This is a genomic window from Streptomyces sp. NPDC050287 (assembly GCF_044459385.1).
GTDB lineage: Bacteria > Actinomycetota > Actinomycetes > Streptomycetales > Streptomycetaceae > Streptomyces.
The window spans coordinates 973,055-1,030,052 of record NZ_JBITIY010000002.1; the positions used below are offsets into that span (position 1 = coordinate 973,055).

Annotated in this window: 49 protein-coding genes, 1 tRNA gene and 2 pseudogenes (2 of these 52 cut by a window edge); 26 read left to right on the forward strand and 26 right to left on the reverse strand. The window is 70.6% G+C overall.

Translation table 11 applies throughout. The annotated features are described in order from the left end of the window. The 6 genes from ACIBK3_RS09810 to ACIBK3_RS09835 all read right to left on the reverse strand — a co-directional run. Nucleotides 1-831: the 5' portion of a DUF4097 family beta strand repeat-containing protein gene (locus ACIBK3_RS09810; RefSeq protein WP_399363661.1), read on the reverse strand. The gene continues 78 nt to the left of window position 1, outside the view; only the first 831 of its 909 coding nucleotides appear in the window; the start codon lies at nt 829-831; its stop codon lies off the left edge, out of view. A gap of 178 nt (nt 832-1,009) precedes the next feature. After that, a complete protein-coding gene (locus ACIBK3_RS09815) occupies nt 1,010-1,192 on the reverse strand; it encodes a DUF6104 family protein (RefSeq protein ID WP_019075209.1) in 183 nt (60 codons plus the stop codon). Between the two features lie 88 nt (nt 1,193-1,280). Then, nucleotides 1,281-5,102, reverse strand: a complete 3,822-nt coding sequence (locus tag ACIBK3_RS09820) for a multifunctional oxoglutarate decarboxylase/oxoglutarate dehydrogenase thiamine pyrophosphate-binding subunit/dihydrolipoyllysine-residue succinyltransferase subunit (RefSeq protein WP_399363663.1) — start codon at nt 5,100-5,102, stop codon at nt 1,281-1,283. 281 nt (nt 5,103-5,383) lie between these two features. Then, on the reverse strand, nt 5,384-6,493 hold the full coding sequence (locus ACIBK3_RS09825) for an ATP-binding protein (RefSeq protein WP_399363665.1): 1,110 nt from the start codon (nt 6,491-6,493) through the stop codon (nt 5,384-5,386). Then, nucleotides 6,490-7,227, reverse strand: coding sequence for a response regulator transcription factor (locus ACIBK3_RS09830; RefSeq protein ID WP_067439493.1), 738 nt, complete (start codon nt 7,225-7,227; stop codon nt 6,490-6,492). The genes ACIBK3_RS09825 and ACIBK3_RS09830 overlap by 4 nt, the downstream gene beginning before the upstream one ends. Before the next feature lie 123 nt (nt 7,228-7,350). Further along, nucleotides 7,351-8,115 (reverse strand): spermidine synthase, encoded by a 765-nt coding sequence (locus ACIBK3_RS09835; protein WP_399363667.1) that lies wholly within the window; start codon nt 8,113-8,115, stop codon nt 7,351-7,353. Between the two features lie 167 nt (nt 8,116-8,282). On the opposite strand from ACIBK3_RS09835, the gene ACIBK3_RS09840 reads away from it, so the two are divergent. Both ACIBK3_RS09840 and lon read left to right on the forward strand, forming a co-directional pair. Continuing rightward, a complete protein-coding gene (locus ACIBK3_RS09840; protein ID WP_399363669.1) occupies nt 8,283-9,074 on the forward strand; it encodes a rhomboid-like protein in 792 nt (263 codons plus the stop codon). A gap of 440 nt (nt 9,075-9,514) precedes the next feature. Then, a complete protein-coding gene (lon, locus tag ACIBK3_RS09845; RefSeq protein WP_399363671.1) occupies nt 9,515-11,929 on the forward strand; it encodes an endopeptidase La in 2,415 nt (804 codons plus the stop codon). Between the two features lie 165 nt (nt 11,930-12,094). Here lon and ACIBK3_RS09850 read toward each other — a convergent pair whose 3' ends face one another. Further along, nucleotides 12,095-12,955, reverse strand: coding sequence for a lysozyme (locus tag ACIBK3_RS09850; protein WP_399363673.1), 861 nt, complete (start codon nt 12,953-12,955; stop codon nt 12,095-12,097). Between the two features lie 241 nt (nt 12,956-13,196). Between ACIBK3_RS09850 and ACIBK3_RS09855 the strand changes: the two genes are divergently transcribed. After that, entirely contained in the window at nt 13,197-13,691 is a 495-nt protein-coding gene (locus ACIBK3_RS09855; protein WP_399363675.1) for a MarR family winged helix-turn-helix transcriptional regulator, read from the forward strand. 81 nt (nt 13,692-13,772) lie between these two features. Here ACIBK3_RS09855 and ACIBK3_RS09860 read toward each other — a convergent pair whose 3' ends face one another. Further along, entirely contained in the window at nt 13,773-14,558 is a 786-nt protein-coding gene (locus ACIBK3_RS09860) for a hypothetical protein (protein ID WP_399363677.1), read from the reverse strand. A gap of 387 nt (nt 14,559-14,945) precedes the next feature. Between ACIBK3_RS09860 and ACIBK3_RS09865 the strand changes: the two genes are divergently transcribed. The 5 genes from ACIBK3_RS09865 to ACIBK3_RS09885 are packed head-to-tail and all read left to right on the forward strand — an operon-like array spanning nt 14,946 to nt 20,874. Beyond that, entirely contained in the window at nt 14,946-18,050 is a 3,105-nt protein-coding gene (locus tag ACIBK3_RS09865) for a nitrate- and nitrite sensing domain-containing protein (RefSeq protein ID WP_399363679.1), read from the forward strand. Beyond that, nucleotides 18,047-18,556, forward strand: coding sequence for a roadblock/LC7 domain-containing protein (locus ACIBK3_RS09870; RefSeq protein ID WP_399363680.1), 510 nt, complete (start codon nt 18,047-18,049; stop codon nt 18,554-18,556). Before ACIBK3_RS09865 ends, ACIBK3_RS09870 begins: the two co-directional genes overlap by 4 nt. After that, the gene (locus tag ACIBK3_RS09875) at nt 18,553-18,963 is read left to right on the forward strand and encodes a DUF742 domain-containing protein (protein WP_399363682.1); all 411 of its coding nucleotides are present in this window, start codon (nt 18,553-18,555) and stop codon (nt 18,961-18,963) included. The genes ACIBK3_RS09870 and ACIBK3_RS09875 overlap by 4 nt, the downstream gene beginning before the upstream one ends. Beyond that, nucleotides 18,944-19,585, forward strand: coding sequence for a GTP-binding protein (locus ACIBK3_RS09880; RefSeq protein WP_399363685.1), 642 nt, complete (start codon nt 18,944-18,946; stop codon nt 19,583-19,585). Before ACIBK3_RS09875 ends, ACIBK3_RS09880 begins: the two co-directional genes overlap by 20 nt. A gap of 35 nt (nt 19,586-19,620) precedes the next feature. Next, nucleotides 19,621-20,874, forward strand: coding sequence for a styrene monooxygenase/indole monooxygenase family protein (locus ACIBK3_RS09885; protein WP_399363686.1), 1,254 nt, complete (start codon nt 19,621-19,623; stop codon nt 20,872-20,874). Nucleotides 20,875-20,980: 106 nt separating this feature from the next. Here the strand turns inward: ACIBK3_RS09885 and ACIBK3_RS09890 are convergent, their stop codons facing one another. From ACIBK3_RS09890 to ACIBK3_RS09905, 4 genes and pseudogenes are all read right to left on the reverse strand, one after another. Then, nucleotides 20,981-22,042: an NlpC/P60 family protein gene (locus ACIBK3_RS09890; RefSeq protein ID WP_399363689.1), complete on the reverse strand. Its 1,062-nt coding sequence runs from the start codon at nt 22,040-22,042 to the stop codon at nt 20,981-20,983. A gap of 112 nt (nt 22,043-22,154) precedes the next feature. Beyond that, nucleotides 22,155-22,529: pseudogene (locus ACIBK3_RS09895) on the reverse strand (hypothetical protein). A 122-nt stretch (nt 22,530-22,651) separates the two neighbouring features. Further along, nucleotides 22,652-23,305, reverse strand: coding sequence for a TetR/AcrR family transcriptional regulator (locus ACIBK3_RS09900; protein WP_399363691.1), 654 nt, complete (start codon nt 23,303-23,305; stop codon nt 22,652-22,654). 78 nt (nt 23,306-23,383) lie between these two features. Beyond that, nucleotides 23,384-24,319 (reverse strand): diiron oxygenase, encoded by a 936-nt coding sequence (locus ACIBK3_RS09905; RefSeq protein WP_399363693.1) that lies wholly within the window; start codon nt 24,317-24,319, stop codon nt 23,384-23,386. A 124-nt stretch (nt 24,320-24,443) separates the two neighbouring features. Here ACIBK3_RS09905 and ACIBK3_RS09910 point away from each other — a divergent pair, with 124 nt between their 5' ends. Both ACIBK3_RS09910 and ACIBK3_RS09915 read left to right on the forward strand, forming a co-directional pair. Then, nucleotides 24,444-25,550, forward strand: a complete 1,107-nt coding sequence (locus ACIBK3_RS09910) for a ferritin-like domain-containing protein (RefSeq protein ID WP_399363695.1) — start codon at nt 24,444-24,446, stop codon at nt 25,548-25,550. 50 nt (nt 25,551-25,600) lie between these two features. Beyond that, nucleotides 25,601-25,714 (forward strand): annotated as a pseudogene (locus ACIBK3_RS09915) (Uma2 family endonuclease); the annotation flags it as partial. Here ACIBK3_RS09915 and ACIBK3_RS09920 read toward each other — a convergent pair. The 6 genes from ACIBK3_RS09920 to ACIBK3_RS09945 all read right to left on the reverse strand — a co-directional run bounded on the left by ACIBK3_RS09920 (nt 25,711) and on the right by ACIBK3_RS09945 (nt 31,710). Further along, a complete protein-coding gene (locus tag ACIBK3_RS09920) occupies nt 25,711-26,214 on the reverse strand; it encodes a DUF3291 domain-containing protein (RefSeq protein WP_399363697.1) in 504 nt (167 codons plus the stop codon). The pseudogene ACIBK3_RS09915 and the gene ACIBK3_RS09920 sit on opposite strands and share 4 nt — an antisense overlap. A 46-nt stretch (nt 26,215-26,260) precedes the next feature. Beyond that, complete coding sequence (locus ACIBK3_RS09925) at nt 26,261-27,718, reverse strand: penicillin-binding transpeptidase domain-containing protein (protein ID WP_399363699.1); 1,458 nt, start codon at nt 27,716-27,718, stop codon at nt 26,261-26,263. Beyond that, nucleotides 27,715-29,091 carry an FtsW/RodA/SpoVE family cell cycle protein gene (locus ACIBK3_RS09930; protein WP_399363701.1) on the reverse strand — a complete coding sequence of 459 codons (1,377 nt, stop codon included), beginning with the start codon at nt 29,089-29,091 and terminating at the stop codon, nt 27,715-27,717. Before ACIBK3_RS09930 ends, ACIBK3_RS09925 begins: the two co-directional genes overlap by 4 nt. Nucleotides 29,092-29,226: 135 nt before the next feature. After that, nucleotides 29,227-30,300 (reverse strand): ATP-binding protein, encoded by a 1,074-nt coding sequence (locus tag ACIBK3_RS09935; RefSeq protein ID WP_399363703.1) that lies wholly within the window; start codon nt 30,298-30,300, stop codon nt 29,227-29,229. Further along, complete coding sequence (locus ACIBK3_RS09940) at nt 30,297-31,046, reverse strand: hypothetical protein (RefSeq protein ID WP_399363705.1); 750 nt, start codon at nt 31,044-31,046, stop codon at nt 30,297-30,299. Before ACIBK3_RS09940 ends, ACIBK3_RS09935 begins: the two co-directional genes overlap by 4 nt. Before the next feature lie 157 nt (nt 31,047-31,203). Beyond that, the gene (locus ACIBK3_RS09945) at nt 31,204-31,710 is read right to left on the reverse strand and encodes a dual specificity protein phosphatase family protein (protein WP_399363706.1); all 507 of its coding nucleotides are present in this window, start codon (nt 31,708-31,710) and stop codon (nt 31,204-31,206) included. Between the two features lie 133 nt (nt 31,711-31,843). On the opposite strand from ACIBK3_RS09945, the gene ACIBK3_RS09950 reads away from it, so the two are divergent. Next, the gene (locus ACIBK3_RS09950) at nt 31,844-32,650 is read left to right on the forward strand and encodes a nuclease-related domain-containing protein (protein ID WP_399363708.1); all 807 of its coding nucleotides are present in this window, start codon (nt 31,844-31,846) and stop codon (nt 32,648-32,650) included. 76 nt (nt 32,651-32,726) lie between these two features. Here the strand turns inward: ACIBK3_RS09950 and ligD are convergent, their stop codons facing one another. After that, entirely contained in the window at nt 32,727-33,608 is an 882-nt protein-coding gene (gene ligD, locus ACIBK3_RS09955) for a non-homologous end-joining DNA ligase (protein ID WP_399363710.1), read from the reverse strand. A gap of 72 nt (nt 33,609-33,680) precedes the next feature. On the opposite strand from ligD, the gene ACIBK3_RS09960 reads away from it, so the two are divergent. After that, complete coding sequence (locus ACIBK3_RS09960) at nt 33,681-34,772, forward strand: Ku protein (RefSeq protein ID WP_399363712.1); 1,092 nt, start codon at nt 33,681-33,683, stop codon at nt 34,770-34,772. A gap of 100 nt (nt 34,773-34,872) precedes the next feature. Here ACIBK3_RS09960 and ACIBK3_RS09965 read toward each other — a convergent pair whose 3' ends face one another. The 3 genes from ACIBK3_RS09965 to ACIBK3_RS09975 all read right to left on the reverse strand — a co-directional run bounded on the left by ACIBK3_RS09965 (nt 34,873) and on the right by ACIBK3_RS09975 (nt 37,584). Continuing rightward, nucleotides 34,873-35,373 carry a peptidylprolyl isomerase gene (locus tag ACIBK3_RS09965; protein WP_399363715.1) on the reverse strand — a complete coding sequence of 167 codons (501 nt, stop codon included), beginning with the start codon at nt 35,371-35,373 and terminating at the stop codon, nt 34,873-34,875. Nucleotides 35,374-35,571: 198 nt separating this feature from the next. Then, nucleotides 35,572-36,264: an SDR family oxidoreductase gene (locus ACIBK3_RS09970; protein WP_399363717.1), complete on the reverse strand. Its 693-nt coding sequence runs from the start codon at nt 36,262-36,264 to the stop codon at nt 35,572-35,574. Nucleotides 36,265-36,648: 384 nt separating this feature from the next. After that, complete coding sequence (locus ACIBK3_RS09975; protein WP_399363719.1) at nt 36,649-37,584, reverse strand: alpha/beta fold hydrolase; 936 nt, start codon at nt 37,582-37,584, stop codon at nt 36,649-36,651. Nucleotides 37,585-37,873: 289 nt separating this feature from the next. On the opposite strand from ACIBK3_RS09975, the gene ACIBK3_RS09980 reads away from it, so the two are divergent. Next, complete coding sequence (locus ACIBK3_RS09980) at nt 37,874-38,713, forward strand: patatin-like phospholipase family protein (protein ID WP_399363721.1); 840 nt, start codon at nt 37,874-37,876, stop codon at nt 38,711-38,713. 315 nt (nt 38,714-39,028) lie between these two features. On the opposite strand, the gene ACIBK3_RS09985 is transcribed toward ACIBK3_RS09980, so the two are convergent. Continuing rightward, nucleotides 39,029-39,709, reverse strand: coding sequence for an SDR family NAD(P)-dependent oxidoreductase (locus ACIBK3_RS09985; RefSeq protein WP_399363723.1), 681 nt, complete (start codon nt 39,707-39,709; stop codon nt 39,029-39,031). A gap of 229 nt (nt 39,710-39,938) precedes the next feature. On the opposite strand from ACIBK3_RS09985, the gene ACIBK3_RS09990 reads away from it, so the two are divergent. The 6 genes from ACIBK3_RS09990 to ACIBK3_RS10015 all read left to right on the forward strand — a co-directional run bounded on the left by ACIBK3_RS09990 (nt 39,939) and on the right by ACIBK3_RS10015 (nt 47,033). Continuing rightward, entirely contained in the window at nt 39,939-40,340 is a 402-nt protein-coding gene (locus tag ACIBK3_RS09990) for a winged helix-turn-helix transcriptional regulator (RefSeq protein ID WP_399363725.1), read from the forward strand. Between the two features lie 304 nt (nt 40,341-40,644). After that, entirely contained in the window at nt 40,645-40,848 is a 204-nt protein-coding gene (locus ACIBK3_RS09995) for a cold-shock protein (RefSeq protein WP_399363727.1), read from the forward strand. 468 nt (nt 40,849-41,316) lie between these two features. Next, a complete protein-coding gene (locus tag ACIBK3_RS10000) occupies nt 41,317-42,153 on the forward strand; it encodes an alpha/beta fold hydrolase (protein WP_399363729.1) in 837 nt (278 codons plus the stop codon). Nucleotides 42,154-42,823: 670 nt separating this feature from the next. Continuing rightward, nucleotides 42,824-45,616, forward strand: a complete 2,793-nt coding sequence (locus tag ACIBK3_RS10005) for an ATP-binding protein (protein WP_399363731.1) — start codon at nt 42,824-42,826, stop codon at nt 45,614-45,616. A 113-nt stretch (nt 45,617-45,729) separates the two neighbouring features. Then, the gene (locus ACIBK3_RS10010; RefSeq protein ID WP_399363733.1) at nt 45,730-46,719 is read left to right on the forward strand and encodes a helix-turn-helix domain-containing protein; all 990 of its coding nucleotides are present in this window, start codon (nt 45,730-45,732) and stop codon (nt 46,717-46,719) included. Then, nucleotides 46,695-47,033 carry an RICIN domain-containing protein gene (locus tag ACIBK3_RS10015; RefSeq protein ID WP_399363735.1) on the forward strand — a complete coding sequence of 113 codons (339 nt, stop codon included), beginning with the start codon at nt 46,695-46,697 and terminating at the stop codon, nt 47,031-47,033. The genes ACIBK3_RS10010 and ACIBK3_RS10015 overlap by 25 nt, the downstream gene beginning before the upstream one ends. A gap of 139 nt (nt 47,034-47,172) precedes the next feature. Here the strand turns inward: ACIBK3_RS10015 and ACIBK3_RS10020 are convergent, their stop codons facing one another. After that, nucleotides 47,173-48,345 carry an epoxide hydrolase family protein gene (locus ACIBK3_RS10020; protein ID WP_399363737.1) on the reverse strand — a complete coding sequence of 391 codons (1,173 nt, stop codon included), beginning with the start codon at nt 48,343-48,345 and terminating at the stop codon, nt 47,173-47,175. Nucleotides 48,346-48,448: 103 nt separating this feature from the next. Between ACIBK3_RS10020 and ACIBK3_RS10025 the strand changes: the two genes are divergently transcribed. Then, nucleotides 48,449-49,024, forward strand: a complete 576-nt coding sequence (locus ACIBK3_RS10025; protein ID WP_399363738.1) for a CGNR zinc finger domain-containing protein — start codon at nt 48,449-48,451, stop codon at nt 49,022-49,024. A gap of 192 nt (nt 49,025-49,216) precedes the next feature. On the opposite strand, the gene ACIBK3_RS10030 is transcribed toward ACIBK3_RS10025, so the two are convergent. After that, nucleotides 49,217-50,374, reverse strand: coding sequence for an FAD-dependent monooxygenase (locus ACIBK3_RS10030; RefSeq protein WP_399363740.1), 1,158 nt, complete (start codon nt 50,372-50,374; stop codon nt 49,217-49,219). A gap of 73 nt (nt 50,375-50,447) precedes the next feature. Between ACIBK3_RS10030 and ACIBK3_RS10035 the strand changes: the two genes are divergently transcribed. After that, nucleotides 50,448-51,005, forward strand: coding sequence for a TetR/AcrR family transcriptional regulator (locus tag ACIBK3_RS10035; RefSeq protein ID WP_399363742.1), 558 nt, complete (start codon nt 50,448-50,450; stop codon nt 51,003-51,005). A 211-nt stretch (nt 51,006-51,216) separates the two neighbouring features. Here ACIBK3_RS10035 and ACIBK3_RS10040 read toward each other — a convergent pair. Continuing rightward, nucleotides 51,217-51,288: transfer RNA gene (locus ACIBK3_RS10040), tRNA-Arg, on the reverse strand. A 118-nt stretch (nt 51,289-51,406) separates the two neighbouring features. Between ACIBK3_RS10040 and ACIBK3_RS10045 the strand changes: the two genes are divergently transcribed. The 5 genes from ACIBK3_RS10045 to thrC all read left to right on the forward strand — a co-directional run. Continuing rightward, the gene (locus ACIBK3_RS10045) at nt 51,407-51,952 is read left to right on the forward strand and encodes a PleD family two-component system response regulator (protein WP_399363744.1); all 546 of its coding nucleotides are present in this window, start codon (nt 51,407-51,409) and stop codon (nt 51,950-51,952) included. 215 nt (nt 51,953-52,167) lie between these two features. Continuing rightward, the gene (gene nrtL, locus ACIBK3_RS10050; protein ID WP_399363746.1) at nt 52,168-53,352 is read left to right on the forward strand and encodes an ArgS-related anticodon-binding protein NrtL; all 1,185 of its coding nucleotides are present in this window, start codon (nt 52,168-52,170) and stop codon (nt 53,350-53,352) included. A gap of 36 nt (nt 53,353-53,388) precedes the next feature. After that, a complete protein-coding gene (lysA, locus tag ACIBK3_RS10055) occupies nt 53,389-54,780 on the forward strand; it encodes a diaminopimelate decarboxylase (RefSeq protein ID WP_399363748.1) in 1,392 nt (463 codons plus the stop codon). 219 nt (nt 54,781-54,999) lie between these two features. Continuing rightward, complete coding sequence (locus ACIBK3_RS10060; RefSeq protein ID WP_399363749.1) at nt 55,000-56,292, forward strand: homoserine dehydrogenase; 1,293 nt, start codon at nt 55,000-55,002, stop codon at nt 56,290-56,292. Nucleotides 56,293-56,298: 6 nt separating this feature from the next. After that, nucleotides 56,299-56,998, forward strand: partial view of a threonine synthase gene (gene thrC, locus ACIBK3_RS10065; RefSeq protein ID WP_399363751.1) — the 5' portion only. Its footprint extends 359 nt past the window's final position; 700 of the gene's 1,059 nt are visible here — the first part of the coding sequence; it begins with the start codon at nt 56,299-56,301; its stop codon lies beyond the right edge, outside the window.

A 56,998-nucleotide genomic window follows, 5' to 3' on the forward strand; every position in this document is an offset into this window, starting at 1 on the left:
GTGCTCCCACGGTCCGCTCTCGTCCTCGCGGGGTGGGCGGCGCAGCAGGGCGATCGAGCCGGAGACGGTCGTGGCCCGCAGTCTGCCGGTGCCCGCGCCGAGCCGGCCGGTGACCTTGTGGGCGCCCCACTGGCCGTGCACCCGCAGGCCCTCGAAGGCGTTGGAGATGGTGCCGCTCGCGGTGTTGGCCTCGACGTCCGCGTCCGCCGGCTGGGGGAGGCGGATCGCGATCTCGCCAGAGACGCTGGTCAGCCTGACGTCGGTGGGTCCGTCCGGATCCAGGTCCACGATCATGGAGCCGCTGACCGAGTCGGCCCGCACGGAGGGGCCGGAGCCCTCGACGACCGTGAGATCCCCGGAGACCGAGTTGAACCGGAGGTCGCCGGTGACTGCCTGCGCCTCCAGGTTTCCGGAGACCGTGTCGGCGTGCACCGGGCCGGAGAGCGCGACGAGTGTGGTGTCCCCGGTGACGCCCTTGACCACCGCGGGTCCGCGCAGTCCCGACACGACGGCCCCGGCGTCGACCACCCCCACCTCCACGCGGGTGTCGGCCGGCACGGCCAGCGAGACGACGGCGCTGCGCCGCCAGCCCTTGCGGTCGAGCCACTTGAGGAAGCCCTTCCAGGGCAGGTCCTCGTAGGCCACCGTCAGCCTGCCGTCCTCCTGGGTCACCACCAGGGGTGGGCCCTGGATCTCGGACACTTCCAGGCGGGCGGAACCTTCGTCGGTGCCCACCACGTTCACCGTTCCACTGACGATGCGTACGTGGAGGGTCGTGACGGGATCGTCGAACGTGAGCTTGTCGGGCTCCGTTACGGACCACTCGGACATGGTGCAGACCTCCCCGTCGCAACGCGCCATATCGCGTCTTCTGTCTTCACGATATATCGCGGGCACGGAAAGTCAAGACACTCGTTCCGGGGAGCCGTACCGACCGGGGCCTTCCTGACGGCACCGCAGACAGCGAAGGGCGCCCCGAGGGGCGCCCTCCGTGCGAAGCCGGTCGTCTCTACTCGTCGTCGTCCTCGTCGTCCAGCCGGGCCAGCCAGGTCGCCAGCCGCTCCACCGGCACCTCGAAGTCCGGGTTCAGATCGACGAAGGTCCGCAGCTGCTCGGCGAGCCACTCGAAGGTGACCTCTTCCTCGCCGCGCCGCTTCTCCAGCTCTTCGATGCCTCGGTCCGTGAAGTACATGGCTCAAGGATAAGTGCGGGGAAACGGCCGGGCCGCACCCCAGGAAGAGGGGTGCGGCCCGGTCACGTACGGCCTGCGAGGGTGGCGGTTACGCCTCGAACACCTCGCGCACCAGCTGCTCCTGCTCCGCCTGGTGCCGCTTCGCCGAACCGACGGCGGGCGACGAGCTGTGCGGCCGGGAGATGCGCCGCAGACGCTCGCCGTGGGGCACCTCCGCGCCGACCGCCAGGTCCAGGTGGTCGATCAGGTTGAGGGCGATGAACGGCCAGGCACCCTGGTTCGCCGGCTCCTCCTGGGCCCAGAGGTACTTCTCGGCGTTCGGGTACTTGGCGATCTCGGCCTGGAGCTCGGCACCCGGGAGCGGGTACAGGCGCTCGATGCGGATGATCGCCGTGTCCGTGGCGCCGCGCTTCTTCCGCTCGGCCTCGAGGTCGTAGTAGACCTTGCCCGCCGTGAAGACGACCTTCTTGACCGCCGCCGGGTCCACCGACGCGTCGCCGATGACCGGGCGGAACTGGCCCGTCGTGAACTCCTCCGCCTTCGAGGCCGCGGCCTTCAGGCGCAGCATCGACTTCGGGGTGAAGACGACCAGCGGCTTGTGGTGCGGGTTGTGCACCTGCCACCGCAGGAGGTGGAAGTAGTTCGACGGGAGCGTGGGCATCGCGACCGTCATGTTGTTCTGGGCGCACATCTGGAGGAAGCGCTCCGGGCGGGCGGACGAGTGGTCCGGGCCCTGGCCCTCGTAGCCGTGCGGGAGCAGGAGCGTGACGCCGGACGTCTGGTTCCACTTCTGCTCCGCCGACGAGATGAACTCGTCGACGACCGTCTGCGCGCCGTTGACGAAGTCGCCGAACTGCGCCTCCCACATGACGAGCGCGTCGGGGCGGGCCAGCGAGTAGCCGTACTCGAAGCCCATCACCGCGTACTCGGACAGCAGCGAGTTGTAGACGTTGTAGCGCGCCTGGTCCTCGGAGAGGTACATCAGCGGCGTGAACTCCTCGCCGGTCTCCCGGTCGATGATCACCGCGTGACGCTGGCCGAACGTGCCGCGCTGCGAGTCCTGGCCGGACAACCGGACCGGGATGCCCTCCAGGAGGAGGGAGCCGACCGCCAGCGTCTCGCCCATGCCCCAGTCGATCGTGCCTTCCTCGACCATGGTCGCCCGGCGCTGCAGCTGCGGCAGCAGCCGCGGGTGGACGGTGATGTGGTCGGGGATGTTGACCTGGGACTCGGCGATCCGCTTGACGACCTCCGTGGAGATCGCGGTGTTCACGGCCACCGGGAACTCGGCCCGCGGGTCCGAGGGCTCCACCGCCGCCGGCTGGGACGTGGCCTCGCGGACCTCCGTGAAGACCTTCTCCAGCTGGCCCTGGTAGTCCTGCAGGGCCTGCTCGGCCTCTTCCAGGGTGATGTCGCCGCGACCGATCAGGGACTCGGTGTACAGCTTGCGCACCGAGCGCTTCTTGTCGATCAGGTCGTACATCAGCGGCTGGGTGAACGCCGGGTTGTCCGACTCGTTGTGACCGCGGCGGCGGTAGCAGATGAGGTCGATCACCACATCCTTGTTGAACGCCTGGCGGAACTCGAAGGCCAGCCGCGCGACGCGGACCACGGCCTCCGGGTCGTCGCCGTTCACGTGAAAGATCGGGGCCTCGATCATGCGGGCCACGTCCGTCGCGTACATGGACGAACGCGAGGACTCGGGGGCCGCGGTGAAGCCGACCTGGTTGTTGATGACCACGTGGACCGTGCCGCCCGTGCGGTAACCGCGCAGCTGCGACATGTTCAGGGTCTCGGCCACCACGCCCTGGCCCGCGAAGGCCGCGTCACCGTGCAGGGCCACCGGCAGGACCGTGAAGTCCGTGCCGCCCTTGTTGATGATGTCCTGCTTGGCGCGGGTGATGCCCTCGAGGATCGGGTCGACCGCCTCCAGGTGCGAGGGGTTGGCGGCCAGCGAGACCTTGATCTGCTCGCCGTCCAGGCCGGTGAAGGTGCCCTCGGCGCCCAGGTGGTACTTCACGTCGCCGGAGCCGTGCATCGACTTCGGGTCGAGGTTGCCCTCGAACTCGCGGAAGATCTGCGCGTACGACTTTCCGACGATGTTCGCGAGGACGTTGAGGCGGCCGCGGTGGGCCATGCCGATGACGACCTCGTCCAGGCGGGACTCGGCCGCGCTGTCGATGACCGCGTCCAGGAGCGGGATGACCGACTCGCCACCTTCGAGCGAGAAGCGCTTCTGGCCGACGTACTTCGTCTGCAGGAAGGTCTCGAAGGCCTCCGCCGCGTTCAGCCGGCGCAGGATCCGCAGCTGTTCCTCGCGCTCCGGCTTGGAGTGCGAGCGCTCGATGCGGTCCTGGATCCACTTGCGCTGCTTCGGGTCCTGGATGTGCATGAACTCGACGCCGGTGGTGCGGCAGTACGAGTCGCGCAGCACGCCGAGGATGTCGCGCAGCTTCATCATCGACTTGCCGGCGAAGCCGCCGACCGCGAACTCGCGCTCCAGGTCCCAGAGGGTGAGCCCGTGCTCGGTGATGTCCAGGTCGGGGTGCTTGCGCTGCTTGTACTCCAGCGGGTCGGTGTCGGCCATGACGTGGCCGCGGACCCGGTAGGAGTGGATCAGCTCGAAGACCCGGGCGGCCTTGGTGACGTCGTCGTCGTGCGAGGCGTCGATGTCCTTGAGCCAGCGGACCGGCTCGTAGGGGATGCGCAGCGCCTCGAAGATGTGGTCGTAGAAGCCCTGCTCGCCGAGGAGGAGGTTCGCCACGATCCGCAGGAACTCGCCGGACGCGGCGCCCTGGATCACCCGGTGGTCGTAGGTCGACGTGAGCGTCATGACCTTCGAGATGCCGAGCTTGTTCAGGGTGTCCTGGGAGGTGCCCTGGAACTCCGCCGGGTAGTCCATCGAGCCGACGCCCATGATGACCGACTGACCGGGCATCAGACGCGGCACGGAGTGCACGGTGCCCAGGCCGCCGGGGTTGGTCAGGGAGACCGTCACGCCGGTGAAGTCGTCCATCGTCAGCTTGCCGTCGCGGGCGCGGCGGACGATGTCCTCGTAGGCCTGCCAGAACTCGAAGAAGTTCAGCGTCTCGGCCTTCTTGATGCCGGCGACGACGAGCTGGCGGTCGCCGTTCGCCTTCACCAGGTCGATGGCGAGGCCGAAGTTGACGTGCGGCGGCTTGACGAGGGTGGGCTTCCCGTCCTTCTCCGCGTAGTGCCAGTTCATCGACGGCATGGCCTTGATGGCCTGCACCATCGCGTAGCCGATCAGGTGCGTGAAGGAGATCTTCCCGCCCCGGGCGCGCTTGAGATGGTTGTTGATGACGATGCGGTTGTCGAAGAGCAGCTTGACCGGGACGGCGCGCACGGACGTGGCCGTGGGCAGTTCCAGCGAGGCGTTCATGTTCTTCGCGACCGCGGCGGCGGGGCCGCGCAGCGTCACCAGCTGCGGGCCCTCGGGCGCCGCGGCGGACTCGGCCTTGGCCGCCGGCCTGGCGGCGGGCTTCGCGGCCGGAGCGGCCGGAGCCGCCTGGGCGGGTGCGGCGGCCTTGGCGGGCGCAGGAGCCGCGGCGGCGGGCTTCGCGGCGGGCGCCGGAGCGGCCTGCGCGGGAGCCGGGGCCGGAGCGGGCGCCTGAGCCGGCGGGGCCGCGGGTGCGGGCCGGGCCGGGGTGGTGGTCCCTGCGGCCCCCGCGGCCGCAGTACCCGCCGGAGCCGAGGCGGCAGCCGCCCCCGGCTTGTAGTCGGCGAAGAAGTCCCACCAGGCACGGTCTACCGAGTTCGGGTCCTGGAGGTACTGCTGATAGATCTCGTCGACGAGCCACTCGTTGGGCCCGAACGCGGCCGCGGGGTTCTTCCCCGCATGGTCGGTGTCGGTCGAGATGCTCGAGTTACTGGGGGACTGTGGCGACACGGCGGCAACCGCCCTCTTCCGCTTCACAAGGTGATGGACAGCGGGAATCAAGGCTACGCCTTGCTGACCGGGAAGGTCAGGCCGGGCCCGTCCATCGTCGTGTAAGTCACATCAAAGCGCGGGTTTCGGGGGTGTGAATGGCGGGAAACAAGCGAGGTTCCGCTTCGCGAGGGATGACTCGGCCGGGCCTCGGCGCGCCGAGCGCGCGGGCCTGTGCCTGATCACACGTGTCCAGCCGTGCGGACGCCCGTGGATCTTGCGGTTCCGTTTCGAACTTTACGTCAACTTGGCAGAGATGGAAGTCCCGGAAGGGTGACAAGAATCCGGCAACCCCGCTTGGATTCGGCCACTCCGATGCGGCCGCCGTGCAGATCCACCGCCCACCGGGCGATCGCCAGCCCGAGCCCGGTACCGCCGTCGCTGCCGGGTCCGTGCGGCCGGTTCACGCTGCCGCGGTTGAACCGCTCGAAGACCCGGTGCCACTCCGACTGCGGAATGCCGGGGCCCTCGTCGAGAACCTCCAGCTCCAGGGACTCGGGCCGGGCCCCGCGCCGCGCCTTGACGGTGACCCGGCCGTGCGGCGGGCTGTGCTTGACCGCGTTGTCGATGAGATTCGCCACGACCTGGTGGATCCGCTCCGGGTCCGCGTGCGCGGTCAGCTCCGGCGGGGACACGTCGAGGTGGAGATGGACGTCCGTACGGGTGTGACTGCCGGAGCCGGAGGCGATGCCCGCGCGCGCGGAGGCCACCATGTTGGCCTCCTTCAGGACGCCCGAGAGATACGGCCACACCTCGAAGCGGCGTTTGCGCAGCGGTACGACCCCGTTGTCCAGCCGGGACAGGTCCAGCAGCGTCTCGACCAGCCGGCCGAGCCGCTCCGTCTGTTTCAGGGCCGTCCGCATGGTCTCCGGGTCGGCCTGGGTCACCCCGTCGACGATGTTCTCCAGGACCGCGCGCAGACCCGCGATCGGTGTGCGCAACTCGTGGGAGACGTTCGCCACGAGTTCCTTGCGCTGCCGTTCCTGCGCCTCCAGGTCGTCCGCCATGCGGTTGATCGTCTGGGCCAGGTCGCCCAGCTCGTCGCGGCGGTGCTCGCGCACCCGGCGGGTGTAGTCGCCGTGCGAGATCGACTTGGCCACCGCGTTCATGTCGTCCAGCGGCGCGGTGAGCGAATGGGCCACGAACTGCGTAATGAGGAGTGTGGCGATCATCGAGAACACCGTGATGAAGCGCAGCTCCGTCTTGGTGCGCACCGCGATCATCGACAGCCCGGTGGTGATCAGGACCGAGGTGACGACCAGCGCTCCCAGCTTGGTCTTGATCGAGAACGGGCTCACCACGCCGACCCAGGGCTCCCTGGGGTTTCTCCGACCGGTCGGCCCGTCGCTCATGGCGTCGGCGTCTCCAGGGCGTAGCCGACGCCGTGCACCGTCCGGATCCGTTCGGCGCCGATCTTCCGGCGCAGCGCCTTGATGTGGCTGTCGACCGTGCGGGTGCCGGAGGCGTCCGCCCAGTCCCACACCTCGGCCAGCAGCTGCTCCCGGGAGAGCACCGCGCGCGGGGTGTTCGCCAGGCAGACCAGGAGGTCGAACTCCGTGGGCGTCAGATGGACGTCCTCGGAGCGCACCCGGACCCGGCGCTGCGCGTGGTCGATCTCCAGTTCGCCGAGCCGCAGGATGCCGCTGCGCGGTGTCGCGGCGGCCAGCGCGGCCCGCTCGACGCGGCGCAGCAGCACATGGACGCGTGCCGCGAGTTCCCGCATGGAGAAGGGCTTCGTCATGTAGTCGTCGGCGCCGACGCCCAGTCCGACCAGCATGTCGGTCTCGTCGTCGCGCGCGGTGAGCATGAGCACCGGCACCGGCCGGGCGGCCTGCACGCGGCGGCAGACCTCCAGACCGTCGAAGCCGGGCAGCATGATGTCGAGGATCAGCAGATCGGGCTGCCAGGCCTCTGCCGTGTCCACGGCGGACGGACCGTCGACCGCCGTTTGCACGAGGAATCCCTCGGCGCGCAGGCGGGTCGCGATGGCGTCCACGATCGTCGGGTCGTCCTCGACGACCAGGACCCGGCGCTGTGCGCCCGGAGTCGCCGTCGTGCCGTTGTGGGAGGTGTGTGTCTGCTCCATCGCCCGCCCCTGAGGTGTGCTTTCCGGAACCAGTGGGGTGGTTCCTTGTCTGCGCATGACTGCGATTGACGCTTGAATGATCGGCGTCAGGGAAGCAGGGTACGGGCAGTTACCGCGCCTTTGCTATCCAGGCCGGACGGCGAGATGCACGACGTCCGGAACGCCCCGGGCAACGGGGATCTCTTCGGTACGCACCTGTTGGAACCCGGCATTCCGCAAGGTTCCCTCGAATTCCGGTGAGGGCTGGGCCGACCACACCGCCAGTACCCCTCCTGGCCTCAACACCCTTGCGCAGCTTGCGAGTCCGGCGGGTGAGTAGAGGCTGTCGTTGTCGTCCGTGACCGTCCAGTCGGGGCCGTTGTCGACGTCGAGGCACAGCGCATCGAATGTGTCGCATGTCTCATTGACGAATGCGACCAGATCGTTTTTCAGAATCTCGGTGCGGGGGTCTGCCAGGGCGGTGGAGGTAAGCGCGGACAGGGGGCCGCCGTCGCGGTGCCAGTCGATGACGGCGGGCTCGCGTTCCACCACCGTGATGCGGGCCCAGCGGGGGTCGGCGGCGGCGTGGGCGAGGGAGAAACCGACGCCCAGGCCGCCGATGAGCAGGGTGGGGCGGGGGTCGAGGGGGCGCGGTTCGTGCGGTGCGCGGGGTGAGTGGGGTACGTGCGGTAAGTCCGGCGCGTGGAGTGCGTTGAGCGCCTCCAGCGCCGCGTCGACCAGCCGCCTTTCGGAACGGCCGTCCGAAGTGTCCATCAGGAAGCAGCCGTTGGCGATGATCTGCAGCAACCCGCCGTGCCGCCGCAGCACGATCTCGCCGTGCGGGCCCTCGCGCCGGTCCAGGACTTCGGGCGTCTCGGGATGGTCGGGGATGTCGTACGGGGTGAGCACCGGACCATCCTGGCACGTGCGCGGTGCGGGGGGAGGGCGTTGACGGGTCACGGTGGGCCGGGGGGCTTTCTGGGAAGTTGCTGTGAATGGCGGCTTTCGTGGCGCCCGTCACAGACAGCGTCGCGTGGGACGCTGAGGGTGGGGCGAAACGGAAGGAGCGCCTCACCGTGGAACGGACTGCGAGGGCTGCCGACGCGACGCCGCCCGTGGGTGCGGTTGCTCCGCCGTACGACGCCTGCTTCGCCGATGTGTCGGGGCTGCTGCCGGGACTGCCGGGGCAGCGGGCCCGCGAGGCTCGGGTGCCGGTGGCGGAGACCGCGGCGCCTGTGGCGGTGGCTGCTGCTCGGCGTCTTCGCCCGTGGCGGTTGCTGCCGACGCCCGCCGGTACGCCGTTCACCTTCGGTTACGTCGTCGTCCTCGTCGTCACCTCGCTGGTCACGGAGCACGCCGCGCCTTCGCTCGTGCACACCCTGCACCAGGGTTCCAGCACCGATGTGGCCCACCTCTTGCGGACGCCTGTGCCGGTGCTGCTGGCGAGTGCGGTGTGGATCGCGGGCGGGATGCTGTCGCCGTACGCGATCGGGCTCGTGGTGGTCTTCACGGCGCTGGAGCGGCGGATAGGGGGAGCGCGGACGGCCTGTGTTTTTCTGCTCGGGCATGTCCTCGCCACGGTGGTGACCGAGGGGGCCGTGGGTATCGGGGTGCTGGTCGGGCACCTGCCGGACAGCTCGCTGCATCGCCTCGACTACGGCGTGAGCTTCGGCGTCGCCGCCGGGGCGGGGGCGCTGGCCGGGCTGCTCACGCCGTGGCTGCGGTGGCCGTTGGTGGTCGGGGTCGGGGTCATGCTGGTGATGGACCTGATCGCGTTCACGGATCCGCTGACGAACTGGGGGCATCTGACGGCGTTCGCGGTGGGGGTGGCGTTGTGGCCTTCGGTGCGGCGGTGGCGGCGGGGGTAGCGGTCGCGGGCGCGGTCGGGTGTGCCGGCGCGGTCGGGGGTACCGGCGAACTCGGGGGTACCGGCGAACTCGGGTGTGCCGGCGAGGTCGGGCGGCGCAGCCCAGGGGGCACAGGTGCGGCCGGGTAGTCCATGCTCCGCGTCGCCGCCGAAACGGTCTGCCACCTCGGCAAAGGCGCGGTCGACGGGAATCCACCCGTCGGGTTCCGACGGATCATCAGGCAAGCGCGGGCCCGGTCGGATCAGTAAGGCCGAGATGCATGGCCAACCTCTCTGCGCGGCCAGGGGACTGACGCATGCGCAGTCAGGCCGGCCCAGCCAGGTCCACCGTCGCGGGACACCGGTGACGTGATCGCTCAGAGCGAACGAGGGGTGGGGAACAATCCGGGGCTCCCAGGCATTGAGTCGGCATAGCTCAACTTGACTGCCGAAGGGGAGATCATGGCTTCGACGTCCACACCGCTCACTCTGCCTGTGCTGCCGCTCGACGACGAGGTCGTGCTGCCCGGAATGGTGGTTCCGCTGGACCTGAATGACGCCGATGTGCGGGCCGCGGTGGAGGCCGCTCAGGCCGCCGCGCGCTCGGAGCCCGGCAAGCCCCGGGTTCTGCTGGTGCCGCGCATCGACGGGACGTACGCGAGCACCGGTGTGCTCGGCACCGTCGAGCAGGTCGGCCGGCTGGCCGACGGTGACCCCGGTGCCCTCATCCGCGGCCGCGGGCGGGTGAAGATCGGTGCGGGGACCACGGGGCCGGGTGCGGCGCTGTGGGTCGAGGGAACGAGGATCGACGAGAGCGTGCCCGAGCCGCTGCCGGGGCATGTCGCCGAACTCGTCAAGGAGTACAAGGCGCTTGCCACGGCCTGGCTGCGGAAGCGTGGTGCCTGGCAGGTCGTGGACCGGGTGCAGGCGATCGACGATGTGTCCGCTCTCGCCGACAACTCCGGGTACTCGCCCTTCCTGACCACCGAACAGAAGGTGGAACTGCTGGAGACCGCCGACCCGGTGACCCGGCTGAGGCTCGCCACCCAGCAGCTGCGGGACCACCTCGCCGAGCAGGATGTCGCCGAGACCATCGCCAAGGACGTCCAGGAGGGTGTCGACAAGCAGCAGCGGGAGTTCCTGCTGCGGCGTCAGCTGGAGGCCGTACGCAAGGAACTGCGCGAGCTCAACGGGGAGTCGGAGGGCGAGGAGTCCGATGACTACCGGAGCCGTGTCGAAGCCGCCGATCTGCCGGAGAAGGTCCGTGAGGCCGCTCTCAAGGAGGTCGACAAGCTGGAGCGGGCCAGTGACCAGTCGCCCGAGGGGTCGTGGATCCGGACCTGGCTCGACACCGTGCTGGAGCTGCCGTGGAACGAGCGGACCGAGGACCAGTACGACATCCAGGGCGCCAAGGCGATCCTCGACGCCGAGCACGCCGGGCTTCAGGACGTGAAGGAGCGGATCACCGAGTACCTGGCCGTGCGCAAGCGTCGTACGGACCGGGGCCTGGGTGTCATCGGCGGGCGCCGTGGGGGTGCCGTGCTGGCGCTCGTCGGACCGCCCGGTGTCGGCAAGACCTCGCTGGGTGAGTCCGTCGCGCACGCGATGGGGCGGAAGTTCGTCCGCGTCGCGCTCGGCGGCGTGCGGGACGAAGCCGAGATCCGTGGGCACCGGCGTACGTATGTGGGCGCGCTGCCCGGGCGGATCGTCCGCGCCGTCAAGGAGGCCGGGTCCATGAACCCGGTGGTGCTGCTCGACGAGATCGACAAGGTGGGGTCGGACTTCCGGGGCGACCCGGCCGCCGCTCTGCTGGAGGTTCTCGACCCGGCGCAGAACCACACCTTCCGGGACCACTACCTGGAGGTCGAGCTCGATCTGTCGGATGTCGTCTTCCTCGCCACGGCCAACGTGCTGGAGGCGATCCCGGAGGCACTGCTCGACCGGATGGAGCTGGTCCGGCTCGACGGGTACACGGAGGACGAGAAGATCGTCATCGCCCGTGACCACCTGCTGCCGCGTCAGCTGGAGCGGGCCGGTCTCAGCAAGGACGAGGTCACGCTCGACGAGAGCGCGCTGCGCAAGCTCGCCGGGGAGTACACCCGTGAGGCCGGCGTCCGCACCCTGGAGCGGTCCATCGCGCGGCTGCTGCGCAAGGTCGCGGCCCAGCACGAACTGGGCGAGCGGAAGCTGCCGTTCATGGTCCGGGACGAGGATCTGCGCGCTCTGATCGGCCGGCCCCACCATGTGCCGGAGGCCGCCCAGGATCCGGCCGAGCGGCGGACCGCGGTGCCGGGCGTGGCGACGGGTCTCGCCGTCACGGGCGCGGGCGGTGACGTCCTGTACGTCGAGGCGTCGCTGGCCGACCCGGAGACGGGTGCCGCGGGTCTGACCCTGACCGGGCAGCTCGGCGACGTGATGAAGGAGTCGGCGCAGATCGCGCTGAGCTTCCTGCGCTCGCGTGGCGCGGAGCTGGAACTGCCCGTGGGCGACCTGAAGGACCGGGGCGTGCACATCCACTTCCCGGCGGGCGCGGTGCCGAAGGACGGGCCGAGCGCGGGCGTCACGATGACGACGGCGCTGGCGTCGCTGCTCAGCGGCCGTCTGGTGCGTACGGACGTGGCGATGACCGGTGAGGTCTCGCTGACCGGCCGGGTGCTGCCCATCGGCGGCGTGAAGCAGAAGCTGCTCGCCGCGCACCGGGCGGGTGTCACGACCGTGATCATCCCGAAGCGCAATGAGCCCGATCTGGACGACGTCCCGGCGGAGGTGCTGGACAAGCTCGACGTCCACGCCGTCACGGACGTCCGCCAGGTCCTGGAGCTGGCGCTCGCCCCGGCGACGAACGAGGCCGCGCCGGAGGTTCCGGTGGCGGCGTGACGGACGCCATCGGTTAAGGGAAGGCCCGGGTCCCGTGAGGGAGGCCCGGGCCTTCGCCGTACCTGACGTACCTACGTACTTGACGTGACAGACGTGACAGACGTGACAGACGTGACAGACGTGACAGACGTGACGAATGTGACCGAAGTGACGGCGGTGCGGTCGTCAGCCGTTGGCGAGGGCGACCACGCGGTCGAGCGCGCCGTTGAACCTGTCGTGGTCGCCGACGGTCGGGCCGGAGGAGGTGTACTGCCACATCGTGTAGTAGCTCCAGCCGGCCGGGAGCGTGCCCACGGTGGAGGCGTACCGGGCGATCCAGAGCGGGTTCGCCGCGGCGAAGCCCGCGTAGTCGCCGGTGCACTGGGTCCACCAGCTGGTCGCCGTGTAGATGACGGCGTCGCGGCCGGTGCGGGCCTTGTACCGGTTCAGGAAGTCGCGGATCCAGGTGACCATCGCGCTCTGGGTCTTGCCGTAGCAGGCGTCGCCGTACGGGTTCCACTCGATGTCGAGCGCCCCGGGCAGGGTCCTGCCGTCCTTGGACCAGCCGCCGCCATGGTCGACGAGGTAGTCGGCCTGGGTGGCGCCGCCGGTCGTGTCGGGGGTCGCGAAGTGGTAGGCGCCGCGGATCATGCCGACGTCGTACGAGCCGTTGTACTGCTGGGCGAAGTACGGGTTCGTGTAGTACGTGCCTTCGGTGGCCTTGGTGTAGGCCCAGCGGACGCCGCTGTTCCACAGGGTCGCCCAGGCCACGTTGCCCTGGTGGCCGGAGACGTCCACGCCCTCGGTCTGGACGGCGCGGGTGCCGGCCGGGACGCCGCCCTGGCCGTCGTGGGCCACGACGCCCATGCCCATGTGGGCCGAGCCGCGGGCCGGAGCGGTGGCGTCGGTCAGCGCGGTGGCGGTGGTGGGCGCGGTGGTGGTGGCGGCCGAGGCCGGGACGGTGAGGACGAGGGAGAGGGCGGCGAGCAGAAGGCCGGCGAGTAAGACGCGCCGGGGGCGGACCGGTCCGGGTCTGTGCACGGGCATGGCGTGCCTCCGAGGGCTCGGTGATGCTCGGTGGGTAACGCGGGCGGTGTGCATCGAGGGAGTACTGGCGTGCGCATGCCAGCGATTCCCTGGCAAAGAAAGCTACGCACGTAGACCGGCGGGTGGGAAGAGGGGTCGGAGGCTGCCGTTGGTCTGAGCCTGCGAAATACTGGCGGAGCTGCGGCGATGACGACGGTGGGCGGAAACTTTCCGGACCGGGAAAACCGAGACAGGGGCTGACGTGCACGAACACGGAAACGGCGACGGACGCGGAGTCGAATCCGACGTGTCCGGGAGCGGTCTGAACCACCCCGGGTTCCTCGCGCTGGAGCGGGAGCTGACCGTTCTGCTGCGGCGTGCCCGTGCCAACCAGGCCGAGATGGCCCGCGAGGTCCACCCGGACCTGGAGTCGGCGGCGTACGGCCTCCTCGTACGCCTGGACGAGTGCGGCCCGCAGCGGGCCACCGCACTGGCCGGCTACATCGGCGTCGGCAAGGCCACGATGTCCCGTCAGCTGCGCGCCCTGGAGGACCTCGGTCTGGTGGCCCGCGAACCGGACCCGGCCGACGGCCGGGCCTGGCTGGTCGCCCTGACCCAGGAGGGGCACGACCGGGTGACCCGGGTGCGCGAGGCACGGCGCGCCCGGTACGCCCGCCGCCTGGAGAACTGGGATTCGCGGGAGGTCACGGAACTGGCCCGGCTGCTGCACGAGTTGAACCGGGGGATGGAGAGGTAGGCCCAGGGGCCGCCGGTGTCTTCCTCCCGTGTCAGCCTTCGGTGTTTCCCTCCGGGAGATCCGGCAGACCTCCGTCCGTCCTCATAGCTCCACGTACACCACCGTCGCGTCGTCGTGGGTCTTGCTGCGGCCCAGGAACGCCCGGTCCGTATCGGCCCGTTCGAGGGCCCGCACCCGGTCCACCAGGGCCTGCGGGCCCTCCTTGCGGACGTAGGTGAAGCAGTCCGTCCAGTCGCCCTCCCGGAACTTCTCCACCCAGCGGGTCGCGCCGTCCGTCAGGGCGGCCAGGGCGCGCACGTCGACGCGCGGCACGGTCCCCGTCACCGCCCGGGCCGCCACCGTCGGGTCCGCCGCCGCCGTGAAGAAACCGCCTTCCTTGTTGCGGACGGTGGCGTCGATGAGCGCGTCCGTGGCCAGGGCGGAGCGGGGGAGGAGGGCGAGGCGGTCGTCGAGGTGGGGGGTCACCGTGCCGTCGGGGGAGTCCAGCAGGAGCGCCGAGTCGGAGAGGATCAGGTACTCGACGGTCTCCTCCGACCAGCGGGCCACAACTACTGTGGCCTGTGGGGTGCGTGGGTGAGAAAGGTCACAAGAGGATTGATGGGCCTCGGCTGTTCGAAGAATCGCCCGGGAGAGGATCTCCGGCAGGGGTAGATCTCGGCAGGAAACGGTCAGTTCGGTCAGGGCGCCGCCGAGGCGCGCGGTGAACCAGGGGACGGAATGCCCGCAGCCCGTCGCTCCCTCGGGCGGCGTCACTCCGTCCAGGACCACCAGTGCGCCGCCCAGTCCGGAAGCCGGTAGGGCGAGGCTCGCGAAGTCCTCGTTGGGGCGGGCCCGGTCGCCGGGCTCCGAGACAAGTTCCGTACGCATTCAGCCAGTCTGCACGAGCCCTTCACAAGGTGCGCGAAAGGCTGGCAAGGATTGCGGGATTGACGCAGCCGTGCAGGTCAGACGCCTGGTTTGGGATGGAATGATTCGCTCCGGGAAGGCGTGGTGGCGAATATTGCCACCGCCCGCCGTGGACGTCCAACCGGCCCGCCGCCCGGGGCTGCCGCACGGTCCGCAGGAACTTGCCCGCCCGCTCCCGTCCGATGTTCACTCCTTCGGGTGGCGGGTCAGGTGATGCGCGACCACCGCCCACCGGCACTGGGAGGGTCGGGAACCGTACCGGGTGTATGCACCAGTTGGGCCCGATAGATGGGCTGATGGGGCGTCATCCGGACCATGGGTATTCACGAGTCAGGAATGCGAGCACCGGTGCAGAAGACGCGGCCTCGTCGTACGGGCAAGCAGGCGGCCTCCGGCAAAGGCGTGGAGCAGACACCCGGCACGCCCCACCCCGGCACGTCCGGCGTCCCTCACGCCGACACGTCCGGCGTCCCCCACCCCGGCGCGCCCGGTGGCGTCCCCGGCGGCCCCGGCGCCGTTCCCGCCATCACCCCCGTCGGCAAGGGCCGTCCCGCGCACGTCCGCACGCGGCTGATTCTCGCCGTCGCCGTCGTGGCCGCCGCGATCGCCGGGGCCGGCACCCCGTCCCTGGTCACCGCCTCCGAGCAGCTCAGCGACTCCCAGGACCTCGTCACCCTCGCCGAGCAGACCCAGGACGCGCTCGCCCTCGGCCATTCGCTCGCCGACGAACGCGACGAGGTCACCTCGTACATCGCGGCGGGGCGACCGAAGTCCAAGGCCCCTTCCGAGCAGGAGAGCGCCCTGGTCGACCGGCAGGTCGAGGAGCTGCGCGCCGACCCGGACACGCCCGCCTCCCTGCGCGGCGACCTCGACGCCATCGCCTCCGTGCGCCATGCCGCACTCACCGGGCAGAGCAGTGCCCTCAAGGCCCACCAGGCCTACTCCGCCGCCATCACCGAGCTGCACCGGCTCGCCGAGCAGCTGGCCGAGCTGATGCCGCCCCGCGCGGGTTCCGGCGCCCACGCGTTCGCCGAACTGGACACCGCCGTCCAGCAGGCCGCCGCCACCCGAGGGCTGCTGCTCGCCGCACTGAACGTGCCGACGACGACCCGGACCGTCATCGACCCCCTCACCGGTCTGCCGACCACGCGGACCGGCTCGTCGAACGCCGACTCCGCGCTGCGCGACGCCCTCAGCGCCGCCGCCCAGCAGGCCCGGCTGCGCTCCGACGTGGCCCTCGCCGACTTCCGGGACTCCGCGCCCACCGAGGCCAAGTCCCGCTACGACGCCACGGTCACCGGTCCCGAGGTCAACTCCGCCGAGAAGTACCTCGCCACCCTCACCGACCAGCCGACCCTGAGCAACCGCGAGCTCGACACCAGCTCCACCAGGGTCGACGCCGCCCTCTCCGCCCGGATCGACGCGATGCGCGGCGCGGAGGCCGCCCTCTACGACCGCCGGGTCAAGGAGCTCGCCCAGCTGCGCGACGACGACGTCACCGCGCTGGAGATCCGCATCGCCCTCCTCGGCGCCCTGATGCTGCTGGCCGTCGGTGTCGCCACCGCGATGGCCCGTACCCTCACCCGGCCGCTGTCGGTCCTGCGGCGGGGCTCGGCCCGGCTCGCCGGGGCGGAGAACCTCGTCGCCGAGGAACCGATCACCTTCACCGGCCGCGACGACGAGTTCGCCCAGGTCGTCCGCTCCGTCAACGCCCTGCACGCGCACGCCGCCGCCCTCGCCGAGCGCGTCACCACCCTGGAGTCCGACCGCAAGCACCTGGTCGGCCAGCGGCAGCGGATGGCCGACGCCCGCGAGCAGCTCAAGGCCGAACTCGCCGAATCGGGCGCTCAGCTGGAGCGGCTGCGCACCAGCATCTCCGCCACCTTCGTGAACCTCGCGCTGCGCACCCTGGGCCTGGTCGAGCGGCAACTGGCCGTCATCGAGGGCCTGGAGGAGCGCGAGCAGGACCCGGACCGGCTCGCCACCCTCTTCAAGCTCGACCACTTCGCCACCGTCATGCGCCGGCACAGCGAGAACCTCCTCGTCCTCGCCGGCACCGAGCACGTCCAGCAGACCGCCGGTCCGGTCCCGCTCGTCGACGTCGTACGCGCCGCGGTCAGCGAGATCGAGCGGTACGAGCGCGTCCGCATCGCCGCGCTGCCGCCGCACGCGCACGTGGCCGGCTTCGCCGCGGACGACCTGTCGCACCTGCTCGCCGAACTCATGGAGAACGCCACCTCGTTCTCCCCGCCCGACCTGCCCGTCGAGGTCTCCGGCTGGCTTCTGGAGAGCGGCGAGGTGATGCTCTCCGTCCAGGACGAGGGCATCGGCATGACCGCCGACCGGCTGAACCGGCTCAACACCCGCCTCGCGGACTTCACTCCGGACACCTCGTACGAGTCCTACGAGTCTCACGGATCCCACGGATCCCACGGATCCCACGGATCCCACGGATCCCACGGATCCCACGGATCGGACGGGTCCGGCGGCTCCGCGGCGCAGGAGGGCGAGGAGGGCCTCGGCCTCGGCCTGTACGTGGTGGCCCGGCTCGCCCACCGGCACGGGGTACGGGTGCGGTTGCGCGAGCAGAAGCAGGGCGGGGTCGCCGCGGTCGTCGTCCTGCCGAAGGGCCTGCTGGCCGCCGCGCCGTCCGCCGCCGTACCGACGGCGTCGTCCGCACCGGCGGCGGCCGGCACCCACGGCTTCTCCCTGCCGGGCGCGGACGCCGAGGTCAACTCCAACGTCCTGAGCGGCCGTTCGAAGGGCGAGGACCCGCTGGTCGCGCTCGCCGAGAAGGCCGTACGGCGGTCGGAGGCGGAGGCGACGGCGGAAGGGGACGGGGAGACCGAAGGGGCCGAACGACCGGCACCGGAGGCGCGGACCGTCCTCGAGACCCCGGCCGAGACCCCGGCCGAGACCACGATGGAGCTCCTGCTCCCGGAACTCGCGGAGCTCCCGGAGCCCGCCGAGCAGCGTCCCGAACCGGCCGCCTCCGACGAGGCGACGGACCCGGATCCGCACTCGCACCCGGATCCGCACCGGGACCCGGCCCCGTCCACCGATCCGCACGCGGACACCGATCCGCGCCCGGCACCGGCCCCGTCCCCCCACACGATCGGCCCGGACCCGGCCCCCTACACGTTCGGCGCCGACCGCCACGAGCGCGTCCCCGATCAGCCGGCAGAACTCGTCACCGACAAGGGTCTCCCCAAGCGCACCCCGAAGATCACCGCCCCGGCCGCCGTCCCGCGCCCGCGCGGCGGGTCCGTCGACGCCGAGGCACTCCGCCGCCGGCTGGGCGGCTTCCGCCGGGGGGCGGAGGCGGGCTACCGCGACGTGGAGGCGGAGATCTCCGAGCACACGGGGCAGCACCAGGTGCCCGCACAGGGCGCCGCAGGAACCGCACAAGCCGAAGAAGCCACGGGGGGCACCGTCGAGGAGGCAAGCAGTTGACCGCGCCCAGTACCTTCGGACTGAGCCGTGAGGCCCGCAATCTTCACTTCCTGCTGACCAATCTCGTCGAGGAGGTGCCGGGCATCCAGTCGGTCGCCGTGGTCTCCTCCGACGGCCTGCTCCTGCTCTCCTCCGACGCACACCGTAACGCCGAGGCCAGGGAGGCCCGCGAGACCAAGCCCTCCGGTCCGCGCGGCTCCGCCGCCGACCTCGCGACCATCGTCTCCGGCATCGGCAGCCTCACCGTGGGCGCCGCCAAGCTGATGGACTCCGGCCCGGTGAAGCACACCATGGTCGCGATGGACGAGGGCAGCCTGTTCGTGATGTCGATCAGCGACGGTTCGCTGCTCGGTGTGCACGGCAACGCGGACTGCGACATGAGCGTGGTGGCGTACCACATGGCGCTCTTCGTGGGCCGCGCCGGGCACGTGCTGACGCCCGAACTCCGCAGCGAGCTGCGGGAGTCGCTGGAGCAGGATCCGACCGTGACGAGGAGTACGGCATGAGCGATTCGCCGACCAGGCTTCCCGTGCGCGGCGCCGACCGCAAGCCGGCCCGGGTGCGCCCGTACTCGCTCACCGGCGGCCGTACCCGCTTCGGGCACGTCCTCCTCGTGGAGACGTTTGTCGCGGCGCTCGAAGCGCCCGAGGAGCGCAAGGAACTGGCGAATGGTTCCCTCACCAGCCGGGTCATGCCGGAGATGCGGGCCATCGTCGAACTGTGCCGCCGGATGCGCACGGTGGCCGAGATCGCCGCGCTGCTGAAGATGCCGCTCGGTGTGGTCCGGGTGCTGCTGAGCGACCTGGCGGACCAGGGAAAGATCCGTGTCTACGGGACGGGGACCGGTCACGGCACCGGCCGCCCGGACCGCGCGCTGCTGGAAAGGGTGCTGAGTGGACTCCGTCGTCTCTGACGCCGCTCGTAGCGTCGTCTCCCCGTTCGTCGAGGCCGAGGAGGACCTGAGGTCCTGGCAGACGGACCGCACGCGCGCCCCGATCGCCACGAAGATCGTCGTGGCGGGCGGCTTCGGGGTCGGCAAGACCACCCTGGTCACCGCCGTCTCCGAGATAACGCCGCTGCAGACCGAGGCGCTGATGACCGAGGCGAGCGAGGAGCACGACGACCTCACCGCCACGCCGCAGAAGCTCACGACCACCGTGGCCATGGACTTCGGGCGGCTCACGCTCGACGACGACCTGGTGCTCTACCTGTTCGGCACGCCGGGCCAGCAGCGGTTCTGGTTCATGTGGGACGACCTGGTGCGCGGCGCGATCGGCGCGGTCGTACTGGCGGACACCCGCCGCCTGAAGGACAGCTTCCCGGCGCTGGACTACTTCGAGAGCTGCGGGCTGCCGTACGTCGTCGCCGTCAACCACTTCGACGGCAGCGAGCTGTTCGATCCGGACGACGTGCGGGAGGCGCTCACGATCCCCGCACACATACCTGTCATGATCATGGATGCTCGGCGCAGGATCTCGGTGATCGAGACCCTCCTGTCGCTCGTCCGCCACGCGCTGGACGAGACACCCGAGTAGTTCTGAGCAGTCCCCCGTAAGGAGCCAGCACCCGCATGCGGAAGATACTCGTCGTCGGAGCCGGTCAGTCCGGTCTCCAACTCGCCCTCGGACTCCAGTCGCACGGCTACGAGGTCACCCTGATGTCCAACCGGACGGCGGACGAGATCCGTTCCGGCCGGGTCATGTCGACGCAGTGCATGTTCCACACGGCACTCCAGCACGAGCGCGATCTCCAGCTGAACTTCTGGGAGTCCCAGGCCCCGAAGATCGAAGGGCTCGGCGTCTCGGTGGCGGCCCCGGGCTCCTGGGCCGAGGGCCCCGCGGCCCGGGCGATCGACTGGGTGGGCAGGCTCGACGGGTACGCGCAGTCGGTCGACCAGCGCGTGAAGATGGCCGGCTGGATGGAGACGTTCGCCCAGCGCGGCGGCCAGCTGGTCATCCACGGCGCGGCCGTCGGCGACCTCGACTACTTCTCCCGTACGTACGACCTGGTCCTGGTGTCGGCGGGCAAGGGCGAGCTCGTCCAGATGTTCGCCCGGGACCCCGAGCGCTCCCCCTACAGCGAGCCGCAGCGGGCCCTGGCGGTGTCGTACGTCCACGGGCTGGGCCCGCGCCCGGAACACCCCGACCACGACGCGGTCCGCTGCAACCTCGTCCCCGGCGTCGGCGAGCTGTTCGTCATGCCGACGCTCACCACGTCCGGCCGCGCCGACATCCTCTTCTGGGAGGGCATACCCGGCGGTCCGCTCGACGTCTTCAACGGCGTCAAGGATCCGGGGGAACACCTCTCCCTGACCCTGGAACTCATGGAGAGGTTCGTGCCCTGGGAGTACGCGCGGGCCACGAAGGTCGAACTGACGGACGCGGGCGGGGTGCTGAGCGGCCGGTACGCGCCGACCGTGCGCAATCCGGTCGGCCGGCTGCCCAGCGGCGGTCTGGTGCTGGGCGTCGCCGACGTCGTCGTCGCGAACGACCCGATCACCGGGCAGGGCTCCAACTCGGCGTCCAAGTGCGCGGCCGCCTATCTCGCGGCAATTCTCGAGCGCGGGGAGAAGGAGTTCGACGAGGAGTGGATGCGGGGGGCGTTCCAGCGGTACTGGGAGACGGCTCAGCACGTCACCAAGTGGACCAACGCGATGCTGGCTCCGCCGCCGGAGCATGTGCTGAACCTCATCGGGGCGGCGGGGCAGTTGCCGCCGGTGGCGGACCGGTTCGCCAACGGGTTCGACGACCCGGCCGATTTTGAGAACTTCTTCTATGAGCCGGAGAAGACCGGGGCGTATCTGGGGTCGGTCACCGGAGCCTAGTCTCCGTGGGGGTCGCGGGGAGTCGGCGGCCGCGGGTCGTGTGCGGCTGGTCGCGCCCACGCGGGCGAGCGGCTGGTCGCACCCACGCGAGGAGCCGCACAATGTCTCAGCCCCGCGCCCCCTCGGGCCGGACATCCGGGCGTACGGCTCCGAGGATCGGGTGGGACGCGATCGGCGAGAGCTTGATCTTCTCGCCGGGGCGGGGGGCCTGGACCACCCTGCCCTTCCCCACGTACATCGCCACGTGCGTCGCCTCGGGGAAGTAGATCACCAGGTCGCCGGGGCGTAGTCTCCGCAGCGGGATCTTCGGGAGTTTCGCCCACTGTTCCTGGCTGGTGCGGGGGATGGGGGCGCCGGCCTTCCGCCAGGCCTCGGAGGTCAGGCCCGAGCAGTCGTACGACCTGGGGCCCTCGGCGCCCCATTGGTACGGCTTTCCGATCTGGCGCACGGCGTAACGTACGGCCTTCTCGCCCTGGCCCGACGGCTTGTCGTCGTCGTTGAGGGCGCCGGACGTGACCAGCTTCCGCTGGGCCTTGGCGACGCCGTCCTTCTCGAACTCGGCCAGGGCGGTGAGCTGTTCGGGGGTGAGGGAGGCGAGGAGTTCCTGGACGTCCCGCAGGCGCCGCTGGACCTCGTCACGGGTCTTCTTCTGCCGGGCGGCAAGGGTGAGTTGGGTGTCGAGGGACGTGCGGGCCCTGCGGGCCAGGGCGGCGGCCTTCTTCTCGGTGCCGGCCAGGCGGCCGACCGTCTCGGCCCGCTCCCGGGCCAACTGGCCGATCACATGGCCCTGGTCGAGCGCACGCTGGGGATCGCGGGCGAGGAGGAGACGGACGTACGGGGAGATGTCGGTGGTGCTCTGGTACTGCTGGCGGGCCAGACGGCCCGCCGCGCCCCGGCTGTCGTGCAGGGCGAGACGGGCGCGGGCGAGTTCGCTCTCCAGCCGCCCGGTCTGGGCCCGCTGTTTCCTCAGCTTCTCCTCGGTGGCGTTGTAGGTCTCGGTGGCCCGTTCGGCCTCCCGGTACAGCCGCTGAAGGTCCGTCAGCAGGTCGGACAGGGAGCGGTGGCCCGGTTCCCCCGGCTCGGGAGCGGCCGTCGCCGGCAGTGGCGCGAGGACCGTTCCAGCCGCGATCGCCGCCGTACAGACGAGACGCAGAAGCCTTTCTGACACGTCATCACCTCCGGTGCGGAGCAGGCGGTCCTTCCGCGGGGCTCCGCATCGCGAGCTTCAGAGGTGTGCCGGAGGTTCGCGCGCCGGGTGTGCGCGCTTCGGCGCAACCTGGTCACCCGTGCGTGTCGTCCGGCTTGCCGCCCGGCGTGGCGTCTGGATCGGCGCCGGGTTCGACGTCCGGCGTGGAGTCGCGTCATGAGTCCGGTTCCGCGTCCCGGTTCGCCTCCGGTTTCGACCAGGGCCACTTGAGCCCGCTGTCCCGCTTCCCCTCCGGGTCGTACTCGTACTTCCAGCCCTGCTGGATACCCAGCCTTTTGCTCTGGCCACGCGGGACCCGGCGGTAGACGAGCACGGTGGGCGGGCCGCCGGCGGCGTCCGGGACCGGGATGCGGTACGTCTTGGGCGGGTGCCCGGTCGGGCCCAGCAGGACGGGCAGGACCCGGCCGTCCATCGGTCCGCCCTCGAAGGGGGTGTCTTCGCTCTTCACGGCACCAGTGTCGCCCTCCGCGGCCCGTACCGGCCGGACGGCCGCCCTCAGCCCTCCACGGCCATACCGGCCGTACGGCCGCCCTCAGCCCTCCCCGGCCCACACCCGCCGTACGGCCGTCGTCAGCCCTCGGCCAGCAGGGCCTCGGCCAGCGCGGAGGTTTGCGGGTCGCGGCGCGCGGTCACCGACAGCACCGCCACGAACTGCTCCACGAGCCAGTCCCGCAGCTCGTCGGCGGGCGGCTGCTTGTCCTCGTCCAGCCAGATCAGCGAGGCCGCCTCCACCGCGGTGATCCACATACGGACCGTCATCCGCAGCCGTGGGCCGGGCTCCGTGACCCGCAGATGGCTGAGGATGTGCTCGGCGGCGGCCCGTCGCACGCCGTCCACGATGGCGGTCGTACGGGACGTCTCGACCACGCTGCCGCCCTGCAGCAGGGCGCTGAAGCCGGCGTCGTGCTGGTCGACGAAGGTGAGGTAGCGGTCCAGGGCACGGGAGAGGCGGACCAGGAGGGGGCCCTCGCGGGGCTCGTCGAAGCACTGCCGGAGTTCCTCGGCGGCGGACCTGAGGGCGGCCTCGTACAGTTGCTGCTTGCCGCCCGGGAAGTACCGGTAGACCAGGGGGCGTGAGACCCCGGCCGCCTCCGCCACGTCGTCCAGCGACACCTCCTCGGGCACCCGGTGCGCGAAGAGGGACAGCGCGGCGTCGAGGAGCTGACTTCGGCGCTCCTCGACGCTCAGGCGGCGGTAGGCGGGTGTGGGGGCGGAAGGGGTCATGACCGGCAGCGTAATCGCTGGGGCTTTTGCCGGTACCCGGGCAAACAAGGCGGTACGCCCTGGCCCTTCAGGCGACGTCTAGGCCAGAAGCCCCGACGACCGCCACAGCCGCCGCCCGACTCCCCGCAGGACCCCGATGTCGTCCAGGAAGTCCGTGAGCCGCTTCGCTCCCGTCTGCATGACCTCGCGGCGGTGGCCGCTCGCCTTCACCTGTGCGAGAGCCTCCCGTCGGTCCAGTCCCACATTCGTGTAGACGTCGGGGTTCACGAACGCCACGGAGAAAACGCGGGCGAACTCGCCGGAGGTGACCCGGGTGAACTCCTGCGACCACCTCGGCGCGGTGACCATCTGGCGCCGCAGCTCCTCACGGGCGTACCGCACATGGCGGGCCTCCTCCACGACGTGGATGCGGGTCACGCCCCGGATCAGCGGCTGCACCCGCTCGTCCGGGAAGGTCAGCCGCTGCATCCAGTCGAGGACCTCCTCGCCGAGCAGGGTGGCCGTGAAGGAGCCCGGGGTGGTGGAGATGGTCTTGAAGAGCCGGCCGAGGTGCTGGTGGGCCCGGCTCACCGGGTACCAGGGCGTGCCGCCGCGCGAGATGAGCCGGGCGAACATCTTCGAGTGGCGGCACTCGTCCTCGATCTCGGTGAGCGCGTACCGCACGTGCGCGCTCGTCGCCGCCTTGTCGTAGATGTGCCGGACCAGCAGCTGCATGAGGATGATCTCGAACCAGATCCCGAGCGAGGCGAGCGCGGCGGCCTCGTGCCGGGAGAGAAGGATCCGCTGTTCCTCGCCCATCCGCCTCCACAGCGGGGTGTCGTACAGCGACACCAGCTCGGGCGGCCAGAACCACTTGCCCTCCTCCAGGGGCGCCTCCCAGTCCAGTTCCTCGTCCGGGTCGAAGGAGTGCTTGGCGGAAGAGGCGAGCAGCCGTTCGGCCACCAGCTCCCGGTCCTTGAGCAGCCCGAGCGCGTCGCGCAGGCCTTCCAGCGCGTCGGCTTCCGTCAGGGTCATGGTTCTCCCACCTCGTTACCCGGGGTCACATCCTCCGTGCTTATGAGACTGCTTGTCAGCAAGGCCGTCAATCCCTTGCGCGCGACTTGTTGACGTGCTGTCTACCCCGTGTGAGCCTGCGGGAATGCCGACTCATGACCTGTATGCCACGGACCCGGGAGACTCCCCCTGGGAGGTTCCGGCGACCGGCGCGGCCCGTTTCAGCTGGGAGTACGACAGCGGCCGCGACCGGCTGCTCGCCCTGTACCAGAAGGGCAAGGACAAGCAGTGGGACGGGCAGCGGCGGATCGACTGGGACTTGGAGGTCGATCCGTACGACGCGCTCGGTACGCCCGACGAGTCGATGTCCCTCTACGGCACCAAGCACTGGGCCAAGCTCACCGACAAGGACAAGGGCGAGCTGCGCCGGCACTACGCCTCCTGGCAGTTCAGCCAGTTCCTGCACGGAGAGCAGGGGGCGATGATCTGCGCGGCCCGGATCGTCGAATCCGTCCCCGACCTGGACGCCAAGTTCTACTCGGCGACCCAGACCATGGACGAGGCGCGGCACGCGGAGATCTACGGCCGTTTCCTGCACGAGAAGATCGGCCTGGTCTACCCGATCAACGACAACCTCCAGTCCCTGCTGGACGACACCCTGCGCGACAGCCGCTGGGACATGCCGTACCTGGGGATGCAGGTGCTCATCGAGGGTCTGGCGCTCGCCGCGTTCGGCATGATCCGCGACACCACCGACAAGCCGCTGCCCAAGCAGATCCTGGCGTACGTCATGCAGGACGAGGCCCGGCACGTGGCCTTCGGGCGGATGGCGCTGCGGGACTACTACAAACAGCTGACCGACGCCGAACTGCGCGAACGCGAGGAGTTCGTCATCGAGGGCTGCTACCTCATGCGCGACCGCCTGCGCGGGGTCGAGGTCCTGCAGAACTTCGGCATCCCCAAGGCCGAGGCCGAGGAGTACAGCGAACGCTCCGAGTTCCTCGCCCTGTTCCGCAAGCTCCTGTTCTCCCGCATCGTCCCCTGCGTCAAGGACATCGGCCTGTGGGGCGAACGTCTCCAGCAGGCCTACGTCGACATGGGCGTCTTCGACATGGGCGACTCCAACCTGGACCTGCTGATGTCCCAGGACGAGGAGATCGCCGAGCGGCTGGACGCGGAGCGGTTCGCGGCCGAGGAGAAGGAGCGGGTGGCGGAGGTGGAGGGGGCGATCGAGGCGGGGGTGGAGAGCTGAGGGAGGTCAACGGTGCGCGCACTGATCACTCGATCGTAGGGCGAACCGGACTCGACCCCGCCACCCAGTCCTACGGCCTCACCGGCATCTTCCACGACAAGCTCGAGCTGACCGTCCCGTTCCCCGTCGACATCGACCTCACCGCGATCAACCGCCGCCGCTAGACCGAGCACCCCAGGTCGTCGGGCACCGCGACCGCGACCGGCTCCGCTCCCTGGGCCGGGAACGACGTCCGCAGGGTGAAGGCGTACGGCGTCGGGCCGTTCGCGCGCAGGTGCAGCAGGCGGGTCTCCGCCTCCGCGACCGTCGGCCGGTGTCCGGCCGGGACCCACCACAGCGTCGTCATCGCCTCCTGGACCCGCTCGAAGAACTCCCGTCGCCGCGCCAGCATCTCCCGGTGCCGGCCCTGGTACATGTACGCCGTCAGGGCGTCGGTGTCGCGCCACACCGACATGTTGATGACCAGCCAGTGGTCGCCGAAGACAGGTATGTCCGTCGCGTCCCCGGACTCGCTCTGCAGCCGCCAGACGAAGCCGTCCGCGGCGTCGGCGTCGGCGTTCACGGGGTCGAGGTTGTCGACGAAGTCCTTCAACTGCGGGGAGTCCAGCGGGGCTTTGAGGCGGGCGATGTTCACCTGGGCGAGTTCGAAGGTGGCGTCAGTCATGTACCGAACGTTAGGTCGGGAACGCCTCGTTCCGGGACCCCCCGTCTCACGATGCGAGCACCGCCTTCATCACCGCACGCGCGATCGGCGCCGCCACCCCGCCGCCCGTGATGTCCCCCCGGGCCACCGACGCGTCCTCCACCACCACCGCCACCGCGACCTTCGCCTCCAGGTCGCCGTCGCCCTGCGCCCAGGAGACGAACCAGGCGTACGGCGTCCCGGAGTTGAGCAGGCCGTGCTGGGCGGTGCCGGTCTTGCCGCCGACGGTGGCGCCGGGGATGGCCGCGTTGGTGCCGGTGCCCTCCGTCACCACCTGCGTCATCAGCTCCTTCAGCCGGGCGGCCGTCACCGGGTGCATCGCCTGCCGTACGGGACGCGGGCCGGCCGTGTCCACCGTGGCACCGCCCGCCCGGGTCCTGCGCTCCACCAGATACGGCTCCCGCACCTGGCCCCCGTCGGCGACGGCCGCCGCGACCATCGCCATCTGCAGCGGTGTGGCCCGCGTGTTGTACTGCCCGATCGACGACAGGGCGAGCTGCGCCCGGTCCACCGTCGTGTCGAAGGTGCTCCGCGCCACCGAGAAGGGGATCCTGAGCGCCGTGTCGTTGAAGCCGAAGGCCTGCGCGGTGGCCGACATGTCCGTCACGCCCACGTCCACGCCGAGCTTCGCGAACACCGTGTTGCACGACCACTTGAAGGCCTCCCGCAGTGAGAGGTCCTCACAGCCGTCCGACTCGTTGGTCAGCGTGGTCGTCGTCCCGGGGAGCCGGTAGGGCGCCGGGGAGTCGGTCGGCTCGTCGAGATCCGTGATCACCCCCGCGTCCAGCGCCGCCGCCGTGGTGACCACCTTGAAGGTCGAACCCGGCGGATACGTCTGCCGCACCGCCCGGTTGAGCATCGGCTTGTCCACGTCGCCGTTGAGCCGCGCCCAGGACCGGGCCACCCCCGCGTCGTTCCCCGACAGCGCCGCCGGATCGTACGACGGCGACGACACCAGCGCCAGGATCCGCCCGCTGGACGGGTCGATCGCGGCCACCGCCCCCTTGCGTCCGTCCAACCCGTCGTACGCCGCCTTCTGCGCGGCCCGGTCGATGGTCGTCTCCACATCGCCGCCCGGGGTGCGGGAGCGCGTGAACTCGTTCCACAGCGGGAACGGCGCCAGCATCGGGTCCGTGCCGGACAGTACGCCGTCCTCCGTGTGCTCCAGGAGGGTCGTGCCGTACTCCTGCGAGGCGAACCCGGTGACGGGCGCGTACAACGGGCCGTCGGCGTACGTCCGTTCGTAACGGAGCTGCTCACCGGTGTCCCGGGATCCGGTGACCGGTCTGCCGCCGACCAGGATGTCGCCGCGCGGCTGGCCGTAACGGGCGATCGTGGTACGGCGGTTGGCCGCGTTGGCGTCGTAGGACCGCGCATCGAACACCTGGACGCGGGCGGCGTTGACCAGCAGCGCCACCAGCAGCAGGGCGCAGAAGACGGCGGCGTGCCGGATGTGCCGGGTCATCCGATGGCCTGCGCCGGCTCTTCGGACCCGCCGCGCGCCGAGTCGCTCACCCGGATCAGCAGCGCCACGATCGCCCAGTTGGTGACGACCGACGAGCCGCCCTGGGCCAGGAAGGGCATCGCCATGCCGGTCAGCGGGATCAGGCCGGTCACCCCGCCCGCGATCACGAACACCTGCAGCGCCACGATCGAGGCCAGCCCGACGGCCAGCAGCCGGCCGAACGGGTCGCGCAGACGCAGGCCCGCCCGGTAACCGCGCTCCACCAGGAGGCCGTAGAGCAGGAAGATCGCGGACAGGCCCGCCAGGCCCAGCTCCTCGCCCGCGGTGGCCAGGATGAAGTCCGACTTGGCGGCGAAGCCGATCAGGACGGAGTGGCCGAGGCCGAGGCCGGTGCCGAGGACACCGCCCGTGGCGAAGGCGAACAGGGACTGGGCGACCTGGTTGGGGCCCTGGCCCGCCTCGATGGAGGCGAACGGGTGCAGCCAGTCCTCGACCCTGGTGTGCACATGCGGCTCCAGCCAGCCCACGGCGACCGCGCCCAGCGAGGCCAGCAGCAGGCCGACGGCGATCCAGCCGGTGCGGCCGGTGGCGACGTACAGCAGGACGACGAAGAGACCGAAGAACAGCAGCGAGGTCCCCAGGTCGCGCTCCAGGATCAGCACCCCCACGCTCACCAGCCAGACGGCGACGATCGGGCCGAGGACGCGGCCGGTGGGCAACTGGATCCGCCTCAGCCGCCAGACCTGACGGCCCGCGTACGCCAGCGCGTCGCGGTTGGCCGCCAGGTACGCGGCGAAGAACACCGCGAGCAGCACCTTCGCGAACTCACCCGGCTGGAGGGAGAACCCGGCGACGCGGATCCAGATCCGGGCGCCGTTCACCGCCGGGAAGAGGATCGGCAGGGTGAGCAGGACGAGGGCGGCCGCGACACAGACGTACGAGTACCGGGTCAGGGCGCGATGGTCGCGCAGGAGGAGGACGACCACGATGAACAGGGCCACGCCGAGGGCGGACCACACGAGTTGGGTGGGCGCCGCCCGGTCGTGCGGCGTCTCCAGGTCGAGCCGGTAGATGAGGACCAGGCCGAGTCCGTTGAGCAGGACGCCGATCGGCAGCGGCAGGGGGTCGGCGCAGGGGGCGCGCAGCCGTACCGCGACGTGCGCGAGCAGGGCCAGCACACCGAGCCCGGCGCCGTAGCCCGCGGCACCGGGCGGGACGGTGCCGTTCCTGGCGATGCCGACAGCGCAGTACCCGTACACCGACAGCAGTACGGCGAGGACGATGAGGGCCAGTTCGATGCCACGGTGCCGGGACAGGCGTACGACGGGCAGGGGCGGGTCCGCTGTCCGTACGGTGGTTCCGGCCTTGGTCATGTCCGGAACCTACCCAAATGGAACGCCTTGTCTTCCTCCGTCAGGGGCATCAGCGTGGCGCGGGCCCGAACCTGACGAGGCGACGGGCCGCGCCTGAGGCCAATGACGCGGCGCTCCTCAGAGGTCCGGCGCTCCTCAGGAGCGCAGGGTCAGTTCGGCGACGGCTCCCCCGTCCGGCGCGTTGCGAAAGGCGAGCGTCGCGCCCAGCGCCTCCGCCTGCCCGCACGCGATGGTCAGCCCGAGCCCGTGCCCCGTCGCCCCGCCCTCCGTCCGGAACCGCTGCGGCCCGTGCTCCACGAGGTACCGCGGATACCCGTCCCCGTGATCCCGCACGGTGACCGCGGCCCCGTCGACGGTCACCACCACCGGCCCCCGCCCGTGCCGGTGCGCGTTCGCCACCAGGTTCCCCAGCACCCGCTCCAGCCGCCGCCGGTCCGTCTCCACGGCCGCGTCCCGTACGACGACGACCTCCGTGTCGGTCCCGGACGCCCGCACCACCCGCCCGGTCAGCGGGGTGCGCAGCTCGTGTGCCACGTCCGCGGTGAAGCGCTGCTCGCTGAGCAGCTTGCCCTGCAGGGAGGCCGCCATGGAGTCCAAGGCGGCGGCCACCGCGGCCACCTCGTCCTGCGGCCGGCTCGGATCCTTCGTACGGGGGTCGCCGACCCGTGCGTCCAGGTCGCCCGCGCTGATCCGCCGGGCCACCTGCGCGGTGCTCTGCAGCCGCCGGGTCACCCGGGTCACCGCGACCGCGCCGACCAGCAGCGTCGCCCCGATCGCCAGCCCCGATGACCAGACGATCGACCGGTCGAGTCCGTCGATGGTGCGCTTGCCCTGCGCGTAGTCGACCTCCACGGCCAGCGCCCGGCCGCCGTCGACCGGGCCCGCCGCCCACATCGTGGGCTGCCCCTGGTACTCGCCGACCATCGTGCCGTGTTCCCCGGCCGCCGCCAGGTGCCGCAGCGGATCGGGCAGGTCCGGGGGATCGACCCCGGCGCCGGGCGGCATCGTCTCCCCGGCCTCGAACGCCGCCGTCGCGTCCGTCAGCCGGCTCAGAGCCAGGTCACGGGCCTGCCCGACGGTCTGGTTCGTCACCGACACGTGCACGAGGACGCCGAGCAGCGCGGCCAGGGCGCAGCACATCACGGTGATGAAGACCGCGGCTTTCGCGGCGAGCGTGCCGGCCCACCGGGGCAGCGCGGGCCGTCTCATGGACCACTCGCCGAAGGGGACACCGAGGGTGAGGGCCGGGGCGGGCGCGAGGGTGGGGCCGACCGGTGCTCGGCGTCGTTCCGCGCCCCGGTGCGCAGCATTTCGTCGTGGGTGAGCAGCATGACGCGCTGGTCCGGGTCCCAGGTCCACTGGAAGCGGTACTCGTAGCCCGCGACGTCGGACGGCGAACGGACGATCACGGACCGCCCCGCCAACTCCACCCCGGTCACGGCGTCGTCGTTGGACATGACCTGGACCAGCCGGCCCGACTCGAAGGTGTAGACGCGTACCGCCGTCTGGTTGCCGGGCAGCAGCCGGAAGCCCAGGGTCAGGTCGTCCCGTCCGTCGCCGGTGAGGTCGCGGTAGTACGGCTTCAGGACAGGGCACCGGCCGCGGGCCGCCCCGTCGGCGCAGTCGGCCATCCGGCGGGTGGTCTCGTAGTACGTGGCCTTGCCGCCGGTGTACTCGTCGGGGTGCTGGGTGATCTCCGCCCGGACGACGGCCACCGGGTTCAGCTTGTGGATGTCCTCGCCCGGAGCCGTGACACCCCGCATGAGCTCGGCCTCGCCGTCGTCGTAGTCCCAGGCCGGGCTGGAGGCCGGCCTCAGATCCGGCCACAGCCGGTCCGGACTCATCGCGGTCGCCGTCGGACCCGCCCCGCGCAGCGCGCCGGTGTCGCCGCAGGCCGCCAGAGCCGCCAGCAGCAGGCCGACGGCGACGGCGGTGCGGATGCGCGGGGCGGACACGGTGCTCCTGCGGTTCGGTTCGATACGGGGCGGGAAGGGGCGGGACGGGCGTGATCATGAACCCCGTACACCTTATTCCGCATTCCGTGGGAAGTCCGTTTTGCGCGGCAAGGTGAAGAGCGGGCTGACGAGAGGCCTGAAGAGTGGGCAGAAACGATTACTCGGTGAGCTCCTCCAGCAGCCGGGCCGTCGGCAGCCCCGCCTTCAGGTACTCGACGAACAGCTCGTTGTGCAGGGCCCAGGGCGAGCGACGGGACCGTATCAGCCCGATCGCCTCGTCCGCGGAGCGCCCCCGGCGGATCAGGGCGTGCGCGACGACCAGGCCGGAGCGGTTGTACCCGTGATAACAGCGGACGAGGACCCGGCGGCCCTCGTCCAGCGCGTCGCACGCGGCCCGTGCCAGCCGGATCACCCCGGCGAGCTGGGTGCCGTCCAGCGGTCCGTCGGGAATCGGCCACACATGGTGTTCGACGCCGGGATCGGGACCGTGCCCCGGCAGCCTCAGCAGCGTCTGCACGACGTCGAACTCGCTGTGCACGACGGCGAACCCGACCTGTCCCGGCCGGCTCCTGAACTCGTGCCCGCCCATCCACAGACCGGGCACGATCTCGCTCCACGGGCTGTCCGGAGGGGGTACGTCGGATTGCTTCCTGCGCGTTCGCAACGGCGCCTCCCCAAGCCCCTGCCAACTCACACCACGGCCGACAGAACCTACCCGGGTCCACTCGTCCTCAAAGGTAACCGGCGCCTTGCGACGGGAGCGCTTCGCCTGTTCCCATGGTCGGGGGTGATGGCGCATGAGCGGACTACGCGTCGTACCGACCTGGCGGCACGGTCAGGAACGGCTCTACGTCTGCCTCACGGACGGCAGGAACATCGCCTGGTACGACCGTGAGGCAGCCCGGATCAACCTGCTCAGCGAGGACCGCGAACAGGACGTCCTCGACGTACTCGGACCCTTCCTGACCGGGCCGGTGGCCGTGGGCCCGCCCCCGGTCCCGACCCCCGCCGAACTGGCCCGGCTGTCCCTGCACCCGGACGACGACCTGGCGCCCAACCGCCCCGGCGAGGCGCTCCTCGTCGCCCTCGACCGGGAGCCGGGTCCCGCCCGCCGGCTGCGCCCCGACCCGCGCCGCCGGGCCCTCACGGCCGAGCAGGCGGTGGGGGAGGCGCTGGACCGGCTGGACGGCGCCGGCTGGCACACCCTGCACTCGATCCCGCTGCCCGGCGGCGACCGCGTGCACCACCTGGCGATCGGCCCGGGCGGCCTGTTCGCCGTCCACACGCTGTACGCCCGCAAACAGCGGGTCGCCGTCGCCGACCCGATGGTCACCCTGGGCCGCCGCGACCCGCTCCCGCTGCTGCGCCGCGTCCGCGCCGACGCCGACCGCGCCTCCTACGCCCTGACCGCCGAGGTCCGCCCGGTCCTGGCCCTCGTCGGCCCCACGGACGTGACGGTCACCGCGCCCCTGCGCGAGGCCCGGGTCCTGACGGACACCGAGATCGAGGGGCTGGCCCGAACCGGAGGCGTCCTGAAGCCGGCGGACGTGGAGGCGCTGCACGCGATGGCGCGGGACCGGCGGACGTGGGACCCCGGCGGGTGAGCTGTTCGGGGCGCGGTTCGGCCCGGGGGTGGTCGTAGGGCGTTGTGGGGGCTCGGGTCGGCGGTGGCTGTCGTGTTCAGGGCAGTGATCCCGCGTGGTCCGCGTCGAGCAGCGGGGACAGCAGGTCGCCGTGGTCCTGGACGCGGGGGGCGATGTCCGGTGCCTGGAAGGCCAGCTGGGCGGGTGTGCCGCACTCCTCGACCTCCGTCCAGGTGACCGGTGCGGAGACCAGGGGCTCGGCCCGGGCCCGCAGGGTGTAGGGCGTGGCCGTGGTCTTGCGGGCGGCGTTCTGGCTCCAGTCGACGAACACCTTTCCGGGCCTCAGGCTCCGCGTCATCCGGTGGACGACCAGCCGGGGCATCGCCCGCTCCGCCTCCACCGCGAGCTGCTTGGCGTACTCGGACACCGCCTCGGACGACGCTCCCCGGGTCGCCGCCAGCAGATGGAGCCCCTTGGAGCCGGCGGTCTTCGGGTAGGCCTCGATGCCGTCCGCCGCGAGCCGTTCCCGCAGCCAGAGGGCCACTTCGCAGCACTCGACGATCGTCGCGGGCGTCCCGGGGTCCAGGTCGAAGACCAGCCGGTCGGCCTCGCCGGGGGCGTCGACCAGCCACTGGTGGGTGTGGAACTCGGTGACCAGGTTCGCCGCCCACATCAGGCTCGCCAGGTCCTGCACCAGCACCATCCGGGCCGGCCCCTCCGAGCGGGGCACCTCGGCGGTGGTGACCCAGTCGGGCGTACCGGGCGGGACGTTCTTGGTGAAGAACACCTGGCCCTCGGGCCCGTCCGGATACCGCAGGAAGGACACCGGCCGGTCCCGCAGATGGGGCAACAGGACCTGGGCGGTCGTGGCGTAGTAGTGCAGCACCTCGCCCTTGGTGAAGCCGGTCGCGGGATACAGCACCTTCTCCAGATTGCTGAGCGCGAGCCTTCGCCCCTCCACCTCTGTGATCGGCGTCATACGATGAGAATCCCAGACATTTGGCTGGAATGACTTGAAACAGATGTAAGTCATCGCAAACCGATCGAAAGGGTGCTGCACGTGCGATCCATATGGAACGGCGCCATCTCGTTCGGCCTGGTCAGCATCCCGATCAAGCTGGTCAACGCGACCGAGAGCCACTCGATCTCCTTCCGCCAGATCCACAGCGAGGACGGCGGCCGGATCCGCTACCGCAAGGTGTGCGAACTGGAGGACCGCGAGGTCAGCCAGGCCGAGATCGGCAAGGGCTACGAGGACGCGGACGGCACGATCATCCCGATCACCGACGAGGACCTGTCCCACCTGCCGCTGCCCACGGCCAAGACGATCGAGATCGTGGCCTTCGTACCGGCCGACCGGATCGACCCGCTCCAGATGGACGCCGCGTACTACCTCGCGGCGGGCGGCGCCGCGGCCGCCAAGCCGTACACCCTGCTGCGCGAGGCGCTCAAACGCAGCCAGAAGGTGGCCATCGCCAAATACGCGCTCCGCGGCCGGGAACGCCTCGGGATGCTGCGCGTGGTCGGCGACGCCATCGCCCTGCACGGACTGCTGTGGCCGGACGAGGTCCGCGCCCCCGAGGGCCTCGCCCCCGACACCAAGGTCACCGTCAACGACAAGGAACTCGACCTCGCGGACGCCCTGATGGACACCCTCGGCGAGATCGACCTGGACGACCTGCACGACGAGTACCGCGAGGCCCTGGAGGAGGTCGTCGCCGCGAAGGCCGCGGGCGAGGCCCCGCCCGAGTCGCCCGAACCGGCCAGGGGCGGCAAGGTCCTCGACCTGATGGCGGCCCTGGAGAAGAGCGTGCGGGACGCGAAGGAGTCCCGGGGCGAGAGGGCCGCGGGGGAGGCCCAGGAGGCCCAGGAGACTGAGGAGGCCGAGGCGCACGGGGAGGTCAGACGGCTGCCGGCCCGCAAGTCGGCGCGAGCCGCGCCCAAGCAGGCGGGGGGCAAGAAGTCCACGGCGTCCGCCGCGAAGAAGACCGCCGACAAGAAGACGACGGCCAAGAAGTCGACGGCGGCGAAGTCGGCACAGGGCGCGAAGAAGAGCGCGTCGGCGAAGAGCACGGCGACGGCGAAGAGCACCGCCAAGAAGACCCCGGCGAAGAAGACGGCGTCCCGCAAACGGACCGCGTGACCTGCGTACCCCGTGACCTGCGTACCGCGTGACCGCGCGCCGCGTCGGCGGCGTGCCCGTGGCCGCAGGTCCCGGCGGCCCGTCGAGTGCTGCCGTCCCGTCAGCCGAGGACCTTCGCGGACTCGATGACCACCGACTGGGTGGGTACGTCCTGGTGGCCGCGGCTGGAGCCGGTGCGCACCTTCTTGATCTGGTCGACGACGTCCTGGCCTTCGGTGACCCGGCCGAAGACGGTGTAGCCCCAGCCGCGCGCGTCCTTCGACGTGTGGTTGAGGAACTCGTTGTCGGAGACGTTGATGAAGAACTGCGCGGTCGCCGAGTGCGGGTCGCCGGTGCGCGCCATCGCCACGGTGTACGCGGTGTTCTTCAGGCCGTTGTCGGCCTCGTTCGGGACCGGCGCCAGCGTCGGCTTCTGCGCCATCTCCGCGGTGAAACCGCCGCCCTGCACCATGAAGCCGTCGATCACCCGGTGGAAGATCGTGCCGTCGTAGTGCCCGTTCCGGACGTACGTCAGGAAGTTCTCGACGGTCTTGGGGGCTTCGGCATCGTTGAGTTCAAGAACGATACGGCCGAAGTTCGTGGTCAGCTCGACCCTGGACATGGAATACGTCCCTTTCTGGCGGGGGTTAGGCCGCAGCATCTTGTCACACGGCGCCATTTCGGCCGGTGGACCAGGCTGACCGGGCCGCCCGGGCGACCGGATCCGCGGGGCCGCCCGGGCGACCGAATCCGCGGGGCCGCCCGGGCCGACCCGGTGTCAGGCGGTGTCCTCCACGGCGTCTTCCACATCGTCCTTGGCTCACCAGGACACTGGATCACCGTCGCGGAAGAACCCGCCCGTCGGGCCGGAGTCGGGGAGCGTCGCCGCCCACACGATCCCGGCGGCCCCGTCGGCGACCGGGCGCCCGCCCGCCCCGCCCATGTCCGTGGCCACCCAGCCCGGGCAGACCGCGTTCACCAGGATCCCGTCGCCGCGCAGCTCCGCCGCCAGCATCCGGGTCAGGGCGTTGAGGGCGGCCTTGGAAACCGAGTAGGCGGGTGTGCCCCCGCCCATGGAGGCCAGCGAACCGGCCTCGCTGGAGACGTTGACGACCCGGCCGTGGGCGCTCGCGCGCAGCAACGGCAGCAGCGCCTGCGTGAGCTGCCACGGGCCGTACAGGTTGGTCTCGTTGGCCTCTCGTACGACGTCCAGGTCGGCGGTCACGGCACGCTGCCAGGTGTCGTACAGGATCGCGGCGTTGTTCACCAGGACGTCCAGCCGCCCGTGCCGCTCGGCGACCTCCCGCGTCACCCGGGCGACGTCCTCGGCGGAGGTCACGTCCAACGCCAGCGCCTCGGCGCCGCGGCCGATCTCCTCGGCTGCCTTGCGCGCCGCGTCCTCGGCACGCGCGGTGACGATCACCGTGTGCCCTCTGGCAGCGAGCTGCCGGGACACCTCCTTGCCGATGCCCCGGTTCGCCCCCGTGACCAGTGTGACGGTCGCTGTGTCCACGCGCCCTCCTCAGTCTGCGCAACGGCGCGGCGGGCCCGTCCCGTTGACGGCGGCGGGCCATCGCCGTCGGTGGCCCGTTGGCAGTGGTGGCCCTTGCGGCCCGATCATGAGTATTCCCGCCGTCGAGGACTCCTGGGCCCGCATCGACGCCCGGCCGCGTCGGCATCGCACGTCAGCCACGCCCGGCTGCGCCCATCGGCGTCCCCGTCGGACATCGAGACCGCCGAACGCACCCTCGCGGTCGTGGAACTGGCACGCGGAGCCCTCGGACCGTCCGCCGGCGCGCTGCCGGAGGGAGTCGGAGGCGAGGCCCGAGGCCCCATACATGAGGCCCGAGGCCCCATACATGAGGCCCGAGGCCCGATTTATGAGGAACCTCGCCACTTACGTCAGGAACCCCGCCACGGCCCTCACGAACCACTCGGGGTCATCGATCCAGGGATTGTGCCCGGCCCCGGGCTGCACAACGGACTCCCCGTCGGCAAACAGCCCGGCGTACTCGTCGACCGTCCTCGGAGGTGCGGCGAGGTCGACCTCCCCGGCCACCAACAACACCGGCCCCGCGAACCGAGCGAGCGCGGCGCGGGTGCCGTCCGGATCGAAGGCGCCCTCGGCCCCGAAGGCCGCCATGACCTCCGTGTCCCTGCGCGCCTCGTCGGCGGCCTGATGGGCGCGAGCGGCCTCGTCCCAACGGCCGTAGGAGAACGGCGCGATCGCCTTCACCTCCTTCTCGCCGAAGGGACGGCCCTCCACCACCGCCTCCAGGGCGGCGAAGGCCTCCGGGAACCACGGCTCGCGCGACCGCGACCGCGCCGTCTCCAGCCGAAGCCCTCCGTCGATCGTGAGTCCGACGGCCCTCACGCTGGGCGTGACCAGGGTGAGCGTGCGGACGCGTTGCGGATGACGCCTCACGTACTGGACGGCGACGTTCGCGCCGGCGCAGTGGGCGAGCAGGTCCATCCGCTCCAGCCCGAGATGCCGGCGCAGCGCCTCCACATCCCCGACGAGCCGGTCGCACCGGTAGGACCCGGTGTCCTCGGCGACGGCCGACTCCCCGGTGCCCCGGAAATCGAGCCTGACGACCGGCCGATGAGCCGCGAGCCCACCGAGGTCGCCGAGATAACGGGAGTCCGTGGGCCCGCCGGGCAGACAGACGACGGGGGCCCCGGCGTCGCCGGCGCTGCCCTCGTCACCGTCACCGTCACCGTCACCGAAGAGGTGACAGGCGAGCGAGGTGCCGTCGTACGAGGAGAAGAAGCGCGTGCGAGGAGCCGGACGTTCCGGGACACCGACCGCGAACCGTCCTGAGGGAAACCGCATAAGAAAAACCATGGCCTTCCGGGATACCTACGGGCACTCCCGGGACCACCGACGTCACCACGATCGGACGTCAGACGACCCGCACCACCACGGGGAGGGAGAGCACCCAGCCTGATACAGCGTTGATGGGTCTCACCTCCCAGGTCGGTCATGTACACGAAAACACTATCAGGCCGCCGGGCTCGCGGGGGCAGTTCCCACAGAAGCGGGGACCACTCCCCGATTGCGTGCTAACGTGCGGAGAAAGGGAAGTGGGGAGTGGTCCCCGTCAGGTCGAGGAGGGGCGGACGTGGCGGACACGGCACTGGTGTTGGGCGGCGGCGGGCTGACCGCGTACGCCTGGCAGGTCGGAGTCCTCGCGGGACTGGCCGAGGCCGGGGTGGACCTCGGCGATGCCGACGTGCTCCTCGGCACATCGGCCGGCTCGCTGCTCGCGGTGGAACTGGCCGCGGGGGCGGCGCCGGCCGACCTGTACGCGGAGCAGGTCGCCCGTAAGCGGGCCATGCTGGAGGTGGACTTCACCCTGGCGATGACCGCCAAGTACCTGTGGGCGGCGCTCGGTTCACGCGACCCGGACACCGTGGTCAAGCGGCTGAGCAGGCTCGCGCTGAGCGTGCGCGGAGTGTCGGAGGCGGAGGTCCTCGACCTGATCCGCCCTCAACTGCCGGTCCAGCGGTGGCCCGAGAGGCCGGTGCGGCTGATCGCGGTGGACGCGCTCACCGGCGAGCCGACCGGCTTCGGCGCCGACAGCGGGGTCGAACTGGTACGGGCGATGGCGGCCAGCTGCGCACTTCCTCCCCTGTTTCCGCCGATCACGATCGGAAAGGGGCGCTGGATGGACGGGGGCATACGCTCCACGGCCAACGCCGACCTGGCCCACGACTGCCGACGGGTCGTCGTCCTGGCCCCCATCCCCAAGGGTCCTGGTGCCGGCCCGAGCACCTTCGATCAGGTGGCCGCCCTCATGGCCGACGGCACCCGAGCCACCCTCCTGACCCCGGACCGCCCGGCCCGCCGAGCATTCGGCCGCAACCCCCTGGACGCCTCCCGCATCCCCGCCGCAGCCCGAGCCGGCCACCGCCAGGCCACCACCCACGCCGAACAGATCCACGCCATCTGGCACGGCTGAGCCTCCGCCTGCCTGCCGGGTTGCCGGGTTGCCGGACGGCGCCGGGTGTCGCCGTACAGCGGTCCGGCGAGCGAGGCCGACGACGGCCCGCTGCTTTTCAGTGAACGTGACCCCTGCCGCCGGATCTGGCACGAGATCCGCGCCCTCGCGCCGCTTCCCGCGCTGGTGAGCTGCGCTACGAGGAACGCGGTGATGTCGGCGCGGCTCATGGCGGAGCCGACCTTGTCGTGGCCGAGGAACCCGGAGCGGACGCGGCCGGTGGGGACCGGACGGGGAGAGAGCGGATGCCCCTCCCCGGAGCGGGTGGCCGACCGGTCAGGCGTTGAAGACCGCCTCGGAGCGGTCACGGTCTTCGTGCAGCTCCCAGTACAGCGGGGCGATCTGCTCGGGCATGGCCGTCGGGAAGCCCTCCGGGCCGCCGTCGCCGATCCACACGTTGATCGCCACGTGAGCGGCGTGCACGCCGCTGCCGGCCAGCTCCTTGTCCAGATTGAGCACCCAGTTGCGCAGAGCCGCTGAGGCCGCGTTGACATTGCCGAGCATCGGCACCGGGTCCACGGAGCCGCCGCCGGTGGTGAACAGCAGGGTCCCGGCGCCGGCTTCGCGCATCGCGGGCAGTACCGCCCGGGTCGCCGTGACGGCGCCGTAGAAGACGTACTCGATCTGCGGCTGCAGATTGTCCACCGTGACCTGTGAGGGAGCGGCCAGGGCGAAGCCGGGCACCGGGGAGTGCGGGGCCGGCGAGTACTCCAGTACGTCGATGCCGCCGAAGCGGTCCTTGGCCGCGTCCAGGGCATCCGTGAGCGAGGGGCGGTCGACGACGTCGGCGGGGAACGCGGCGGCCGTGATGCCTTCCTGGCCGAGCTGGCCGGCCAGCGTTTCCAGTTTCTCCTTGGTGCGGGCGATCAGCGCGATGTCGAAGCCGCGGCTGCCGAAGGTGCGGGCGATGGCCAGGCCCATGCCGGGGCCGGCACCGATGATGGCGAGAGTGGGCACAGTCAGGTCCCTTTCGTGTCGTGGCCGCCGGGACATGCGGGGAGAGGATGCCCGACGGGCGGGTGGATCAGCAGCGGGCGGCGTCAGCGACCGGAACCGCGCAGCCGTCCGGGCCGCGGATCGCCGCGTCGCTCCAATTCCTACTCTTTGTGCGCAGCGCCATGATGGGCCAGTATGGAAGGCCGTACAAAAGGCACATCGATGTCCGTGCCGGAGGGGAATGTGCGTCATGGACACCGCAGACCGACCCGATGCCGCCGCAGGCCGGGGGCCGTGCGCCGGCATCCCCGCTGACCAGATGGTCTTCGTCCGGCAGATCCTGGACCGGGTCGGCGACAAGTGGAGCATGCTGGTGATTTCCGTCTTGCAGGCCGGCCCCCTGCGCTACACAGACCTCCAGCGGGGGGTGCCGGGCATTTCCCAGCGGATGCTCACCCTCACCGTGCGCCAGCTCGAGCAGGACGGCCTGGTGACCCGGACCGCCTACGCGGAGGTGCCGCCGCGCGTGGAGTACGCCCTCACGCCCTTGGGCCGCAGCCTCCACCACGTCGTCACGTCCCTGATCACCTGGGTCGCGGACCACCACGGCCAGATCCGCGAGTACCGGGCCCACACCGGCACCACACCCTGATGGCCGACGGCGTCCGGGCTCCTGGAACCGATGACGGGCGCGCAGCCGGCGACGCGGCAGCGGCCGGTGCCGGCGGCCGGTGCCGGGCATGCATCCACAAGGCGGGTGTTGATGCTGCCGTGTTATCGCTGGCGGCTGCCGCCGTGCCGGTATAGCGTTGTGATCCAGCAGTCGTGGTTCCGAAGTCTCGTTCGCCCGTGATCGCATCACGGGCGTTCTTGCTGTTCAGCACCTCTCCGGACCAGGGCGATCACCTCCCGGGCACGCAGGGTGCGGGCCCGGTTTTCCCTCGAAGGAGAAAGCCATGACCAAGGGCACAGTCAAGTGGTTCAACAGCGAGAAGGGCTTCGGCTTCATCGAGCAGGACGGCGGCGGCCCCGACGTCTTCGCCCACTACTCGAACATCGCCAGCCAGGGCTACCGCGAGCTGCAGGAAGGCCAGAAGGTGGAGTTCGACGTCACCCAGGGCCAGAAGGGCCCGCAGGCGGAGAACATCCGCCCCGCCTGATCCCGTGGCCGCGGAAAGGCCCGGCTCCCCTTCGGGGGGCCGGGCCTTTCCCTTGCGGACGGGACGTTACGGCGGCGATCCGGTCGGCGCCCTGGCGTGCGAGGCGTTGCGATGAGCCATCGGCGGCAGCAGCGCGCGGTACGGGTTGGTCCAGGCGTCGCCAGCCGGCTCGTCAGCGGGCTGAGCGGGTGGCGCGCAGGATCAGTTCGGTGACAGGGGCCGGGTCGCTCACCGCGACCGCGTGCGGCGCGCGGACTCTGACGCGTGGTCTGCGCCCTCAGGCAACGACCGGTGCACAGCGGGGCAACAGGGGTACCGGCGTCAGCCCTAGCGTGAACGGCGTTCCGTCGCGCACGCCCGCGGACCGGCCGCCGACGGCCCGGAGGTCCCGTACGACGGTGTGCTTCCGCACCACCGAAGAGGGGCGTGGCCGCGCGCACCCGTCATCCCGGAAACGAGGTACAACCCATGCCGTACATCACCGTGGGCCAGGAGAACTCCACCGCCATCGACCTCTATTACGAGGACCACGGAACCGGGCAGCCGGTCGTCCTCATCCACGGCTTCCCGCTCGACGGTCACTCCTGGGAGCGGCAGAGTGCCGTGCTGCTCGACGCCGGTTACCGGGTGATCACCTACGACCGCCGCGGTTTCGGGCAGTCGAGCCAGCCGACGACCGGTTACGACTACGACACCTTCGCGGCCGACCTGAACACCGTGATGGAGACCCTCGACCTGCGGGACGCCGTCCTCGTCGGGTTCTCGATGGGTACCGGTGAGGTCGCCCGTTACGTGTCCACCTACGGCTCCTCCCGGGTCGCCAAGGTCGCCTTCCTGGCCTCGCTGGAGCCCTGCCTGCTCAAGAGCGACGACAACCCTGACGGGGTCGCCCCGAAGGAGTTCTTCGACGGTGTCGTCGAGGCCGTGAAGGCCGACCGTTACGCGTACTACACGGCCTTCTACAAGGACTTCTACAACCTCGACGAGAACCTCGGCACCCGGATCAGCGAGGACGCCGTCCGCAACAGCTGGAACGTCGCCGCGGGCGGCGGCTTCTTCGCTGCCGCCGCCGCGCCGTCGACCTGGTACACCGACTTCCGCGCCGACATCCCGGCCATCGACGTACCGGCCCTGATCCTGCACGGCACGGGCGACCGCATCCTGCCCGTCGAGGGCACCGCGCGCCGGTTCCACCAGGCACTTCCGTCCGCCGACTACGTCGAGATCGAGGGCGCCCCGCACGGCCTGCTGTGGACCCACGCGGAGGAGGTCAACGCGGCGCTTCTCACCTTCCTCGCGAAGTGACCGAACGGGAGCCGGGTCGCCCGCGGAGTCGACCCGGCTCCCGCATGCCGGAAGGCGCTCCCGACGGTCAGGGCTCCACAGGAGCGCGTGGGTGTTCCCGGCCCCCGCCGGCGAGGCAAGAGGCACGGGCCGCCTCGGGCCCTCGCCGGCGGGCCGACGTCGCACACCGAGTCCGTCGTGGAGGCGCCGAGCCGGCCACGGCAAAGAGGACGTGGTCGCCGCCCTGCGGCACTGAAACGCCAAACGGCTGACCGGGTACGGCGATTACCGCCGACCGCCCGTGTGCTCGCCCGACGCCGCGCTGTCACGCCCGGACAGACAGCGGTTCACGGCCGGGCCGGGAGACGGCGCTGACGTCGCAGCAGCCGCGCCGAGCCCGGCGGGCGCAGGTCGGCGGATCACCCTCACCCACTTCCGTTCTGGGCCTCGGCACACCGAGAAGGCGGCCGCCCAGCGGTAGGTCCTGCCCCCCGACGTCGAACGATCCCCCTGCTCTCCGGAGACGAGCGCCTCTGGCCGAAAGGCAGACAGTCGTTCGGCTGAAATGTGGCATGCTTCCTGCATTCACCGCGCCGCACGCCCGCGCCAGCCGCCTTCCGTGTGGCCACGGCTCTTGGGGTGGCTCGTGGACCGGTTTACCCAGCGACCCCCTGCGGGCGGAACAGGTGCCGTGCCGGCGCCGGTGCGCGGCCGGGACGACGAACTGGCATTCATCGACGCCCGACTCGACGCCCTTTCCCGAGGCCATGGCGGGATCGTGTGCGTCGAGGGCGCGCCAGGCAGTGGCAAGACCCGGCTCCTGGCTGAGGGGTACGCCGCCGCGGTGCGGCGGGGCATCCGGGCGTTCAGGGGAGGAGCGGATCCCGACGAACACTTCGTGCCCCTCGGTCCGCTGCTGGACGGTCTGTTGTCGGGAGTCGAGCCTCTGCTCGACACGGCGACGGTGCGAGAGCTCTCGGCGACGCCCGACCAGCGGTTCTGGCTGCTTCAGGAGCTGCAGGACCGGCTGGAGCAGACGGCCCTCGATACACCGCTGCTGATACTCCTCGACGACCTGCAGTGGTGCGACGACCTGACACTTCTCGCCCTGCGAACCCTCTCGGCCAGACTTTCGTCGCACGCGATCCTGTGGGTGGTGGCCCTTCGCAGCGGGACCGGCGTCCCGTCGGTGCGCGTGGCACTGGACCGGCTCCGGGAGGCCGGCGCACACGAGTTGCGCCTCGGGCCGCTCACCGACGAGGCGGTCGCGCAGATCGCCGAGGACGTCCTGGGAGCAGCGCCCGATCGGGCTGTCCTGAGGGTCGCCCGCCGGGCCGAGGGCATGCCGCTGCTGCTGGTGGAACTGCTCGGCGGGCTCCGTGACGAGGATTCGGTGATCGTCGACGACCAGGTGGCACGGTTGTCGCGTGACCTGATCCCCGAGCGCCTGCGCTCCTCCGTCCAGCGGCGTCTCGATCAGCTCTCCGGACCGGCCCGCGAGGTCGTGCAGGCCGCCTCAGCGGTGGGCCGCACCGTCCCCATCGATCTGCTGGCCGAGCTGATGGGCAGACCGGCGGCCACCCTGATCGCGCCCGTGCGGGAGTCCCTCGACTCCGACCTGCTGGTCGACCAGGACGGTCACCTGCGGTTCCGCCATGACCTGATCCGCGAGGCCGTCGACGGCAGCCTCCCCGCGTCCGTACGCCGGGCCCTGCGGCGCCAGGCCGCCGACGTGTTGCTGGCACGCGGTGCCCCGGTGCTCGAAACCGCCACGCTGCTGGCCGACAGCGCGGACATCGGCGACCGCTCGGCCGTCGGACTGCTCCGTGGCGCCGCGGCCGAACTCGCGCCCACCGCGCCCACTTCGGCGGCGGAACTCAGCGGCCGGGCCCTGGCACTCACCGCCCAGCAGGCCCCGGAACGGTCGGCGATCGTCGCCGAGACCATCCTCCTTCTCTGGCAGGCGGGGCAGGCCGCACGAGCCCGCGCGCTGGGTGCCTCGACGCTGCCCGGCAGCATGCGGACCGAGGACGAAGCACAGGTGCGGCTCAATCTGGCCCGCATGTCCAGCCAGTACGACTTCACGGAGGCCGTCCGGCAGGCTCGTACCGGCGCGGCGCTGCCCGGCATCCCGGCAACGCTGCGGGCCCAGCTGCTGGCGCTGCTGTGCCTCAACCTGTCCATGGTCGGCGACATCGAGGCGACCGCCCACGCCGTGACCGAGGCACTGGAGGCCGCCGCGCAGGCGGGGGACCGGGCCGCCGAGGCGACCGCGATCGCCGTCGACTCGGTCGTGCTCTTCTACCGGATGGACTGGAGCGAGTCGTTCCGGCTGGCGGACCGGGCCGCCGCCGTGGCCGCCGGTCTCGGGATCGCGCACTCGCTGTGGGTACCCGAGGCACTCTGGACGACATTCCTGCTCAACGCGGCGGGGCGATCCGCCGAAGCGCTCGCGGCGTCCGCGGCAGGCGTCCGCGAGACCCGGCAGCAGGGCCAGGCCGCCGCCATGCTCCTGTGGCTCATGAACCGCTCGCGCACCCTCCTGGACGCGGGGAGGCTGGCCGACGCCCGAGCCGAAGCGGAAGGCGCGTCGGCCATGGTGGATGAGCTGGGCATGGGCAACTTCGCCGACGCCACGCTGCTGTACACGCTGGTGCGCGTCGCCCTCCACACGAACGACCTGGACGCCGCCCGCGCCCATGTCGAGCAGGGGAGGCGGATGCTGAACGACGAGGCGCCGCTCGTCCGCAACGTGGGCTCGTGGATGGCCGCACTGCTGGCGGACTTCGAGGGCCGCCCCGACGACGCCATGGCGGTGCTCGACGAAGCGGCGGGGGCGCTTGCCGAGGAGAGGCCCTCCCTTGCCAGCCCGGACGATCCCGCCGACGCGCCGGTCTTCGTCCGTATGGCGTTGCGTGCCGGAGCGCGCGAGCGCGCCGAACTGGCGGTCCGCGTGGCGGAGCGACGGGCCACGCTCAACCCGGCGTTCCCGATCCTGGCGGCCGCGGCCGCGCACGCCCGGGGGCTGCTCGACAACGACCTCGCCCACCTCCTGCGTGCGGTCGGCCTGTACGACGACTGCCCCCGGCTCCTGGCACGGGCATCGGCGGTGGAGGACGCCGGACGCAAGCTGGCCGCCACCCGTGTGTCCGAAGCCGTGCCCTACCTCGATTCGGCACACGCCCTCTATACGGAGGCCGGCGCCGAGTGGGACGCCGCACGGGTCCGCCGCCGCCTGCGGGCCGTGGGCGTCCGGCGTACCACGTCCGCGGGTTCCGTGAAGGGGTGGCCGGAGCTGACCGTCTCGGAAGTCGGTGTGGTGCGGCTCGTCGCACAGGGACTGACGAACCGGCAGGTCGCGGAGCGCCTCTCCCTCTCACCGCACACGGTGAGCTCGCATCTGCGACGCGCGTTCACCAAGCTCGCCCTCACCTCGCGCGTGGAGCTGGCCCACCTGGTGGCCAGCCGCGACAGCGGAGAGTAACCGCGTCGTATCACACGACGGATTCCCTCGGCTTGACGAACCGTGCGATGTGCGGGCACAGGCGGGCCGCCAGGATGGTGATAGGCGCTTGAAACTTGAAAGGCGGCGGAATCATGACGCCAGTCGCATCTCCGCCCGACGAAGACCGCCACGTGGACAGCCTCCTCACCACGGATTCGGTGCCCGCCCCCCAAAGACGCACGTACTGGTGCGAGGCCCTGTCCCGGACGTTCACCGCCGTCGACATCGTCGTCCCCGACGACGTGTACTCGGGCACCATCCGCACCTCCCGACTCGGCCACCTTCAGGTCGTCACAGTGGAATGCGATTCCCTGCGGGCCGTCCGCACCCCACGCCTGATCGCCCGGGGCAACACCGAGAACCTGATCGTGCGACTCCAGGGCAAGGGCGTGGCCAGGCTCGAACAGGACGGCCGCGAGGCCTGCCTGCGAGCCGGGGAGATCGTCATCTACGACATGGCCCGCCCCCACAGGATGGAGTTCCCCGAACGCCTCCAGACGAAGTCCGTCCTCCTCCCCAGGGGGCTTCTGGGCCTGGGCGAGTCGGACCTGCGGCAGATCACGGCATCTCCCGTTCGCCCCGACACGGCACTCGGCGGACTGCTGTCGATCATGCTGTCCCGGATCGCGGATACCGCGGGAACGTTTCGGCCGCGCACTGGCGAGTTGCTCGCCCGCAATGTCGTGGATCTGCTCACCGTCCTGGCCGATGAACAACTCGGCAGGGACTCCGAGGGGACGCCGAGCGGCGACGCGGTGTTGTCGCTGCGGATCCGGACGTTCATCGACCGGCACCTGGCGGATCCCGACCTGACCCCGGAGGCCATCGCGCGGGCCCACCACATCTCCGTGCGCTACCTGCACAAGATCTTCGAGGGGGAGGACACCACGGTCAGCCGCTGGATCCAGAGCCGCCGCCTGGAAGCGTGCCGACGGGATCTGATGCTTCGCCGGACGGCCAATCGGACCATCGTCGCGGTGGCACACCGCTGGGGTTTCACCAGCGCCGCCCACTTCAGCCGGGTGTTCCGGACCGCCTACGGGATGTCCCCCAGCGAGTGGCGCGACGCCCCCAGGCCGTAGCCGCGCCCCTCCGGGTGGTCAACGAGCTCAGCGGCAAGTGCCTGGACGTCTCGGGAGCCTCCACGGCCGACGGCGCCGCCGTCATCCAGTACACCTGCAACGGTGCCACCAACCAGATGTTCACCCTCAACCCCGTCACGGCACTCGGCAACAGCAAGGACTACCAGCTGGTCGCCGTCCACAGCGGCAAGTGCGTCGACGTCAGCCAGATCTCGACGGCCACCGGTGCGAAGATCCACCAGTGGACCTGCGACCCGGCGAGCGCGCTGAACAACAAGAAGAACCAGATCTGGCGCCTCCAGGGCATCGGCTGACCTGTGTTCCTTCCATGGGGGCCCCGGCCACAGGGGGAGCCCCCATGGGCCGACGTCTCCCTGGAACTCGGTGTCAAAGCCGTCGGGCAACGCCTTGAGCCGGATCAGACGGTGATCGCCTGCCGGCACCCGGCCGCGTTCACCGATCAGCGGCCAGCACTGCCGCCAGGCCCTCTTGCAGATCTTTGACGAAATATTCGGGAACTTCCAGCGACGGGAAATGTCCCCCGATTTCGGGTGACCTCCATCGGACGATCTGTCGGTACCGCTCCTGTGCCCAGGGGCGCGGAGTCTTCTCGATGTCGCGGGGATACATACTGATCGCTGACGGGACGTCGACCCGGAGTTCCGGGTCCAGCGAGTTGTGGCTTTCGTAGTAAATGCGGGCCGCCGATGCGCCGGTCCGCGTCAGCCAATACAGGGTGACGTCGTCAAGAACGCTGTCTATGGAAATCGTCTCGAACGGGCTGTCCTCGTTGTCCGACCACTCGGCGAACTTGTCAAGGATCCACGCAAGAAGCCCGACCGGTGAGTCGACGAGCGAGTAGCCGATGGTCTGCGGCCGGGTCGCCTGCTGCTTCGCGTACGCCGCGTGGTGGCGCCAGAAATCGCGGGTTTCCTCGGTCCACCTGCGCTCAACCGCCGTCAGCCCGTCCGTTGTCAACCCGGGCGGCGCCTCCGCGAACGTTGTGTGGATGCCTAGAACGTGCGCCGGGAACCTGCCGCCGAGAACCGTCGTGATATTACCTCCCCAATCGCCGCCGTGGGCTGCGAACTTGCTGTAGCCGAGCCTTCCCATCAGTTCCACCCACGCGGCCGCGATCTTTTCGGTTCCCCACCCGGTGGTGGCCGGCTTGTCGCTGTAACCAAAGCCTGGCAGCGACGGGACCACGACGTGGAACGCCGGCGCGTCTGCATCTTTCGGATCTGCCAGTTCGTCTACTACATCGATGAACTCAGCAATGCTGCCTGGCCAGCCGTGCGTCAAGATCAGAGGAGTGGCATCCGCGCGCGCGGATCGGCGGTGCAGGAAGTGGATTCCCAGATCGTCAATGGTCGTGCGGAACTGGCCGATACGGTCAAGGCGCTCCTCGAACGACCGCCAGTTGTACCCGGTGCGCCAGTAGTTCACGACATCGACGAGGTCGGCGAGAGGAACGCCCTGTTCCCATCGGCGAGGGCCGGGCGCGGCGCCGTACACCGTCTCAGCTTCCGGCAGCCGGACCGCGGTCAGTCGCGCGCGCAGATCGTCGAGGTCGGCGTCGGTTGCGTGGGCTTCAAATGCTTGCACGTCACCGGTTGGACGGGGCATGAGACCTCCTGGCCGTCGCGGAACCGGCTACGACCTATCGCGAACCGGCTTAGACGGTTCTAGCAGGCCTCCACGCCGACGTGCAACCAGCTAAGGTGGTTCCATGCGCGCTGGATTCCCTGACTTCCGCCTCGGCAACGTGCTGGCGACCAGCTTCACGGGGACTCTGTCGGAGCGTCATGGCGACGCCGTGGAGCGCATTCCCACGCCGCACCGACTCATCGACTGGCTGGCAGTGAACGGCCTCGCCGTGGACTCCTGCACCACTGCCCAGCTCGACCTCGCTCGGGAACTGAGGGAGTCGATTCACGCCGCCGCGACAGCGGCCGCGATCCAGGACGCTCTCCCCGCGTCTGCTGTCCAAGTCATCAATGACTGCAGCTCTCAGGGTCGGGCCGCGGCGATCCTGACGCCCGAGGGCAAGCGGCGATGGCGGCTCAGCTCGGCTTCCTGCGTGGAAGATGCCCTCAGCGTTATCGCCGCCGACGCGATCAGCATCATCGCGGGCGAACGAGACGGAAAACTGGCCTTGTGCGCGTCACCAACCTGCCAAGCCGCCTTCTTCGACACCAGCCAAAGCCGCACCCGCAAATGGTGTGACATGAACACGTGCGGGAATCGTCAAAAGAAAGCGCGCTTCAACGCCAACCAGCGCAAAAAACCCAGATCAGCGGAGTGATCTTTACCTCCGTACATCCAAGTGGCCCATGACGCCGACGAGGGCCGCTCGGTCGGGAACGTGCGGGTCGTCCGGAACAAGATCAGCACGCACCCGGACACTCTGCCCGCCATACCGCCCATGGCAGACCCTCGGCTCGGCTTTGTCCCCGTAGGGGGTTTGTGGTGGTGAGTTGGCGGGGCGCGAATCGGATCAGTTCAGCTGTGGTGGGACCCAGGCGTGGTGCCGAAGGATCATCCGCGTTGCGGCGCGGGAGGGTGTCAGCCGCATCGCCGTGTTGCGCAGGGTGACGGCCAGTGGATGGGAGAGCTGCTGGCCCATCCGCCCAGCCTGCCGGGCCGCCCGCGCGACCGCCTGGCTGCGCGGCCGGCGCTCGGCGTCGTAGCGGGCGAGCGCGGCTTCGACGGTGGGCTCGGTGGCGAGCGCGGCGGCCAAGGTGACCGCGTCCTCCAACGCCTGGCAGGCGCCCTGCCCGAGGTTGGGGGTCATCGCGTGCGCCGCGTCGCCGAGCAGAGCGATCCGGCCGACGGCGTACGAGGGGAGCGGCGTGCGGATTTCGCTGACGTCGTGGTGCAGCACGGCGGTGGGCCGGGTCGCGTCGAACAGCGTGGGGATCGGGTCGTGCCAGTTGCGGAACTTCCGGCGCAGTTCGGCCAGTGGGTCGGCGAACCGCGTCCCGGCAGGCAGGTTGAGGACGGCGTGCCACTCGGCCCGCCCGTCACGGAAGGCGATGTGTCCGAACTCGGCCCCCTGCCCCCAGGTCAGCTCGAAGTCGGTGCGCAGTTCGACCGCCTGCTCGGTGATGGCGCGCAGCACCGTCGAGCCGCTGTAGACCGGGCCGGGGTGGGCTGGGAAGAGAAGGCCGCGCACCTTGCTGCCGATGCCGTCGGCCGCCACCACCAGATCGGCGTCAAGGACCGTGTCGCCGCAGCCGACTCGAACGGTCCCGGGGCCGATCTGCCGGACCGAGCCGGCCTCGGAGCCGATCAGCAGTGCCTCGGTGGGCAGAGCATCGCGAAGCAGCCGGTGCAAGGTGGAGCGAGGGATGCCCATGATCGGCGTGCCCACCGCCTTCTCCAGCACCGCGCCGTCCATCCGGGCCAGCCAACCGCCCTCTGGCGTGCGGGTGCCGCCTCTGTACTGGCCGCGCGAGGCATCCCGTACCGCCTCGCCGACACCGAGTCCGTCCAGTGCCCGAAGGCCGTTGGCGGCCAGTGAGATGCCCGCCCCCGCGTCCTCAAGCGTGGACGCGCGCTCGACGACCGTCACTTCCCATCCGATGCGGCGCAGGCCGATCGCGGCGGCCAGCCCGCCGATGCCCCCTCCGACCACCACTGCCGTGTTGCGCATGCCGAAGCCCCCCCTTCTTCTACATCCGTAGAAGACAACCCTATCCGAGGCTCTACAGGTGTAGAAAGGAGCCATGGCTTCGGATCGGCGCACCCTCCTCGCGGACGCGGCTCTCGACGTACTCGCCGACGAAGGGATCCGCGGCCTGACCCACCGGGCAGTCGACCGTAAAGCGGCTCTTCCTCCCGGCACCACGTCGGCGTACTTCCGCACCCGGGCCGCGCTGCTCACCGGACTCGTCACTCGGCTGGTCCAACTCGACCAGGAGGAACTGCAAACGATGGCCGAGCATCTCCCGGCCATCCGCACCGCCGAGGAACTGGTGGACGGCATGGCGCTGCTCACCCGACAGCGACTCACCGGACAGGGCCGCCGTCGCTCGCTCGCCCGTTACGCCTGCGCCGTCGAGAGCGTGCGAGACCCTGAGCTGCGCGAGATCCTCGTCCCCCGCGAGAACGCCGGCCGCGAGGCCGTCCGACTGTTCCTCGCCGGTCAGGGCGTGACGGATGTCGAGAACCGCACGCACACCCTGCTGACCTGCATCGACGGGCTGATCTTCGACCGGCTGGTGAGCGGCGGCGAAGTGCCGCGCGAACCTCTCGAAGGCATCGTCGCCGCCGCCTTGCGTTAGGACCCAGCCGCCCACGGACCCGGGCCGAGCAGCGCGCCCTCGGTTAGAAAGCACGCCTCCCTCTGCCGCCCACACCCTCAGTCTGAAAGGGTCGATAGAGACATCCGTCGCCTTCGAGCAACCTCCTCAACGCGACGAGCCGGCAAAACCAAAAGCCCGTCAACACAGCATTTCTGCTGGTCAACGGGCTTTTCGACACCCTATGTCTGGGTGCCCCCGGCAGGATTCGAACCTGCGCACACGGCTCCGGAGGCCGTTGCTCTATCCCCTGAGCTACGGGGGCGTGTCGGTGGCGGAGCTGCTTGCTCGCGGCGACGGGTAGAACACTACCAGCTCCCCTGAGGTGATCAGGAACGGGTTTCCCGGCGTCACGGGGCCGGTGTCGCCCGCACGGGGTGGAAGTGGCTAAAACCCGGACGCGGTGGCCGGTCCCGACCTACTCTCGAGTTGTGCCAGGCGCCTTTGGCCGGGTGCTTGTTGTGGACGACAACAAGGTCATCCGGCAGCTGATCAGGGTCAATCTCGAACTTGAGGGTTTCGAGGTGGTGACCGCGGCCGATGGTGTCGAGTGTCTGGATGTCGTTCATCAGGTGCGGCCCGATGTGATCACCCTCGATGTCGTGATGCCTCGACTGGACGGCCTGCGGACCGCCGCACGGCTGCGTTCCGATCCCCGGACCCGTGATCTTCCCCTCGCCATCGTCAGCGCCTGCACTCAGTACGAGGTCGACTCCGGCCTCGATGTCGGCGTCGACGCCTTCCTCGCCAAGCCGTTCGAGCCTGCTGAACTCGTACGTCTCGTGCGGGAGTTGGCCGAGGCGGGGAGGGGTGAGGGAGCCGTGGAGGGCGACGCCGAGGGCGCTGCGTTCGACGAGATCCTCGGAGGCGCCGACGACATCCTCGGGGGCACCGGAGAGGCCGAGCGGGCCGGGCACGCCGGAGGCTGAGCGGACCCGGCGAGTCGGCCGCTGAGCGGACCCGGTGAGTCGGCGGCTGGACGAACTGAGTCGGCGGACTGGTCGAGCTGAGTCGGCGGGTGGTCGAAACGAGTCGGCGGCTGATCGGTGGAGGATCCCCCGCCCCCCGCCCCGCCCCGTCCACATGCCGGACCCCGCTAAAACCGGCTCGCCTACCCACCCCCCTCCTCCCCTACGCTTGTCCCGTGACCCCCGTCGAGCTCTCTCGTACCGTGCTGCGCGCGGTGCGTCGTGCTGTCGACGCGGGGGAGCTGAGTGTGACCGTTCCGGAGCGGGTCGTGGTCACGCCCCCCGGGCCCGGGGGGCGTGGGGACTACGCCACCAACATCGCCCTTCAGCTCGCGCGGCCGGCCGAGCGGACGCCCCGCTACGTCGCCGAGGTGCTCCGAGGTCATCTGCTCGGCGCCGACGGTGTCGACGATGTGGCCATCACGGGACCGGGGTTCCTGAACATCAGCCTCCTCCGCGTCGCTTCCGCCGCTCTCGTCGAGGAGATCCTGAGCAAGGGGCACGCCTACGGACACACCGGCGCGCCCAGCGGACCGGCCCGGAGGATCCAGGAGCCCCAGAAGGCTCCTGTGCTTCATAGGGCTCAGATGGCTCAGAAGGTTCAGGAGAGCGTCCTGCGACTGCGCGCCGCCGACGAAGTCCGTGCCGTCGTCGTCGCGGATGCCGTCGCCCGCCTCCTCCGTTCGCAGGGCACCCTCGTGCGCGTCACCTGCGAAGGCCGCCCCCAGCCGGGATGGCAGAGCGTCCTCGGTGTGCGGGTGGATGCGGACGCGCGCGGGGATGCCTTCGTGTCCCGCGGTCCTGACTCCCCGGCCCCTGTCGAGGTTGAGGTACGACCCGTTCCCGCCCCCGCCGATCCGCTCCCGCTCGGACGTGACGCCGGTCGTTGGGCCCTCCTCCATCCGGCCGCCCATGACCGGCCCCGGATCGGCGACGAGCACCTCGTGCAGCGTGAGGGCAATCCCCTCTTCCGCGTCCGTTACGCCCACGCCCGCATCCGAGCCCTCAGCCGCAACGCCGCCGACCTCGGTTTCCACGCCGAACCCGGCGACGTACACCCAGGTCACCCCCGTCACCCCGGTCCGACCACCGAGACGGCCCCCGCCCCCCTCCTCACCCCCCTGGCCGACCACCCCCGCATCCTCGCCGCGGCCGCCGCCCACCGTGCCCCCGACCGTCTCGCCCGGCACCTCGTCACCGTCGCCGATGCCGTTCTGCCCTTTCTTGTCACCGTCCTTCCGCGCGGCGAGGAGAAACCCTCGGCCGCCCACCGTGCCCGGCTCGCTCTTGCCGAAGTCGCCGGGACGGTGCTGGCCGGCGGCCTGGCCCTGCTCGGCATCGACGCACCCGACCACCTGTGACGACAGCGCACAGAAAGCCGAAGAAGAGACCCAGACATGAGCCGTTCCGCACACCCCGCCGGGCCCCGTCACGCCGATGTGCTCCCCGAAGGGCACTACTCCGCGCCGCCCGCCGACCTGAACACCCTCGACCCGAAGGTGTGGGCGCAGACCGTCGGCCGTGACGCCGACGGCGTCGTCACCGTCGGCGGTATCGATGTGAAGACGCTCGCCGAGGAGCACGGCACCCCCGCATACGTCATCGACGAGGCGGACTTCAGGCAGCGGGCCCGTGCCTGGCGCAGCGCCTTCGGGGCCGACGCCGATGTCTTCTACGCCGGGAAGGCGTTCCTGTCCCGGGCGGTCGTGCGGTGGCTGCACGAGGAGGGGCTCAACCTGGACGTGTGCTCCGGCGGGGAGCTCGCCACCGCGCTGACCGCCGGGATGCCCGCCGACCGCATCGCCTTCCACGGCAACAACAAGTCCACCGGAGAGATCCGCAGGGCCATCGAGGCGGGGGTCGGGCGGATCGTTCTCGACTCCTTCCAGGAGATCGTCCGCGTCGCCCACATCGCCCAGTCCCTCGGCAAGCGGCAGCGCGTGCAGATCCGTATCACCGTGGGCGTGGAAGCGCACACGCACGAGTTCATCGCCACCGCCCACGAGGACCAGAAGTTCGGCATCCCGCTGGCCGGGGGGCAGGCGGCGGAGGCCGTACGGCGGGCTCTGCAGCTCGACGGGCTCGAGCTGATCGGGATTCACTCCCACATCGGGTCGCAGATCTTCGACATGTCCGGGTTCGAGGTGGCCGCCCATCGCGTGGTCGGGCTGCTGAAGGACATCCGGGACGAGCACGGGGTCGAGTTGCCCGAGATCGATCTGGGTGGCGGGCTCGGCATCGCCTACACCAGCGACGACGATCCCCGTGAGCCGCACGAGATCGCCAAGGCGCTGACCGAGATCGTCAGCCGCGAGTGCGACGCCGCCCGGCTCCGTACGCCCCGCATCTCCGTCGAGCCGGGGCGGGCCATCGTCGGGCCGACCGCCTTCACGCTCTACGAGGTCGGCACCATCAAGCCCCTCGACGGGCTGCGGACATACGTCTCCGTCGACGGTGGCATGTCCGACAACATCCGTACGGCGCTGTACGACGCCGAGTACAGCGTCGCCCTCGTCTCCCGTAGCTCAGACGCCGCGCCCATGCTCGCCCGGGTCGTCGGCAAGCACTGTGAGAGCGGGGACATCGTGGTGAAGGACGCGTTCCTGCCGGCCGACCTGGCACCGGGTGACCTCATCGCCGTACCGGCCACGGGCGCGTACTGCCGGTCGATGGCCAGCAACTACAACCACGTGCTGCGGCCGCCCGTTGTCGCCGTCAACGAGGGCGAGTCCCGTGTCATCGTCCGCCGCGAGACGGAGGAGGACCTGCTGCGCCTCGACGTCGGGTGAGGCACTGGGAGAACCAAGGACAGCCCAGGAGAACCCAGAAGAGCCCGAGAGAGCCCAAGAGAGCCCAAGAGAGCCCAGGAAAACCGGAGCTGGAAGATCTCCTGTCGTCGGGCCCCGTACAAATGAAATAGATGTCTCACGATCCGGACATGGGATAGAAAGTCCCGTCCGGTGAGTGAGACTGGACCAACCGTAGACGGTATGAGGAAACGAGGTCGGATGATGCGTACGCGTCCGCTGAAGGTGGCGCTGCTGGGCTGTGGAGTGGTCGGCTCAGAGGTGGCGCGCATCATGACGACGCACGCCGCCGACCTCGCCGCCCGCATCGGCGCCCCCGTGGAGCTCGCGGGCGTGGCCGTACGGCGGCCGGGCAAGGTACGTGACGGCATCGACCCCAGCCTGGTCACCACCGACGCCACCGCCCTCGTCAAACGCGGCGACATCGACGTGGTCGTCGAGGTCATCGGGGGCATCGAGCCCGCCCGTACGCTCATCACCACCGCCTTCGAGCACGGCGCCTCCGTCGTCTCCGCCAACAAGGCGCTGCTCGCCCAGGACGGCGCCGACCTGCACGCGGCGGCGGAGGCGAACAGCAAGGACCTCTACTACGAGGCCGCCGTCGCCGGTGCCATCCCGCTGATCCGGCCGCTGCGCGAGTCGCTGGCCGGCGACAAGGTCAACCGGGTGCTCGGGATCGTCAACGGCACCACCAACTTCATCCTCGACAAGATGGACAGCACGGGGGCCGGCTACCAGGAGGCCCTCGACGAGGCCACCGCCCTCGGGTACGCGGAGGCCGACCCGACCGCCGACGTCGAGGGCTTCGACGCCGCCGCCAAGGCCGCCATCCTCGCCGGGATCGCCTTCCACACGCGCGTACGCCTCGACGACGTCTACCGCGAGGGCATGACCGAGGTGACGGCGGCCGACTTCGCCTCCGCAAGGGAGATGGGCTGCACCATCAAGCTGCTCGCCATCTGCGAGCGAGCCGCCGACGGTGCGTCCGTCACCGCGCGCGTGCACCCCGCGATGATTCCGCTGACCCATCCGCTGGCCTCCGTGCGCGGCGCGTACAACGCGGTGTTCGTCGAGTCGGACGCCTCAGGCCAGCTCATGTTCTACGGCCCCGGCGCCGGCGGCGCCCCCACCGCCTCCGCCGTCCTCGGCGACCTGGTCGCGGTCTGCCGCAACCGGCTCAACGGCGCCACGGGGCCCGGCGAGTCCTCGTACGCGGCGCTGCCCGTGTCCGGCATGGGCGAGGTCGTCACGCGCTACCACATCAGCCTCGACGTCGCTGACAAACCGGGTGTTCTCGCCCAGGTCGCCACCGTGTTCGCCGAACACGGGGTGTCCATCGATACGGTTCGGCAGCAGGGGAAGGACGGCGAGGCGTCCCTCGTCGTCGTCACGCACCGAGCGTCCGACGCCGCCCTCGGCGGCACCGTCGAGGCGTTGCGCAAGCTCGACACCGTGCGTGGTGTCGCCAGCATCATGCGGGTTGAAGGAGAGTAACCAGCAATGACCCACCAGTGGCGCGGCATTATCGAGGAGTACCGGGACCGGCTTCCCGTGTCCGACACCACGCCGGTCGTGACGCTCCGTGAGGGCGGCACGCCTCTCGTGCCCGCGCAGGTGCTCTCCGAGCGCACCGGCTGCGAGGTCCACCTCAAGGTGGAGGGCGCCAACCCCACCGGCTCCTTCAAAGACCGCGGTATGACCATGGCCATCACGCGGGCCAAGGAGGAGGGTGCGAAGGCGGTCATCTGCGCCTCCACCGGCAACACGTCCGCCTCCGCCGCCGCGTACGCCGTGCGCGCGGGAATGGTTTCGGCCGTTCTCGTCCCGCGGGGCAAGATCGCGCTCGGCAAGATGGGCCAGGCTCTCGTGCACGGCGCGAAGATCCTTCAGGTCGACGGCAACTTCGACGACTGCCTCACGCTCGCCCGCGCCCTGAGCGACAACTACCCTGTGTCGCTGGTCAATTCGGTCAACCCGGTACGTATCGAGGGCCAGAAGACCGCCGCGTTCGAGATCGTCGACATGCTCGGTGACGCCCCCGACGTCCATGTCCTCCCGGTCGGCAACGCGGGCAACATCACCGCGTACTGGAAGGGGTACAAGGAGTACGCCGCCGACGGCGTGGCCGGAAAGACCCCCCGGATGTGGGGTTTTCAGGCGTCCGGCAGCGCCCCGATCGTGCGCGGCGAGATCGTCAAGG

What these genes read in the sequence shown, in the direction of transcription:
- ACIBK3_RS09815 (WP_019075209.1), bottom strand. Translation starts at nt 1,192, where the DNA reads ATGTACTTCACGGACCGAGGCATCGAAGAGCTGGAGAAGCGGCGCGGC.
- ACIBK3_RS09825 (WP_399363665.1), bottom strand. Translation starts at nt 6,493, where the DNA reads ATGAGCGACGGGCCGACCGGTCGGAGAAACCCCAGGGAGCCCTGGGTC.
- ACIBK3_RS09830 (WP_067439493.1), bottom strand. Translation starts at nt 7,227, where the DNA reads ATGGAGCAGACACACACCTCCCACAACGGCACGACGGCGACTCCGGGC.
- lon (WP_399363671.1), top strand. Translation starts at nt 9,515, where the DNA reads ATGGCTTCGACGTCCACACCGCTCACTCTGCCTGTGCTGCCGCTCGAC.
- ACIBK3_RS09850 (WP_399363673.1), bottom strand. Translation starts at nt 12,955, where the DNA reads ATGCCCGTGCACAGACCCGGACCGGTCCGCCCCCGGCGCGTCTTACTC.
- ACIBK3_RS09860 (WP_399363677.1), bottom strand. Translation starts at nt 14,558, where the DNA reads ATGCGTACGGAACTTGTCTCGGAGCCCGGCGACCGGGCCCGCCCCAAC.
- ACIBK3_RS09875 (WP_399363682.1), top strand. Translation starts at nt 18,553, where the DNA reads ATGAGCGATTCGCCGACCAGGCTTCCCGTGCGCGGCGCCGACCGCAAG.
- ACIBK3_RS09885 (WP_399363686.1), top strand. Translation starts at nt 19,621, where the DNA reads ATGCGGAAGATACTCGTCGTCGGAGCCGGTCAGTCCGGTCTCCAACTC.
- ACIBK3_RS09900 (WP_399363691.1), bottom strand. Translation starts at nt 23,305, where the DNA reads ATGACCCCTTCCGCCCCCACACCCGCCTACCGCCGCCTGAGCGTCGAG.
- ACIBK3_RS09905 (WP_399363693.1), bottom strand. Translation starts at nt 24,319, where the DNA reads ATGACCCTGACGGAAGCCGACGCGCTGGAAGGCCTGCGCGACGCGCTC.
- ACIBK3_RS09910 (WP_399363695.1), top strand. Translation starts at nt 24,444, where the DNA reads ATGCCGACTCATGACCTGTATGCCACGGACCCGGGAGACTCCCCCTGG.
- ACIBK3_RS09920 (WP_399363697.1), bottom strand. Translation starts at nt 26,214, where the DNA reads ATGACTGACGCCACCTTCGAACTCGCCCAGGTGAACATCGCCCGCCTC.
- ACIBK3_RS09925 (WP_399363699.1), bottom strand. Translation starts at nt 27,718, where the DNA reads ATGACCCGGCACATCCGGCACGCCGCCGTCTTCTGCGCCCTGCTGCTG.
- ACIBK3_RS09930 (WP_399363701.1), bottom strand. Translation starts at nt 29,091, where the DNA reads ATGACCAAGGCCGGAACCACCGTACGGACAGCGGACCCGCCCCTGCCC.
- ACIBK3_RS09935 (WP_399363703.1), bottom strand. Translation starts at nt 30,300, where the DNA reads ATGAGACGGCCCGCGCTGCCCCGGTGGGCCGGCACGCTCGCCGCGAAA.
- ACIBK3_RS09950 (WP_399363708.1), top strand. Translation starts at nt 31,844, where the DNA reads ATGAGCGGACTACGCGTCGTACCGACCTGGCGGCACGGTCAGGAACGG.
- ligD (WP_399363710.1), bottom strand. Translation starts at nt 33,608, where the DNA reads ATGACGCCGATCACAGAGGTGGAGGGGCGAAGGCTCGCGCTCAGCAAT.
- ACIBK3_RS09965 (WP_399363715.1), bottom strand. Translation starts at nt 35,373, where the DNA reads ATGTCCAGGGTCGAGCTGACCACGAACTTCGGCCGTATCGTTCTTGAA.
- ACIBK3_RS09975 (WP_399363719.1), bottom strand. Translation starts at nt 37,584, where the DNA reads ATGCGGTTTCCCTCAGGACGGTTCGCGGTCGGTGTCCCGGAACGTCCG.
- ACIBK3_RS09990 (WP_399363725.1), top strand. Translation starts at nt 39,939, where the DNA reads ATGGACACCGCAGACCGACCCGATGCCGCCGCAGGCCGGGGGCCGTGC.
- ACIBK3_RS09995 (WP_399363727.1), top strand. Translation starts at nt 40,645, where the DNA reads ATGACCAAGGGCACAGTCAAGTGGTTCAACAGCGAGAAGGGCTTCGGC.
- ACIBK3_RS10000 (WP_399363729.1), top strand. Translation starts at nt 41,317, where the DNA reads ATGCCGTACATCACCGTGGGCCAGGAGAACTCCACCGCCATCGACCTC.
- ACIBK3_RS10010 (WP_399363733.1), top strand. Translation starts at nt 45,730, where the DNA reads ATGACGCCAGTCGCATCTCCGCCCGACGAAGACCGCCACGTGGACAGC.
- ACIBK3_RS10020 (WP_399363737.1), bottom strand. Translation starts at nt 48,345, where the DNA reads ATGCCCCGTCCAACCGGTGACGTGCAAGCATTTGAAGCCCACGCAACC.
- ACIBK3_RS10025 (WP_399363738.1), top strand. Translation starts at nt 48,449, where the DNA reads ATGCGCGCTGGATTCCCTGACTTCCGCCTCGGCAACGTGCTGGCGACC.
- ACIBK3_RS10030 (WP_399363740.1), bottom strand. Translation starts at nt 50,374, where the DNA reads ATGCGCAACACGGCAGTGGTGGTCGGAGGGGGCATCGGCGGGCTGGCC.
- ACIBK3_RS10035 (WP_399363742.1), top strand. Translation starts at nt 50,448, where the DNA reads ATGGCTTCGGATCGGCGCACCCTCCTCGCGGACGCGGCTCTCGACGTA.
- lysA (WP_399363748.1), top strand. Translation starts at nt 53,389, where the DNA reads ATGAGCCGTTCCGCACACCCCGCCGGGCCCCGTCACGCCGATGTGCTC.
- ACIBK3_RS10060 (WP_399363749.1), top strand. Translation starts at nt 55,000, where the DNA reads ATGATGCGTACGCGTCCGCTGAAGGTGGCGCTGCTGGGCTGTGGAGTG.